Genomic DNA, 57,671 nt, shown 5'->3' with positions numbered 1-57,671 from the left:
TTCTGGCCTGTACCGCTTTGACGGGCGCCGCTTCGAGCGGCAGTCGCCCCCCGTGGGCAACCGCTTCCCGTCCACCAACATGGTCACCCTGGCCGTCGGCCGCGATGACACGATGTGGATCGGCTACTTCCAGGCCGGCATCAGCCAGCTCGCCGGCGGCCAGCTGCACAACTACGGCCGGCCACAGGGCGTGCCGGTCGGGGTGGTGCCGCATTTCAGCCAGGATCGCGATGGCCGGCTGTGGGCCGCGATCAACGGCGGACTGCGCTGGTTCGACGGCCAACACTGGCAGCCTTTGCCGAGCAGTGCCGGCCTGCCGGAACGCCGCGTGCAATGGGTGCTGCACGACAGTCGCGGCACTTTCTGGGTCCTGGCCAACCTCAGGATCTGGATGCGCCGGCCACAGCAGTCAGCCTTCGTCGACACCGGCATCGCGGTCTCGCAGATGGCGACGCTGGTGGAAAGCCCGAGCGGTGAGGTGTGGCTGGCCGACCGCATCCGCGGCACCTCGCCGCTGGCCAACGCGCAGGGCGTGCTGCCCGAGCGCGAGCGCGAGGCGCGACGCCTGCCGGAGCTGGTCGCGGCCCGCCTCCAGTTCACCGCCGACGGAGCCCTGTGGGCCACGATGAGCCCGCACGGCGGTGTGGCCCGGGTCACCTTCGAAGGCACCCAGGCCGTACGCATGGAACGTTTCGATTCGCCGCACGGGCTCACTGCCACCTCGGCCGTACCGATCATCGCCGACCGCGAGGGCAACCTCTGGGTCGGCACCAATCTGGGCCTCAACCGCTTCCGTGCGCGCAGCGTGCACACCCTCACGGTCGGCCCCAGCGATCCCTACCGCTCGCTGGTGCGCGCCAGTGACGGCCGGGTGTATGGCTACGGCGAAGACCTCAAACCTTACGACCTGCGCCGCAGTCTGCTGCAAGGCAGTGCCGCGCAGCTGCAGGCCGCTGCGCGGCAGGCGCCCACACCGATCTGGCAGTTCGACTGGATCAATCTCGCCCGCACCCAGGGCGGCCGTACCACACTGATTCCGCTGCCCGCACCGTTCACCGGCCAGCCCCTGCATGCGCTGCTGTTTCCCGATGATGCGCAGGCCTGGGTATGCACCGGCGAGCGCGGCGTGCTGCACTACCAGGCCGGCCAGTGGCAACACGAGCGGCGCCTGCCCGAGCAGGCCTGCTCCTCGCTGGGCCTGGATGCCCACGGGCAACTGCTGCTGGGCTATGCCGATGGTGGCCTGCGTCGGATGGGCCCGACGGCCATCGAGACCTTCGGCAGCGCACAGGGTCTTTCGGTAGGGCCGGTGACCGCCGTGCTGCAGCACCAGGACCTGCTGCTGGTGGCCGGCGAAGCCGGACTGGCCGCGCGCGTCGGCGAGGGTCGATTCGTTGCCGTGCGCACCGACATGGCCGGCGTGCTCGAAGGGATCACCGGCATGGTCGCCGATGCGCGCGGGCATCTGTGGCTCAACGGCAGCCGCGGCCTGGTGCGGCTGGAGAGCGCGCAGCTGCGCCGCGCACTGCGTGCCGGGCTGCCGGTGACGCCGCGCCTGTTCGATGCCGTGGACGGCATGCCCGGCATCGCGCTGCAGAGTGGGCCGATCTCCACCGCTGCGTTGTCGGCGGACGGCCTGCTGTGGCTGGCCACCAACCAGGGGCTGGCGTGGCTGGACACCACCCGTTCGCACGTCAACACGATGGCCCCCAGCGTGCGCATTGGTGACGTGCTGTACGGCAGCGAGCAGCAGCCCTTGCGGGACGGTCTGCGCCTGCCGGCCGGCACCAGCCAGCTGCAGATTGATTATGTGGCCCTGTCCCTGGCCCGCCCGGAGCGCAACCGCTACCGCTATCGCCTGTCCGGCGTCGATGATGGCTGGCAGGACGCCGGCAGCAGCGCGCGCGCGTACTACACCAACCTGGCGCCGGGCAGTTACCGCTTTGAAGTGGAAGCGGCCAATGAAGACGGCATCTGGAGTACGGCGCCGGCCAGCCGCAGCTTCCGTATCGCGCCCACCTTCATGCAGACCGTGTGGTTCAAGCTGTTGTGCGCGGCCATCGTGCTGGCGCTGCTGATGATGGCCGTACGCATCCGCAGTGGCCAGTTGGCGGCACTGTTCCGCGCACGGTTGCAGGAGCGCCACGGCGAACGCGAGCGCATCGCCCGCGACCTGCACGACACCCTGCTGCAGGGCAGCCAGGGCCTGATCCTGCGCCTGCACGCGATCAGCCAGTCAGCACAGACACCCGAGCCGGTGCGCAGCCAGCTGGAGTCGGCGATGCAGCTGGCCGAACGCAATCTGGCCGAGGGCCGCGAGCGGGTCAATGCACTGCGCGACGGCCCCTTCGCCGGCCGCGACCTGGCCTCGGCACTGGCCGACGTGCATGCCGAGTACGCCGGGCACGGTACCAATCCGCTGCGCCTGACCGTGGAAGGTACGCTGCCGTCGCTGCAGAGCGATGCCGCCGAGGAAGTGTTCCTGATCGGCCGCGAGGCCATCCGCAATGCTTTACGTCATGCCCATGCCAGCGCGATCGAAGTGGAGCTGTCCTACGGCACGCGCTGCTTCCTGCTGCATGTGCGCGATGATGGCGTCGGTATTGCCGATGAGAACGCCGCGCATGGCCACTGGGGCCTGCAGGGTATGCGTGAACGCGCGCAGCGGCTCGGCGCCGAGCTGCGGTTGTGGAGCCGTCCCGGGCTGGGCACTGAAGTGGCGCTGGCGGTTCCGGCGCGACGCTTGTATCACCGCCGCGCGCCACGTTGGCGCTGGCCCTGGAGCAGACCTGAGCATGACTGAGACCCCTTCCCCGATCGGCGTACTGGTGGTGGATGACCATCCGTTACTGCGTGACGGCCTGGCGGCCTTGTTGGGCGCGCACGCCGACCTGCGCCTGCTGGGCGAAGCCGCCGATGGCGAAGAGGCCATCGCGCGTTACCAGCAGCTGCAGCCGGACGTGGTGTTGATGGACCTGCAGATGCCGCGCCTGGATGGCGTGGAAGCCATCGTGCGGATCCGTGCGATGGATCCACGCGCGCGCATCATCGTGCTGACCACCTACCGCGGTGACGTGCGCGCGGTGCGCGCCCTGCAGGCCGGCGCCAGCGCCTATCTGCTGAAGGACATGCTGCGCCACGAGCTGGTCGATACGATCCGCATGGTGGCGGGCGGTCGCCGCGCGCCGATTCCGCCGGCCGTGGCGGCCAGCATCGCCGCGCATGTGGTCGAAGACCGGTTATCCCCGCGCGAGACCGAAGTGCTGCGGCACGTGGCCGGCGGGTTGTCGAACAAGCGCATCGGCGAGCGCATGCAGATTTCCGAGCAGACCGTAAAGGCGCACATGAAGAGCCTGATGGACAAGCTCGGCGTCGGTGACCGCACGCATGCAGTCACCCAGGCACTGCGGCGCGGCATCATCAGCCTGGACGACAGCGGTCACGATTAGGGGGGTGTTCGGCAGGACTGCAAGGCCTACCAAACACCCGCTACTTCAAACGCAGCAACAGACTGCTGCCTGCACACACCACCGCCAGCCAGGCCACGCCGTGCCATCCCCACTGCGCCAGCGCCAGGCTACCCAGCGCGCCACCGGCCGCCATACCGATGAACATGCCCGTGAACAGCAGCGCATTGAGGCGACTGCGTGCCGGCGGCACCAGGCCGTAGACCAGCGTCTGGTGCGCCACCAGCGCCGACTGGAACCCGAAGTCAAACAGCAGCGCGCTCACCACCAGCAGCGGCAGCAGCGCCGCGGCCGGCAGCCAGGTCTCGGCCAGCAGCAGGCCGAAACCCAGCAGCGCCACCGCGATCGCCAGCCGCGCCACCGCGGGACACCCCAATCGATCGGCGAAGCGGCCGGCGAACGGTGCGGCCAGCGCACCAGCCGCACCGGCAATGCCGAATGCACCTGCCGCCGCGCTGCCCAGCCCCAGGCGGGCGTGCAACATCAGCGCCAGGGTCGACCAGAACGCGCTGAAGCCCACGGCCAGCAACGACTGGCTGGCCACCGCGCGGCGCAGCTGCGGCTGCTCGCGCCACAACGCCAGCAACGAACCCAGCAGCGCTGGGTAGCGCAACGTAGTGGTCGGTGCGAAACGCGGCAGTGCGCGCGCCATCACCGAACCCATCGCCGCCACCGACAACGCAGCCAGCACGAACTGGGTACGCCAGCCCCACGCCTCGGCCACCACGCCACTGACCACCCGTGACAGCAGGATGCCAAGCAACAGGCCGGTCATCACCCGGCCGACGATCTGCCCGCGCTGCGCATCCGGCGCCAGCACCGCAGCGGCTGGCACGATGTCCTGCGCCAGCGTGGCCATCAGGCCCACCAGCAGGCTGGCCATCAGCAGGCCCGGTAGGTGCCCGGCCATCGCTGCCGCGCCCAATGCCAGTGCCAGCAGCGCGGACTTCAACAGAATCAGGGTGCGGCGGTCGAAACGGTCACCCAATGGTGCCAGCAGCAGGATGCCCAGCGCATACCCCAGCTGGGTCAGGGTCGGCACCAGGCCGGCCGCGCGCTCCCCCGCGCCGAGATCCTGGGCGATCAGGCCCAGCATCGGTTGGCTGTAGTAGAGCGAGGCCACCGAGAAGCCGGCGCCGGCCGCCATCGCCAACACCAAGGGGGTGGACGGTGCGGCCGCGGGCACGGCGGCGACGGACAGCGAGGGGGTAGACATGGGGCAGTTCCGTGGGATAAGTGGGCGTATCGTGCCGCTATTCATCCAACGTCTGTAGTAGGCTGGATCGCATACCTTTCATACCCATTGCGCATGACCGACCTCGCCACCGGCGCCGATCGCCTGGACCTGCTGCGTACCTTCCTGCGCATCATCGATGCGGGCAGCCTGTCGGCCGCGGCCGTGCAGCTGGGTACCACCCAGCCCACCGTCAGCCGCCGCCTGCAGGCACTGGAGCGGCAGCTGGGCCTGCGCCTGCTGCAGCGCTCCACCCACGGCCTGCAGCTGACTGAAGATGGCCTGCGCTGCCAGCGCCATGCGCAACGCGTGGTTGACGAATGGGAGTCGCTGCAGGCCGAACTCCAGGGCGAACCAGAAACGCTGCGCGGACGCCTGCGGGTGATGGTGCCGCACGCCTTTGGCCAGGCGCAGCTGCTGCCGACCATGCTGGCCTTCCTCGCCCGGCACCCGCAGCTGAGCCTGGAGTGGATCCTGGAAGACCGGCGCCCGGACTTCATCGCAGAAGGCATCGACTGCGCGGTGCGGGTGGGCCCGGTCGACGAACCACGCATGGTGGCACTGCCACTGGCCGAGGTGCCGCGCATCGTCGTAGCGGCGCCGTCGCTGGTGCAGGACACGGCGGTGAGTTCGCCGGAACAGGCGCAGTCCCTGCCGTGGATCTCGCTGGTCACCTACTACCGCGAACGCCTGCTGCTGCACGACGCGCAGGGGCGTGCGCACACCCTTTCGATCAGCCCACGGCTGCTCAGCGACAACCTGTTCGTGGTGCAGCAGGCCGCGCGCTCCGGGTTGGGCGCGGCCGTGGTGTCGGCTTGGCTGGTTGCCGAGGACCTGGCACAAGGGCGCCTGGTGCAGCTGCTGCCGGACTGGCAGGCGCCGGCACTGCCGGTCCACGTGGTGTTTCCTGCCGCGCGCCAGCAGCCGCCACGGCTGCGCGCCTTCATCGATGCGATGAAGGCCGCACTGCCACAACTGCACGGAATGCGGCCGGCACCGCATTAGCGCCCACTCACAACGCCTCGGCCAGGAACGCCAGCACGGCCGGGCCCACTTCACGGTCGGCGCGCGCATGGCCTTCGGCGGTGCCCCCGACTTCAAGGAACGGACCCACGTCATGGCGATGGGAACTCGGCTGCAGAATGGGCGTGATCAGATGTCCCGCATCGGGGTAGTAGAGGAACCGGTCGCGATCACCTCGCCCTGCCTCGGCCAACCGACGCTGGGCAACGGCCATCATCACGCCGGAGTCGCCCAGGCGGTCATCGCCGCCTCCAACCCACAGCGTCCGTGCGGCGATCGTTTCGATCGGCAGCATCGCCGCCTGCAATGCCGGCGCCCACTGCGGCCCCGGTCGTCCCCAGTCCACTTCCTCCCGATACGGCAGCCACGCCAGCGGTTTGCCCTGCCAACTCAGGGGTGAGCGATCCACGGCCCTGAAATCGGCCGGGGCAACGTCGCGCGCAATGCCACGGAACGGAGCCGGACTGCCCACCCAGGACACCGCCGCACGCAGCGTGGGCAGATGGACGGCGGTGGCCATGGTCGCAATCCCGCCCCAGGAACCGCCCAGCAGACCGACCCTTTGTGGATCCACGCCAGGCTGCCGCTGAAGCCAGCGCACCGCATCAGCGATGGTCTCCAGCGGCACGTCAATCAGGTCCTTGGGCACACCGGGCCCGCGATACCAGGCAATCGACACGGCGATGTAGCCATTGCTGGCCAACCAGGCGGCGTACTGGTCGCCGCCCTCGAAGCCGCCTTCCGCGCCACCCAGCGTCACCAGCGCCGGCCCTCGTGTCCGGGCGGGCCTGTCCGCTGGCAGGTACAGATGCGCCTCGCGCCCGCCGATGTCGACCCGTTGCACCCGCACCCCAGGCAGCATCAGGTGACGTTGCAGGGTCTGCCGTGCAACGACTGAACCGGCCTGCTCAACTTCCAGTTCGAACGTCTGCGGCAGGAAGCCCATGCCATCAGCTGCGCGTTGCCAATGCAGCGGCATTGCACTGGCGCGCCCCTGCTGCGGCTGCATCGACCAGATCAGTCCGCCCGCATCGATGCCCCGGTAGCTGCCCTGCTCCGATCCGCTGCCGGTGCTATCAACCTGGCCACGCAGATCGGCACGCAGCACGGCCTCTGACTGCCAGCGCTGGCCCCGGCTGTCCTGCATCGACAGGCGCAGGCGCACCGTCTCGGCAACGGCAAGGCCCTCGACCTTGATCACCGGAGTACGATCGGCACGCCCGTGCTGGTCATCAACCTCAACGCGGACATCGGCCATCGCCGGGATCGCCAGCGCACACAGCAACCACCCCCACCCCGCTCGTTTCCGCATGTCCTGCCCTCGTCCGCAAAAGGGAGAGGGTGCCCGGAGGGAGCGGCATGTACCGCAGGAACCGGCGTCGATGGTGCCAACCGTGCCGCGGCTGGCCTCAACCGTGTTTCAGCCGCGCCTCCAGAGCGGACGCCAAGGCGGTGCGATAGCTGCGACTGACCGGCACCTGCACGCCTCCGGCCAGCTCAAGCAGCGCATCCCCGTTGTGACGCTCGACCACGCCCTGCACGCGCAACGGATTGACCAGCACCGAGCGATGCACGCGCAGCAGGCCGCCCGGCGCCAGGCGCTCGGCCAACCGCGCGATCGTCTCGCGCAGCAGATGCAGGCGCTGCCCGACGTGGACGCACGCATAGTGCCCGGCCATGTCGATGTAGTCGATCTGCGCCAACGGTACGTACTGCGTTCCACCCACGGCCGGCACGGCCAGAACCTGCGTATTGGCCTGCCCATCGTCGAGCAGCCCGGCCAGGCGACGCACCCGCGTGATCGCTTCCTGTAGTCGTGGCAGCGCGACCGGCTTGAGCAGATAGTCGGCCACCCCCAGCTCAAAGGCCTGCAGCGCATGCTGTGGCAGCGCCGTCACGAAGATGGTGTGCGCGGCCAGCGCAGGCTGCTGCGCCGGCAGTTCCCAGCCGCGGCCATCGGGCAGTACCAGATCCAGCAGCAACAGATCGAAGCGTCGCCCCAGCAACCGCTGTCGCGCCTGGTCCAGGCTGGCCGCTTCAGCATCGACCCTGACCTGCGGAATGTGCGCCAGCAACTCACGCAGGCGGTGACGTGCCAATGCCACGTCATCCACCAGCAGCACGCTCAATGGGCGCATCATGCCGCTTGTTCCGGCAGGAACAGGCAGACCCTGTAGCCGCTGCCACTGTGGCCGGCCTGCAGATGGCCACCGATCATCGCCAACCGGCGCTGCAGTGTGGCCAGGCCACTGCCGAGGCCTTCGTTGCGCGCAGCACGCAGGCAGGGATTGAACACGGCCACCTCCAGCACGCTGCCCTGCACCTCCGCTGTCAGTTCGATCTGCAGCAGCGGGTCCCCCGCCTGCCAGCCACTGTGCAGCACCGCGTTCTCGATCAGCGGCTGCAGCAGCAGCCCCGGCACCGGCCAGTGCAGGGCCGCGGCGCTGGCCTGCAGATGCAGATGCAACGCCTCGTCATGCAACAGCGACTGCAGGGCCACGTAATCCTGTGCAGCGCCCAGCTCATCCGCCAGCGGACGCTGCGCCGGGCATTGCAGGGTGTCGCGCAGCAACGAGGACAACTGCACCAGGGCCGCGTCCGCCGCCAGTGGACGCAGCAGCGCCAGGCCACCGATGGCATTGAGCGCGTTGAACAGGAAATGGTGCTGGAGGTGTTGCCGCAGTGCGACTTCGCGGGCCAGCCGCAGGGCCTGCGATTGTGCGTTCAGCCGCTGCAACCAGGCCAGGCCGTGACCGGTACCGGCCACTGCGATGAAGGTGGGAAAGGCGAACAGCGTGGTAATGCCGATTGCTCGGGCCACCTGGCGCGACGACGGCAGCGGCTGCGCCTGCCACAGCTGCAGCAGCAGATGGCCCAGCCCCCAGCCCAGCGCAGTCAATGCCGGTGTCAGCAGCAGGCCCAGCAACAACCAGCCGATCAGGGGGCGCCGTCCCGGCAAGGGCCAGCGCCGGCAGGCCGCCCACAGCGCTGGCGTCGCCAGCATCCAGGGCAGCTCGGCACCGACGATGAACAACGCCGCCGACACCAGGCCACCCGGTTGCTGGCTTAGGTGCACCGCCGGCACCGCGGTGGCGATCAGCAGCGCCCACAACCCCAGCATGACCACGCGTGGGCGCGGCAACGACAACGGTGCTTCGGGGGCAGGCAACACACAGGCGGGGGCAACGGACATGCACGGCGTCGAACGGGAACCGGCCACCATGCTAGGCGCCCGTGCCCGATCCTTCCCGTGCCGGAAGCAAGGGCGTCAATCGATGAGGGGGTCGGATCCCTTTCCGAAAGAAGGGGATCCGACCCCAGGGCCATCAGTTTGCCTTGGCAGACTCGGCATTCCACGCGGCCACCTTGGCCTTGGTATCGGCCAGCATCTTGTCCAGCGCTGCTCGGTCATACACGTTGCCGCGCAGGATCACGCTGTCGATCTTTTCGGTGGCGGCGATGTCCCGCAGCGGATTGGCGGTCAGCAGCACCAGGTCGGCCGCCTTGCCCTGCGCGATGCCGCCGTAGCGATCCATCTGTCCGAACCAGGCCGGGCCGGAACGGGTTGCCGCCGACAGTGCCTGCGGTGCGCTCAGGCCCTCCTTCACGAACAGCTGCAGTTCCTGGTGCAGGGCGATGCCTGGGAAATTGTATGAGTTGAGGAAGCCGGCATCGGTGCCGGCGATGATCGTCACACCGGCCTCCTGCAGCAGCGGCAGCACCGCCGCCACCTGGTGGTACTGCGCGTGCCGGGCTTCGATCTGTGCCGGCGTGGCCTTGGCCGCACGGTCCACGCGCCACTGGTAGGTCGCGCGCAGACCCGGGCCGATGTACGCCAGGTACGGATCGTCGGCATGGTCATCCTGGTCGAGGAAGTCGAGGATGCGGCCACCGTTGAGCGTGGGCGTGACGAACACACCGCGCTTGGCGAAGTCACGATAGGCATGCATCGCGGTGTCGCGGTCGAAACTGGCGTCGAGCCGGCGGTTGGCTTCAGCACGGTCGATGCGGCCTGCACCGAAGTCAGCGGCGATCTGCGCCTCGTCCTTGCTGCCGGCCTTGAACGCATAATCCAGGTGCTCGATCGAGGCCAGGCCGGCGTCGACCGCCTGCTCCACGGTCAGTGCCATCGGAATATGGCCGGAGGCCTTGAAACCCGCCTTGCGCGCGGCGCTGGCCGAGTACAGGAACAGCTCCGGCTTCAGCGTGCTGTCGGTGATCTTCACGAAATCGACCTTGTCGTGCTGCAGGCGGGTGATGGCCTTGTCCACATCGCCCTCGCTGCCCACTTCGATCGTGCCCTTCCAGACCGGCTTGATGCCTTCGATCTTCGCGCCCGAGCTGAGCAGGCGCGGGCCGAACAGCGTGCCCCTGGCGATCTCGCCACGCCATTGCAGCACCTGCTCGGGCAGGTCGCCGGAGCAGTCACGCACGGTGGTGATGCCATGGGCGATATACAGCGGCAGCAGCGCCTTGTTCTCTTCGATCAACGCCGGGCCACCGCCGAAGTGCACATGCATGTCCCACAGGCCGGGAATCAGGTACTTGCCCTGCGCATCGAGCTGGCGGGCGGTCTTCCACTGGGTACGCAGCTGCGCGTCCGGGCCGACCGCGACGATGTCCTCGCCACGGATCACCACGCTCTGCCCCGCCAGGCTGCGGGCGTGCTCGACATCGACCACGGTGGCATTGCGGATCAGCAGGTCGGCGCGCTCGGCCGCTGCGGCCGACAGCGGTGCAACGGCAAGAAGAATGGCGAAGGACAGCGGACGGGAACGGAACATGGACAGCATCCTGGTGGGCACGCCCAGCGTGCGGGGTGGAAGGGGTCGGGCTTCAGCGTGCCGCGCCGTGCTGGCGCAGCAGGGCTTCAATCTGCGGGTAGCCACGCTGACGCGCGTGGGCCAGCGGGGTCACGCCATCGCCATCGGCCAGCTCGGGGTCGGCGCCGGCGTCCAGCAGCAGCTGCACGATCTGTACATGACGCGGCCCGCCATCGCCGAGCAGGATCGCTTCCTGCAGTGCGGTCCAGCCCAGGCGGTTGACATGATCTACCGCCACGCCTGCGCGCAGCAGCATGCGCACCGTGGCGACGTGACCGCGCTCGGCCGCCGGAATCAGCGCGGTGCCGCCATAGCGGTTGGTGCTGCGCAGGTCGGCGCCGTGCGCCAGGGTCATCGCCAGGATTTCATCGAGGCCACGCGCGCCGGCATACAGGTAGGCGCTGTCCTGCAACGCATCCTTGGCGTTGACGTCGGCCCCGGCCTCGATCAGTTCACGCGCGGCATCCACGTTGTTGCCATGGGTAGCCAGCAGCAGTGCGGTGCGCCCCTGCCCGTCGCGGGCCTCCAGATCAGCACCCTGCGTGATCGCCTCGCGCACGGCCTCGGCATCGCCACGGCGGGCGGCATCGCGCAGCTGGGCATCGGCCTCGGCCCTGGGGGTGGCGGTGCAGGCGGGAGTCACCAGAGCCAGCAGGCACAACAGCAGCACACGCGGCAACGGCGCCAGCCAGGCAGGGCAACGATGAAAGCGCATGTCGGTGTCTCCTCCTGTCCGGTACCGCGCGGCGCGCGCGATGGCCGGGCATTGCCGGTCGTTGTCCCGCATGGTAGAAGTCGGCCCGGGTATCCAGAAGTGAAATGTTCAAATGCCAGACAGTGCCAAATCGAATAGAACACTGTTCGAGCTGGACCTGCTGCGGGCGCTGGTGATGGTGGCCGACTGCGGCAGCTTCACCACAGCCGCCACGCGCCTGCATTCGACCCAGTCCACGGTCAGCCAGAAGGTGCGGCGTTTGGAGGAACTGGCCGGGCATCGCCTGCTCGAACGCGGCCACCGCGACGTGCACCCGACCGACGCCGGCCACACCCTGCTCGGCTACGCGCGACGCATGCTCGACCTGAACGAGGAAATGGCCCAGGCCCTGGCCGGCGCCACCGTGGAAACCGCCGTCCGCATCGGCGTGCCGGAGGACTTCGTCAACGCGCAGACCACGCGGATGCTGGCGGCCTTCAGCCGCCGCCACCCGCAGGTCAAGCTGGAAATCAGCAGCGGCCTCAGCCGCGACCTGGCCCACGGCTTCGACCATGGCGAACTGGACCTGGTGCTGGTCAAGCAACGCCGCAACAGCCGCCAGGCCGTGCATTGCCGGCGCGAACCGATGCACTGGATCGACAGCCTGCGCAGCAGCTGCCTGCTGCAGGACCCGCTGCCGCTGGTCACCTTCCCGCCACGTGGGTTGTACCGCGACGAAATGATCCACGCAGTGGAAGCGTTGGGCCTGCGCTGGCGCATCGCCTTCACCAGCTCCTCGCTCAGCGGCATCCAGGGCGCGGTGGCCGATGGCATCGGCATCAGCCTGTTGCCGCGCCGCGCGGTCAGCCGCGAGCACCGCATCATCGATGGAGAACGCGACCTGCCGGTGATCGACAACTACGAGATCGGCCTGCTGCATCGCGCCGACGCGGATGACGCGGTGCGTGCGCTGGCCAGCGAGCTGTGGCGCCAGGTGCAGCGCGAACCGGATTGACCACGATAGATCCACGCCAGGCGTGGATGCAGCCCCCCGCGACCATGCGCATCCACGCACGGCGTGGAGCTACTGCCAGCGCCCGTCGATCACCACGCGGCGTTCCACCGGCACCCCTGCCACCGCCGCTGGACCATGGTCGGCGCGTACCGCCACGAAGGTCGCCGGCAGGCCTTCGGCCACGCCATGCTGCGGCAGGCCGATCACCTGCGCGGCATGGGTGCTGACCATGTCCAGCGCCAGCATCAGGTCAGCGTCGGTGTAGAACCCGGAACGGTAACCGAGCAGCATCGCCCGCTGCAGCAGATCGCCATTGCCATACGGCCACCAGCAGTCGCGGATGTTGTCGTTGCCGGCGAACACGCGCACGCCAGCATCATGCAGCGCGCGCAGCGGTGGGAACGGATGGTCACCCGGTGCATTGCTCATGATCGCAACGCCGGCCGTGGCCAGCGCCTCGCCCACCTGCAGCGCGCGCGCCATCGGCACCTCGCCCAGTGCGTACGCATGGCTGACCGCCACCCGCCCCTGCAGGCCCGCGGCACGGGTACGCGCGGCGATGCGCAGCAGCTGGGCCAGTCCGGTCTCACCTGGCTCATGCAGATGGATGTCCAGCTGCACCCCATAGCGCTCGGCCAACCCGAACAGCAGTGCCAGCTGGCCTTCGGCATCGCCGTCCAGCGTGGTCGGGTCGATGCCACCGAGCACTTCCACGCCCGCCGCCAAGGCCTGTTCCAGTACCGCCGCCGTACCCGCACGGGACATCACCCCGGCCTGCGGGAACGCCACCAGCTGGATGCGCATGATGTCGGCGCAGCGCAGTGCCGCCTCGCGCACCGCCTGCAGGTGGTGCAGGCCGGTGCTGCCATCGACATCGACGTGGCAGCGCATGGCCACCGTGCCAAAGCCGCTGCACTGGCGGATCAGGGCTTCGGCGCGATCGGCCATCGATGCGGCGGTGGCCAGTGCAGCCTTCTCCACCGCCAGCCGCTCGCGCAGCGTGTTGACCGGTTGATGGGAATGCCAACGGTCACCGACAAAGCTCTTGTCCAGGTGGATATGGCCATCGACCAGGCCGGGCAGGACGCTGAAGCCGGTCAGATCGACGCATTCCGCACCTTCGGAGGCGCGCGCCGCACCATTGAGATCGCGGATCCGGCCATCACGGATATGGAAATGCAGCGGCGCGCCATCGCGATCGACGCCTCCGTGGACGAACTGCAGGGTCATCGGGAACTCCCGGGAAAGCCTAGTCAATGGACGTTATCGTGCGCGCCACGGCGGCCATCGGCCAACGAAATATATGGATGCCACGCATTCGAAGGAACACTGAATGCTTCCGCCGCCGCTGATCGCGGCTACGCCCCGGACACCGCTGAACGGGTACCATAGGCGCCTGTTTCCGCTGTGATGCCGCATGGGCCCGTCCGACCGCCACGATCGTCTCCGCCGCTGGCAGGCCGCATCCCTGCTGGCCGCCGCTCCGATCGCCAGCCTGTCCGCTACCGATGCCGCGGCCACGGCGCCGTTGCAGGCGCCGCCGGGCCAACAGCGCATCGCGCCGGCCGCGCTGGTCGAGCGGCTGCACCAGCGCGTGCTGTCCGGGCAGAGTGCAACGGCTACCCTGGAGCACTGGTGCGCCGAGCACGGCCTGGCCGAGCAGGCACGGGTGCGCGCGGTGCGGGTACACGGCCAGGACAAGCCGGCCCCGGCCGACGTCCTGCGGGCACTGGGCGCAACCCAGCCGGATACGCCCCTGCGCTACCGCCGCGTGCAGTTGGTCTGCGGCAGCCGCGTGCTGTCCGAGGCCGACAACTGGTACCTGCCCGGTCACCTCAGCCCGGCCATGAACCAGGTGCTGGACAGCACCGACGAACCGTTCGGCCGCGTGGTCGGCCCGCTGGGCTTCCAGCGCCAGACCCTGGCTGACCAGACCTTCTGGCCGCCGCGCGGTGAGGGCGACCACGGCGTCATCCTGGAAGTGCGCGCCCTGTTGCGCGACCGCCAGCAGCAGCCGTTCAGTTACGTCATCGAGTCCTACCTGGTGCAGGCGCTGCCATAACGCGCCGCTACTGACCTGTGATTGCGTTGGCGGCCGGGTCCACCGAAAACACGAAACGCCCGCCGTGCTGGTCCCTGCCCCACGTCATCGGTGCCGTGGTCAGGCTGTAGACCGGGCTCGCCTTGTCCATGCCGAACGCCTCGGACCAGGCGCTGAAATCCTCCTCGGTACGGCTGCGGATCTCGCCGACGCACAGGCTGTAGCCGCAGGCAAAGGACACCAGCGTGCCATCCCTGCCGATGAGCCGGGTCGCGGCGGCCTTGTAGAGACCCGTCAGGTCCTGCACCTCCGGGCGGCTGGACGCGTCGCGCTCGAACTGGCCGATCGCCTGCGCGAATGCCTTGTCGGACCCCAACACCGCCTCGCTCTTCTGCGCAGACACCCCGCCGTCAGCCATCAGCAGGCGCTCTCCCTCGAGGAAGTGACCCTCCACGTTCGCGTACCCGTGGGCAGCCGTTGCGCCCGCCGTTGCCGTCGCTGTTGCCGCACGCGGTGATCCAGCATCGCTGGCTGCGACCGACTGGGATCGCACCGCCGCCGCACCGGGCACCTCCGCCTCGTCCACGCTGCCCGCCTGGCTGCCGCTGCAGCCTGCCAGGACCACCACTGCCATCGCACTCCACACCCTGACATCCATGCGCCTGCTCCTGCGTGTAGCGCAACAGCATGCCACGCTCATTGCCGCCAGGCCGGTGCAACGCACAAAGAAAAGCCCGGCAATACCGGGCCTTTCGCTTGCCACCGGATCAGCGGAACCGGTAGTCCAGCTGCACCCAGTACTGGCGGCCGTACGGGTCGTAATTGCCGACCGGATAGAACGGCCAACCACCGCCATTCCTGTCCGCCGGCGGGCGGCTGTCGTGCAGGTTGTTGACGATCACGCCCAGCGACAGGTTCTCGCCAAACTGGCGGAACACGCTGGCGTTGTAGGTCATGTACGGCGCGATGCGGCCACTGCCATCACTCTTGGGCAACGAGCCGAAGCGGTTGCCGTACAGGGTGGTGGTCCAGTCACCCTGGCTCCAGGTGATGCTGCCATTGGCTTTGCTGCGCCACTGCCAGTTGTCGAGCGAGTTGCGGATGTCACGCTCGGGGTCATCGGCGAACTGCCTGTAGGTGTGGTCCAGCACCACGGTATAGGCCAGGCGCGTGGTGAAGCGCCCATAACGACCGGCGTCGAAGCGCCAGTTGCCCTTCAGGTCCAGGCCGCGCACCGATTCGGACGCCGCGTTGATCGGGTTGATCAGTACGCGGGTCACCTGGTCCGGCTGCACCGTCGCGTTGGACGGATTGCGGATCACCCGTGACAGCGCGTCCTGGCACAGCGGCGAACCGAGGTCACGCGTCTCGCCGCCCAGCGTGCGGCCGAGGCGGCAGTCGGCCTCGTCACGCAGGATGCGGCTGGTATCGAGGCTGGTGACCTCGTTGTTGATGCGGATGTCGTAGTAGTCAGCACTGAAATCCAGCCCGGCCAACGGCGACCAGACCACGCCGAACCCATAGGACTTGGCGGTCTCCGGCTGCAACTGCGGATTGGCGCGGTTGCTGTAGTCGATCGACAGGCCGTTGTAGTCGCAGTTGTCATACGACTGGCCGGCGGTACGGCAGCGCCAGTAGTCGGTCATGCCCGGGTTGTAGCCGCGCGTCTCGGTGGCGAACACGTAGTTCATGTCCGGCGCACGGAAACTGGTGGCGGCCGAACCGCGGATCAGCAGGCTTTCCACTGGGCGGAACTCGACACCGACGCTCCAGGTCGCCTTGCCGATGTGCTCGCCGCCTGCCCGGTACTGGTCATAGCGACCGGCCAGGGTGGTGGTCAGCGACTGCAGCAACGGCAGTTGCAGTTCAACGCCCGCCGCGTAACGATCGCGCTCACCGCCGGCACCGATGCCGGCACTGGTGTTCCAGAACTCCCCGGTGCCCAGGCGCGGGTCCGGGCGGTTGCGGTAGCCCTGGCTGCCGGCCTCGACCACCGCCGCCAGCGCGGCGTCACCACCGGGCAGCGCGAACAGGCGGCCGTTGATGCTGGCACTGAAGGTCTGCAGCCACGCCGCATTGCGGCTCTCCTGATAACCGGACAAGCCCTGGTATTCGTCCGGGGTCAAGGGTTGGAACAGGCGCGCCGGATCCGGCGCATAGACCTCCACGCCGTTGCGCACGCCCAGCCTGGGGCCGAGCAGGTACTCGTTGATGCCGGCCAGCAGCACCGGGCGACGGGTACGGTTCTCGTAGCGCGAGCGGCTGTAGACCGCCTCGTAATCCCAGCCACTGTCGCCGAACTGGCCACGTGCGCCGACGTTGAACGACCACGAATTTTCCAGGAAGCGATTGGCATTGCGCGGCAGGCCGCCAATCTCTTCCGGTGCGAACCGGCGGTACCAGCTTTCCAGGTTGCCGGTGGTCTGGTTGTAGAAGTAATTGCGTGCCGAGGTCCAGGTGGGCGCGCGCGTATTGTTGTAGATCTGCGCACTGCCCACGGCCAGATCGGCGAACAGATCGGTGCGCTCATCCAGGTGGAAGGTCAGCAGGCCGTAGCCATTGAGATTGCGCTTCTGGGTCTGCACGGTCCAATAGCTGGCGGCCGCCTCATTGCTGCCGCAGTACCAACCCTGGCGTGGGTTGTTGGCACGGAACACGCTGCCGCCATAGATGGCCGAGGCAGCGTCGCACCCGTTCACGCCCGGATCGATGTTGCGCCCGGTGGCGGCATTGCGGCGATAGGCGATCGCGGTGGCCTGCGGCGCTCTGCCGGTGGGGTCATCGTCGAGCGAGTCCATGAAGTCGCGCTGATGCGCATGGATCGCCTTGCGCACATCGAACTCGAGGCCGAACACGCCTTCCCAGCGCTCGCCGGAACCGCCGCCAACCACCTGCACGCGCTGGTTGTCGCCGCCGCCGCGCTGGGTACCGCCGGCACGCGCGTTGACCTCCACACCGTCGAAGCGGTCCTTGAGGATGATGTTGACCACGCCGGCGATGGCGTCAGAGCCGTACACCGCCGACGCGCCGGCGGCCAGCACCTCGATGCGCTCGATCAGCGCGCTGGGAATGTTGGCCAGGTTGACCACGTTCACCGAGCCTTCGTAGGCCAGCGGGTAGTCGGACTGGCGGCGACCGTTGACCAGCACCAGTGTGCGGTTGGGCCCCAGGCCGCGAAGGTTGATGGTGTTGGCGGCCGGCGTGAAGGTATTGCCGAAGTCCTCGCCCTGCACGTTGCCGGTGTTCTCGGTCAACGCACTGAGCGCGTCGAAGGCATTGCGGTAGCCCTGCGCGTCAATCTGCTCGCGGCTGATCACCGTTACCGGCGACGGCCCTTCGACGCTGGCACGCGGAATACGCGAGCCGGTGACCTTAACTTCCTGCAATGAGGTGGGTGCGCTTTCCTGCGCGAGGGCCGGCAGCGAGACCAGCATCAGGGACGACAGCGCGAGCACCAGCGGACGCGGGCGCAGCGCCTTGGGAGAGGCGGACATGGGCTTCCTGGGGACGATGGGGTGGTACGGGAGGACAGCCGCCGATGCGGCGCATAACGATCCCGTAACGAAAGTGTCCTGAATGGGCAGTTTCAGTGGAAATGATCAGCCTTGATGGGCTTATGCCTGAACCGAATCAGACCTGGCGCCCCTGCCAAGCCGCTTTTGCAACGAATTGAATGGTGCCGTGGCAGGCGTCCTCGCATCGTGCGGGGCATGAACAACAGTGCCCAACCTTCCTGCCTCCCGCCCCTGCATCCGGTCCGGCGACGCCACCTGCTGCACCTGCAGGCCGCACCGGTGACCCTGCGCTCCTTCCTGCGCACCGACCTGCCCCGCTGGCGCATCTTCGATGACGCCCGGCGGCGTGGCCACGTGCACGTGCCTGGCATCGATGAGGAAGCGCGGTTCCTCGCAGGCATGCACCGCTCCTGCCTGGAATACGACCACGATCAGCTGCAGCTGGGCGTATTCGACGACGTGCATGGAACCCTGCTGGACCAGGTGCACGTGCGCCTGCAGTCCGCGTATGCGCGTTGCGCGGAAATCCAGTCACTGCAGCATCGGCACGCCTATCCGCAGGCGGCATTGCAGGCGCTGTGCGCGTTCCTGTTCGAGAACGTCGGCCTGCATCGCATCTACGTGCTGCTGCCGCCGTCATGCACCTCGCCGTTCGCCGACGCCCTGCGTGCCACCGGCTTCGAATGCGAAGGCGTGCTGCGCGACCAGCACCTGGACGCCGCGGGCTGGCACGATCGCCAGCTGCTGGCATTGACCGCGCCCGGATGGCGCAATCGCCAGCAGGCGATACGTTAGCGCACCCGTTCCAGCGCCTGCCCTGCGCCGGTCACGGCGGCGCAGGCGTGATCCTGCAGTTCCTCGCCACTGGCGTCATTGCCGCTGGCGGCGTCCACCCGCGTGGCCAGCAGGATGAAGCCCGGCCCGCCCTGTACGTCATCACGTCCAGCCACGACCAGACTCCATTGGCCGACATCGGTCACGCCACTGAGATCGTAGGCCAGCAGATTCAGCGGGTTGGCGGTCAGCGCGTCACCCGGCAGCAGCCGGGCCTGGTAGCGGTGGCCGCGCAACGGCGTGGCCAAGGGCGCCCAGCGCTGGCCCAGGGTGCCGGCCTGCGCATCCAGGGCCTGCAGCACGTCGGCGCGCAGGCAGTCGACATGGATGTGCAGCTGGTGCTGCGAACGGCCATGTGGCGAGTTCAGCGCCAGGCTCGCCACCGCACGCGGCAGTGGCTGGCCCAGCGCCTGTTCGGTATGGCCGCGCGCCTGCCAGGCCGCAGCGAAATAGTTCGGCGCGCCACGCTGGTACAGGCTGCGGTTCTCGATGCCGCTGACCTTGTCCAGCGGCATCAGCAGGAACTGGTAGTCGCCGTGCGCATCCTTGACCAGCACGTCACGACGGTCAGCCGCGCTTTCCACCCGCAGGCAGTCACCGCGCGGTCCCTCTGCGCCCCGGCAATCACGTTCAATCAGCCGCCACAGCGCATCGGAGTGGGCCGGCGGCGGGGGCACACTGGCACAGCCCACCAGCGCCGGGAGGGACAAGGACAACAGCAACGGCAGACGGGGCACGGCACTCACATCGATGGCTCGGCCCACGGCCGCGACGCATAGTGTAGCCCGCCCTCTCAGCCAGGCACCGCCTCGCTGGCTTCGGCCTTCTCCTCCACCTTGCCCGGCGTGTACTTGGTGGCACCAAAGTACAGCACCCGCCACTGGCTCAGGTTGCCAATGAACCAGTGCGCCACCGAGTCGTGGCCGTAGCCGTCGAAGAAGGCCTCCACCTCCGGCGGCAACAGCGTGGTGTTGTCCCACGACTCCAGGGTCACCCGCTCGGCCATCGTCAGCGTCGCGCCCCGCTCGCGGCGGCGGCGCAGGCTGACGATCTTGCCCAGCATCGTGTCGTTTTCCTTCTCCAGACCCCGGCGCTGCTTGCGCACCGCCGAAAGCTCATCGTCCCGCGCCTTCAGTTCGTCAGACACCCGGTTCCATTCGGCCGTCTTGTCCGCATTGCCCTGGTCGGCAAGATGCAGGTTGTCATTGCCCCACGGCGATGGCAGCTGCGACTGGCGACGGCGCAGGGTCCGCACCTGCTCGCGCAGCGCGTCCTCGCGCGCCGCCAGCCGCTGCATTGACGGCAACCTGTCTCCGCGCGCCACGCGCACCCGCAGCCAGCGGTACAGCAGCTCCATGTGCGAGGCCTGCACGTCCTCCATGCGCCCGCGCTTGACCCGCACCGCCTGCAGATAGGCGTTGAACACCGCCTGCAGCTCCGGATCCTGCTTGTCGAACTCGGCCTTCAGGAACGGCTCCAGTTCACTCACCGGATGGAGCAACACCCCACCGGCCTGCGCCATGTCGTACATCTCGTTGAGGGCAAAGCGCGCGATGCTGTTCTGGCGCCCCTGGTGTTGCGGGTCATAGCCGCCGCCCACATCCGAGTGCACGCCGGGGAACCAGATTTCCACCGTGTTGGCCGGGTACAGCGCGTGCTCCCGCGTTGAATCCAGCGGAAACTGGCCGCGCAGCTCATGGGCAGCGGTCATGTGCACCGACTGCTCCACGATTTCCGGAACCGCCATGCCCTCGGCCCAGCCGGTATGTCCATTGCGGTAGTTCACCGCGGCGGCCGCCAGGCTCGGCCACACCGAGCACACCGTATCGAACACGCCCATGAAACCAATCCGCAGCGGGATGCGCTCGCGGTACAGCCAGGTGCCATCGGCCTGGCGCCGGCAGCGCGCGGCCAGGTCGCGGGCGAACGCCCGTGCCGATGCCGCGCCGCGCGAAAAACCCAATACCGACACGCTGACCACCAGGATGCGCATCGGCTCGGGCTGGCTGTCGATCAGCTCGTCCAGTGCCTGCAGCGCGAAGTCGATGCGCTCGCGACCACCCTTGCCGATCGACAACCCGAGCAGGCCGCCGCTGTCACCGACTTCCGGGCAGGGCGTACCGACGCCCGCCAGATACTGGCGCTTGATGTTCCGCGTATCGTCCTTGTGCGAAATGAACAGCCGGGCGATGTTCGACAGAGCGCGCTCTTCCTCCCCCTTGGCCAGCTCTTCATCGCGATTGTTGCCGGTACCATCGAAGAACACGCTCAGGTGCAGGCTCTGGGTACAGCCGGTGGTGGCTGCTTCCTTGTCGGGCACCGTGCCGCACATCGCTTCCTGGCGACGGCGACGCTCGGCATCGCTCAATGGACGCGTGCCACGGGCCAGCCGCGCGGTGCGCGCCGTGCCCTCAGCCTGCGCGATCGGATCAGGGGTACCGGGTTCGAGATCCACCTGGCCCGGAATCGCGGTCGGATCAGTACTGGTCATGGTCCTTGTGCTCCTTCGGCACCGGCATGCGTCGCACGTCCCATTTGTTCACGCCCTTGTCCAGCAGCTCGGCCTCGACATGGCCGTCGGCATAGAAATGCAGCAGCAGCGTGGCCGGGTTGGGCGGATACGGCGTCTTCAGTTGCACCACCGCTTCGCGCGGCACGCGGTGCCCTTCGCTCAGGTAGCGGTTGGTGGCCAGATCGTAGCGGTTGGCCTCGATCCAGCGCACCCGCACGCTGTCCGGCCCCTTGCCGCGCGGCGCGCGCGGCCCCATCCCGGAGCCGCCGTTGGTGTAACCGCTCACCCCTCCCAGAAACTGCCCATCGACCCGCACATCGGCCAGGTAATACGGGCTGTAGTTGAACGCGAACAACGACATGATCGGCGTCTTGCCGCGCGCCATCGCCCGGCTGCAGCCGACGCCCACCACCAGCAGCGCGATCACTGCCAGTGCGCTCCACCACAGGTACTTGGTGCTCATCATCGCGATCTCACTCCGTTCAATCCCAGCTTTCTTCCAGGGGCCAGACTTCATTGCCGATATCGGCCGCACTGCGCCGGCCACTGGCGAAATCCTGCAGGCGCTGCTGCCAGGTCGGATCCTCGCCCAGATCGATGCCGGCCAGCAGCGCCCAGGTCGCCACCATCACCACGCGGCGGCTGTCCTCAATGCCTGCCGCCGCGGCCGTCGCCACCACGCGCCGGAAGAAGGTGTACCAGCGCGCGCGTGGCAGGCGCGCCAACAGCTCAGGGTCGGTCAGCTGGAAATGGTCGATCAGGGTATAGGGGTAGCTGGCGTCGATCAGCGCGCGCCGCTGCGGCGCCTCCAGTACCCACGGCGGGTCATGCGGATCCGGCACGACATCGGCCAGCTCCAGCCGCGCCCATTGCAGATCATGGCGCAGATACCACCAGCATTCGCCCAGGGCCAGGAAGGCACGGCACTGCGCCTCATCCAGCACCTGCACCCACCAGGGCAGTACACGCGCATCAAAGAAGCGTGCCAGGAACTCCTTGCCATTGGGGTAGCAGGCATCCAGGCGCCGTTGCAGGCGCTGCTGCAGTGCCTCACCGGTCAATGTCGTTTCGATCACACTGAGCAGGCCCGGCGAACGCGCCTGCGCCGCCGCCCGCTGAAGGAAGCGGTCGATATCGATGTCTGCCGGCAGCCGCGCCAGGAACACGCTGGCATCATCGGTGCCGTCGGCCAGCAGGCCGTCGAACAACCGTAGCGGCGCCCACGGCAGCGCACGCAACAGCTGCAACGGCTGATCGCACTGCGCGCCATCGAGCAGCACGAAACGCTGCGCCTCCGCGTCCAGTGGCGGCAGCGCAAGTGGAGGAAAATCCCAGTCCCTGCGCATGCTCAGCCTCCCTTCGGGGTCAGCGCTGAGGCCCGCTGCGCCGCCAGCAGCAGGCACTCCTTGCATACCGACTGCGGGAACACCGGCAGCGGGTAGCGACCGCCGCCGCCGGGAAGGAACGACTTGCGCCCGGCGTGCACGGTGATGCGCCCCGGCGCGTTGAAGACGATGTTGCCTGCACTGAGGGTGACGCTGGCGCCGCCCGCGGTGGAGATGTGCAGCGTACGCCCGGCGCCAAGTTCGACAGCGGCCTGCGCACTGGCGGCATGCAGCGACTGTCGGGCCTGCACCGCCACACGGTCCTGCTGCGCCAGGATGTCCAGCTGCTGCGTGGCGCTGGCAAGGGTCAGCGTCGGCGTCCGGGTATCGGCGCCGGTCTTGGCGGCCGCCAGCACACCGATCGCCTGCCGCCCATGCCAGCGCGCCTGTCCCATCACCGTCGCATCGCTGTGCTGGCCGCTGCCCAGCACCAGGGTTTCACCCTGGGCCCAATGCAGCCCCTGGCCCGCCACCATCACCACACCCTCCGGCGCGGCCAGGCCCATCAGCGCGTCGCCGGTATGCGGCACACGGCCGTCGCCTGCATCGCCGCTGCGCTGCGCGGCGGCGCCAGTGGCCTCCTGCAGATCCGCCCCCGGCACCGTGCTGCGCACACTGGCCAGCAGCACCGGCACCGGCGCACGCGTACTGTCGAGCCTGGAGCGCTGCGGCGACTGCACGCCCAGATGCGAGGCCGGTTGTACGGTCAGGTGGGTGCGCGCCGCGTCGGCCTGCTGTTGCACCAGCGTCGCCACCTGCTGAAGCAGTGCCGCCGGCTGTGCCGCGGATCCTGCCGGTTGCAGGTCACGATGCGCGTAGGCATCCAGCCACAACCCACGCTGCCCGCGCACGCTGCCCCATGCATCGCTGCGCAGTTCAAAGCCGCTGCCACGCAGGCTGCCGCGATGATTGTCGGCCTGGTGCCGCAGGTGGCCCAGGCTCAGTGCCGAGTGCTGCTGGCTGCTGGCCAGCTGGGTGCGCAGCTGCTGGTCGCTGTCGTCGAACAGCAGCCGGTTCCAGCCCTGTCCCTGCCACTCGCGCGACTGCACGCCCCACAGCGCACCAGGATGCCGGTGCGCCTGCTCGCCGCCAGCGGCCGCATGCCAGGCCGGTGCCTGGCCACCACCGAGGTTGGCCTGCGCACTGCCTGCACCATCGCGGGCCTGGGCAAACGGCGTGGTATCGGCTTCGGCGCTGGCGCCTGCCGGCGTCGGCGCCACCCCGGCCTCGCCACGCCCGTTGTAGAGCGCGCCCAGTACCAGTGGCCGATCGATGTCTCCTTCGAGGAAGCCGACCAGCACTTCCTGGCCGATCCGCGGCAGGAACTGGCTGCCGACCCCGGGCCCGGCATAGCGCTGCGCGACCCGCAACCAGGCGCTGTCGGCGCCCTCTGCGCCGTCCTGGAAATGAAACCGCACACGTACCCGTCCCAGCGCGTCGGCATGCACTTCATCGCTGGCACTGCCCTGCCCGGCCACCACGATCGCCGTCTGGTAGCCGGGGGCCAGGGGGCGTGGATTGCGCCGCGCACCGGTGCCATCGCGCAGTACCGGCCGCCAGTGGCGGTCACGCGCAAGCGCGGTGAATGCCTGGCTGTAACCATGGGCACGCGCCTGGGCTGCGAGCGTGTCGCGCTCTGCGCTGACGGCTTCGGCTGCCGTCAATGCCTGGCGCAGATCAACCGGCAGATTGTTGACGCCGGCATGCTCTACGCTCACCAGCATCAGCTCCGCCGGCCGCTCGCCCGGCAGGCCGGTCAGCACCCACACCTGGCCGGCATCGGCGCTGCGCACGCTGCCACGGCCCTGCCATTGCAGCGCCTGCGCCTCCATGGCCTCGACCACCCGGTGGGCATGGTGCTGCAACTCGGTGGCATCGGCGAAGGCATGTGCGCCGATGGCATCGTAGTCCTCGCGCGGCGCCTCGCTGTCGCCCTGCAGCGGCAGCTGCCCTGCCAGCGAGCGGACGCTGCGGTAATCGCTGCTGTGCAGCTGCACCCGCGTACTATGCAGTCGTCGGTGTTGCCCAAGCCGCTGCACGCCGTCGCTGGGTTCGCTGGCATCGGCGCGGTGGAAGCGGATCCCGCCGCCACTACGTGACTCCTGCGATTCAGGCAGCACCGTCGAATCGGCGAACAGCAGCATGCCATGCCCCGCAGCGGCGTCCTGCGCTTCCTGCACGCACCAGCCCAGCCCTTCCTCGGCCAGCAGGCGCTGCACGAAGGCCAGGTCCGATTCGCGGTACTGCACGCAGAAGCTGCGAGGCCGCGATGCCGCCAGGAACGCATCGACCTCGTCGGTCCAGCGCCAGTGCGCCAACGGCGCATGCCCCTGCAGCACGGCATCGACGATTTCGCGCACGCTCTGCTCCTGGAACACACGGCTGCACCGCGCCTGGTCCATCCACCAGGTCCAGTCGCGCAGGGTGATTCGGTAGCGTGCCAGGCCTCCATCACTGCCGGTGCAGCGCGCATCGGCAATGACGCCGTGGCGCGGCCACGGCTGGCCGTCGGCCAACCGCACATGCAGGCACGCGGGCTGCCCCAGCCAATCGGCCAGCGGCAGCGAAGCATCCAGTGCCAGTACATCAATCGTCAGATGCCGCCCCTGCGAGAGGGCGTCATGGCCATGCCAGTGATCGACAACGACCGCTGGCAGGCCGGGTAGCTCCAACCGATACAGGCGGCTGTCGGCATCAAGGCCGGCTGCCTGCACCATGAGGTTGCGAATCGCTTCCATGGCGTCCCCACCGTTGCTGCCCACGCGACGGTGGCGGGCAGGTCCTTCCCCTGTAGGGCGACGGTAGCAGATGGACTACGGCGGTGCACGCGCACGCCGTCACACCCGAATGACGCGCTGGATCAATAGGTTCCGTAGGAGACTTCAACCACCACCGGCTTGCCGGCACCCTGCGCCGGCTGCAGGGTGAAGCGGTCCAGCGCGCTGCTGTCATCGCCCAGCGGCGTGCTGCGGAACTGCAGGCGATAGGTTGCACCCGTCTTCACGCTGCCATCGGGCAGCAGGCGCGCGTCGGCGGGCAGCAGCAGCCCGCCCAGGTCGCTGTAGGCCTCGGGCGCATCGCTGAAAACGTAGTCGACCAGCTCGCCGATACGGCGCATTTCATAGACCCGCGTCGGCCAGGGCCGCGCCGCACTGCGGCCATTGCGCAGGTCGGTCACCCACTGCTCGGGCAGCTGATAGACCTTGCGCAGCGCGGTGTCGTCCAGTTCGGCGCTGGCCACCTGCAGGCAGCACACCAGCCGCTTGCTCTCGCGGTCGTAGATCGAGAAGCGCGCATCGCTGGCCACGGCCGCCGGCAGCACCGCGAACGGGATGTCACGCAACGCTGGCTCGGCGCCGTCGCGGGAGTCCAGGTTGCGCCAGCCGCCGAAGACCGGCTCGCCCGCCTGTGCCAGCGGCGCCGCCAGGCACAGCGCCAGCGCAAGCCCGCCGGCCGAGCGTCCGATCCAGTTCTGCATGTCGTTCATCCGTCGATGGCACCTGGCCAATCAGTTTCGTGAGAATGCCATGAAGATGGCGCCGTTGCCATGCCATCCCGCGGACGGTAGCCAAGCCAGGGCAAGGCCGCGCCGACCTCGCCCTACGCCCAGTCCGGCGTGCACAGCAACTGCGATTTCTGTGGATTGTCACCCTGCGGGTCCAGCTGCGGCCGCTCACCGCGCGCGCTCCGCGCATCGCGCGGAAACTCGGTGCCCAGCGCCTTCCGTGCACGCCTGCGCGCCTGCTCCACGGGCAGATCGATCAGCAGACCGATGGGGGTGGGCGCGGTGCCGAGGTGGGTCACCACCCTGTAGACCGGCAGACCGTGGAAATCGGCATTGACGCAGAAGTAGGCGATCCCGAAGGCCTCATCGCGCTCACAGGGCTGCGGCGCGTGGCGGGCCAGATAGGGATTGGCCGGCCGCCCGGACTCTGCACTCAGATACCAGCCCTTGGGCTGGCAGGTGAGCAATCCGTCAAAGAGCGTTTCGGTGCGGTCCGGATCACCCGGCAACGGCGGCGCTCCCTGCGCGGCATGCGCGTCGGCGGCCATCTGCGCCTCGATGGCGGCCCGCGCGGAGCGTGCAGCGTCGGCCTGTTCGACCGTCTGCGCGGGTGCCTGCCTGCACGCTGCCAATGGCAGCAGGCAGGCCACCAGCAGCGGGCACACGGCCACTCTCCCCGGCGAGACGCGCGTGCTCGCGCGACTGCGCATGCTCAGCCTCCCATTGCCGTTCCAAGCTGCTGGAACGCGCCGCCGATGGACGGAACATTCGCTGGTGGCAGGGTCGCCGGATCGCGGCATTCCTGGGCCCGCCTGCCGGCCACACTGAACACTTCGCGATAGCGCAGATAGCCATAGGTGTTGAGGCGCGGGATGTTCAGCTCCGTCCACTTCATCATGTAGAAGCCGGCCAGCGAATCGTGCATGTAATTGTCGAACAGCGTGGTGCTGACATCCGGCACCGGCGTCGCGTTGAGCACGAGGTCCAGCAGCGCACTGGTCTCGGCGGGAATGCCGGCGTAGGTGTAGGCCGCGGCGGACGCTCGCGGCGTCGGCTCGAACACCGGACGCCCGGCCTTGCGCCCGGCGTCGATGCGCTTCTGGCTTTCATTGAGCTGACCGCGGTAGGCCGCCATGTCGCTCTTGCCCTGCGCCAGCTCGGTGACCAGATTGGCAAAGTCGCGCTGCGCGTTGGCCAGATCCACCTGGTCCTCTGCATCGGACTGCTTGAAGAACGGCTGCTGCAGCAGGCTCTGTGGGCCGTTGGGCAGGCGCTTGCCCTTCCAGGCCACGTACTGCCGGCAGTGTCCTGCAATCTGCTGCGTGTGCGCGCCTGCGGGCACCCCATGGCCGGTCAGCCAGGCGTTGTAGTCGCGGATCAACTGCGGATGGCAGCCGAAATGCGTGGCATAGGCCGGGTCCTGGTTGAGCTCGGTGATCGTCTCCATCATGACGCCCGCCTTGATGGCTTCGTGATGCATGTCGATCAGCGGAATCTGTGACAGTTTGGCCTTGCCGTTCGCTGCGCCGGACACGAAGTCCTTGCCCTGGCCGCCGGGCGAATAGCCACCACCGACATCGGAATGCATGCCGGGGTAAAGCACTTCGCGCCCGCTGGTAGCCAGATCCAGCGGGAAGTTGATGCGCTGCTCATGCAAGGCAGCGAAATGCACGCATTGCCGGGCCTCGGGGTGAATGCTCATCATGTCACCTGCGGCCCAGTCCCATTTGCCCTTTGACACCCGGCTCATGGCAGCAACACCCACCGAAGCCACTGTGTCGAAGATGCCCATGAAATTGAGGTAGAGCGGAACACCGGCGATGTTGTAGCCACAGCCGCTGCCCCAGGCCTCGGCGGTTTCATACAACCGATGCACGAACGCCCGCGCCTGCGCGGCACCGCGCGAGAAGCCGAACACCGACACGTGAACGGAGGTGACGCGACGCTGGTGGCTTTTCACCACCTGTTCCAGGCGTTGCGCGATTCCGGTCAGCATGGCGCGGCGCGTCATCCCTTCCAGCAGGCGCGTTTCGCTCATCGAACCGACCAGGATCTTGGCTTCAGCCGGGCTGATCAGATCACTGGATTTGAGGTACTGATGCACCGAATTGATGACCTGCAGGATCGCCCAATGGATGCGATCGGCACCGTAGCGTGCGGCACCGCCGCCCAGCGTGTCGCCATCCTGGTTGGTATCGCCCACCTCGGAAAACGGCGTCCCCACGCCAGGCACATAGACGCTGAAGAAGCCGTTCTCCGGTTCGGCCAGGCTGGCGTCGTACAGGCGTGCCACATTGCTGTGGCCGTTGCGCGCAAGCTGGGTGCGGGTGGCGCGTGTCTTGCCGGTCACGAAGGTACCTGCCCACTCACGGTTGTTGCCGGTGCCATCGAAGTAGATGCTCACATGCACCTGGCCCTGGCACTGCGACCCCTTCTCGCGCAGGCACGCCATCGCCTTCGCCCGTCGTTGTGCCTCAGCGCCGCTCAATGCGCGCTGTCCATTGGCGGGCATGGGCTGCGCGCCAGTCGCCGTGCGTTCATTCATGTCCTTGCCTCCTGGTTCCGATATCCGTCCCTGCCCGGTTCCTTGTCCCTGTCGATCCCACCCGACCTCCACTCAACTGGTGGGCGGCCGCCGAAGGTGCTCCCACACGGGATTCTCACCCTCACGCAGCGGCGCCTCCGGTCCCGTCAACGGATAGTCCGGGTGCCCCAGTATCAGGTTGGTCACGAATACCTTGACCTGACCATTGCGCAGGAAGTGAACCGCGAGACTGCCAACCTCGTTGTACCTGGGGATGGGTACCGTCGCCTTCTGGTAGGTTTCCAGGTCGGTTGTCCATTCGATCTCCACCTTCAGATCCGGAGTCCATCTATCCGGCAGCACTGCGCAGCAGACAGTTCCACCTTCAGAGTGGGGCCACGCCGATCCACCACTCCCTCCGTTCACAAGGAACTGCGCAACGTGGTTGTCGGTGTGGTTGTAGCCCCGCACCCCCACCGGTGTTGACGCAGGCTGGCCCTTGCAGGCGGCCAGTACCGGCAGCAGAAGCAGTGCAACCAGGGCGGACAGCGGCGGAACACGCATCTTGTGCACAATCATTGATCAGCCCCCCGGCGGCCGCCGAAGGTGCTCCCACACGGGATTCTCACCTTCACGCAGCGGCGCCTCCGGTCCGGTCAACGGATAGTCCGGGTGTCCCAGTATCAGATTGGTCACGAATACCCTGACCTGACCATTGCGCAGGAAGTGAACCGCGAGACTGCCAACCTCGTTGTACCTGGGGATGGATACCGTCGCCTTCTGGTAGGTTTCCAGGTCGGTTGTCCATTCGATTTCCACCTTCAGATCTGGAGTCCATCGGTCAGGAACGACAGCGCAGCAGACCGTGCCGCCTGCCGAGTGACGTCGAGCCGACCCTCCGCTTCCACCATTCACCTGGAACTGCGCAATGGAATGGTCGGTATGGTTGTAGCCCCGCACTCCCACCGGTGTCGACGCAGGCTGCCCCTTGCAGGCGGCCAGTACCGGCAGCAGAAGCAGTACAACCAGGGCGGACAGCAGCGGAATACGCATCTTGTACACAATCATTTCTTCAGGTCCTGGAGGGTGCCGCAACGGCCTGCGACGCAACGCGGGCGGCGTCCCACAGCGGAACGCCGGTCAACCAGATGTCTTCCGGCAGGGCCGATGCCCAGTCCGCGAAAGGCACCTCGCAGGTTCCTGCGTGCTGCGCCAACCGTGCCTGCACGGCAGGATGCGCGCGGCAGGCGCCGGAGGTATACAGCGCCAGCAGCAGGTACTGCACGTGATCGTCCACCTGGTCCACGCCGTGGGCAATCGTGTCCTGCAGGTGGTCGACGATGAACGGATACAGCGATCGGTACGGCACCTTTTTCATCTCATCGGGAATCACCCGGCGGAGCTGCGCGATCGCCACATCCGGCTCGCACGCGTCCAGCAGTCGTGCGTACTGATGCTCGTCCAGGCGCAAAGGCGGCAGTGCCGGCAGACCCGCTTCGCTCATTGCGTCCAGTGGCCATTGCTGCAGTTCGCCAAAGCGATCGAAGTACTGCAGGCGCTGCACGTTTTCCAGCAGGGCCGCACGCTGATCAGGCCGCAACAGGTCAAGCAGGGCCGGCAGGATGCGCGTGTCATACCAGCGCAGCAGCATTTCGCGGCCGCCCTTCTCGGGCACCCTGGCCAGATGGAAAGCGCGCAGCTGGCGCGCCAGTTCATCCAGTTCCAGCGCGCTCCACAGCAGGCTGACACCCGGCTTCTGCGCACCCATCTGCCCGATCTCCGTGTCCAGCGCGGTGTGCGCCGCCTCCGGCCAGGCCACCAGCAACGGCGCGATATCCAGCAGGCCCGCTTCGGCCGTGCCCTCGAACAACGACCGATAGCGCGCGCCCAGGCGCTCCAGCCGCGCATGGAAATGCGGTCTCTGTGCGCTGTCGATCACGGCATAGCGATGGATCACACCAGCACTCCCGGTGTTCCCTGGCGCATCGCGTCGAGAATGCAGCTCTTGCAGCTGCTGCGCGGGAACTGCGGCAGCGGATACCCCTGCTGCGCCGGCCCGACGAACGACTTGCTGGCCGCATGCACGGTAATGGTTCCGGGGCAGTCGATGGTGATGTTGCCGCCTGCGATGGTCAGGCTGGCGCCGCCGGACGTCGCCACACGCAGCACCGTGGCAGCGGCCAGCTCGACGGGCGCCTGCGCGCTGGCACCCCGCAGCGCAGCGCGCGACTGGATCCGGATCTGATCTGCGTGCGCCTGCATGTCGAGCATTTCACTGCCGGCCACCACATCCAGCGCGGTCGATCCGGCGCCGGCCCCCTCGACGACGCAGGCCAGCACGCCGATAGCCTGCCCCGCATGAAGCCGTGCCTGCCCCATCACCACCGCTTCGCTTTCAGCACCGCTGGCCAGCAGCAGGCCCTCACCATTGCTCCAATGCAGGGTTTGCCCCGCCACCTGCGCCAGTCCCTGCGGTGCCGCCAGACCCAGAAGCGGGTCGCCCGGATGCGGCACCCTGCCCTGGCCCGGGTCAGGCCTGCGCTCGGTCGCGCCGCTTTTCCCGGCCTCGAACTCATCGCCGCCAGTGGTGGTACGCACGCTGGCCAGCATTGCCGGAACCGGCGACTGGTCGGCCACCAGCCGGGATTGCCCGGCCGCCTTTGCACCCTCCTGCATCGCCAGCGGGCTGGTTACATGCGTGCGTGCGGCGCGGGTGAAACGCTCGCCCAGCGTCTGCAGCTGGGCAAGCAGCGCAGAGGGTTGCACCGCTTCACCCGCCGGTGCGTTCTGGCGCCGGCCATAGGCGCTGAACCACGCGCCCGCCGGCGCCCGCACCGCGCCCCACGCGTCACTGCGCAGTTCGAAGCCGGTGCCACGCACACTGCCAACGTAGTTGTCGGCCTGGTGGCGCAGGTGGCCCAGCGTCAGTTGCGAAACCTGCTGGCTGCTGGCCAGCTGCGTACGCAGCTGCTGGTTGGAATCGTCGAACAGCAGATGGTTGCTGCCTTCACCACCGTCCCATTCGCGCGAGCGGATACCCCATAGCGCGCCGCCCTGGCGATGCGCCTGATCACCGGCACCGCCGGCATGCCAGGCCGGCGCCTGGCCGCCACTGAGATTGGCCTGCGCGCTGTTGCATGCATCGGCGGCCTGGCCGTAGGCCGACACGTCGCCTTCGGCGCTGGCACCGGCAGGCGTAGGCGCCACACCGGCTTCGCCGCGGCCGTTGTAGAGCGCGCCCAGCACCAGGGGCCGATCGATATCACCGTCGAGGAAGCCCACCAGCACCTCCTGGCCGATGCGAGGCAGGAACTGACTGCCGACCCCCGGGCCCGCATAGCGCTGTGCTACACGCAGCCAGGCGCTGTCATGGGCGCCATCGCCCTGGCCCTGCTGGAAATGGAAGCGCACGCGCACGCGGCCGTGGCTGTCGGCATGCAGGTCCTTGCCGGTGCTGCCCTGGCCAGCCACCACCACGGCGGTCTGGTAGCCGGGCACGGTCGGGCGTGGATTCAGGCGCGCGCCGGTGCCATCGAGCAACCGTGGCCGCCACGGCAGGCTGCGCTCGACCGCATCGAAGCGGTTGCCATAGCCCACCGCCTCGGCCTGCTGCCAGAGCGCGTTGTCCTCGCCGTCGGCCGGCGCCACGCCCAGCGCATCCTCCAGGCTGCGCCGCAGGTCGGTAGGCAGGTTGTTGATGCCGGCGTGATCGACACTGACCAGCAACAATTCCGGCGGTGTGGCACCGGGGGCCTGCTGCAGGCGCAGCCAGCTGCCCGAATGCAGGCCGCGCACCGTGCCGTGCCCCTGCCAGTGCCGGCTGTGCGCTTCACGCGCCTGTGCCAGCAACCGGGCCTGGCGCGACGCGGCCGCACTGTCACTGAAAGCATAGGCGCCGACGGCATCGAAATCTTCGCGCACCGACTCGCTGCCACCCCCGTCCATCGGCGACTGCCCTGCCAGCGCGCGGACCTGGCGGTAATCGTCACTCTGCACACTGACGGTGGTGCTGGCCAGGCGACGGCACAGGCCAATGGCCTGCACGCTGTCGCTGGTTTCGGTGGCATCACTGCGATGGAAACGCACGCCGATTCCCGCACTGGTAGCATCTTCGGGCAGCGCGACGCTGTCGGCGAAGATCTCCATGCCATTACCGCAGGGCGCCTCTTCGTCGGCATACAGCCGCCAGCCCAGTCCCTCTTCGGCCAGCAGCCGTTGCAGGAAATCGCGATCACTTTCGCGGTACTGCACGCAGTAACTGCGCACACGCGTACCGAGGAAGGCGTCAACGCCTTCGGCCCAGCGCCAGCGCGCGATATCGCCATGCCCGGCCAGCACGCTGTCGACAATGGCGCGAACACTCTGCTCCTGGAACACGCGGCTGTGGCGCGCGTGCTGCAACCACCAGGTCCAGGACACCAGTCGCAGCCGGTAACGCACCAGCCCGCCATCGCCGCCGAGCCGGGCGGCATCAGCCACCAGGCCGCTGCGCTGCCATTGCCCGCCGTCGGCGAGCCGGGTGATCAGGGTGGCGCGCGTGGCCGGCAGCGCAGCCAATACCACACCCGCGTCGGTGGCCAGCACATCGACCTCGGTCCATGCGTCCTCGCCCAGCGCGTCACGTCCACGCCAGCGTTCCACGGTGCATGCGGTAAACGCACCCGACTGCAGACGATACAAGCGCTGGCCGTCATCAAGACCGGCGGCCTGCGTCATCAGGTAATTCAGCTGATCCATGCCATTTCCAGAGTGGAGACGCCAGACTCTCGGCACATGGCGTCGGTTTCCAGCCTTCAAATCTATCAGATCGAGGTGTTCGTCAAAATCACGACGCAGAATGACGCGACAAACTGCGCTTTCCGTCACATAACCACCGGGAAGCCGTATTCAGGCATCGGGACTTTCCCCGAAGCCGCAACGGCATTCACATTCAACGGCTAGAATCATCGGCAGTCCCCAACGAGACCTGCCATGCTGGATCAGGAAGCCCTGCTGGCCCCGATTTCGGACCACGCCCCGACCGGTGAAGACCTGTCGTTCTCGGCGGAGTTCGATCGGATCATCGAAAACCGTCGCGCCGACGACCCGACCCTGGACCAGGGTGCGTGGCAGACCGACATCAAGTACGCCGACTGGAGCAGCGTGCTGCGCGAGTCCAGCGACCTGCTGCAGACCCGTACCAAGGATCTGCGCCTGGCCGGCTGGCTGAGCGAAGCGGCCACCCAGCTGGAAGGATTCCAGGGCCTGGCCGCGGGCTACCGGGTCACCGCCGGCCTGTGCGATCGCTACTGGGAGTCGGTGCATCCGCAGGCACCGGATGGTGACTTCGAGGAACGCATCGGCAACCTCAGCTGGCTGCTGACCAACTCGCTGCAGTGGCTGCGTGCGGTGCCGATCATCGCCGCGCCGCAGGGGCGCTTCAGCCTCACCGATTTCGAGCATGCGCACGCGCGCGCCAACAGTGGCGAGGATGACGATGGCCGCCCCGGCCTGGACATCCTCAACGCCGCCCGCCGCGATACCCAGCACGGCTTCTACCGGCAGTTGGCCGATGACCTGCCCGATTGCAGCCAGGCACTGGCCGAACTGCAGGCCGCAGTGGACAACCGGCTGGGCCTGGACGGTCCCAGCTTCAGCGCGGTACGCGAGCAGCTCGAGCACCTGCAGCGCACCGTGCAGCGCTTTGCCCGCGATGCCGGCGTGCTGCTGGACGGCGAGACCGAAGCCGCGCCTGATGGCGCCGGTGACACCGGCTTTGCCGATGCGCCGATCAGCTTCGACGCGCCGCCGGCCACGCCGGTGCGCGGTCCTGCAGGCGCGCCCGGCTCACGCAAGGAAGCGCTGCAGCAGCTGCGCCAGGTCGCCGAATTCTTCCGTCGCACCGAACCGCACAGCCCGGTGGCCTATCTGGCCGAAAAGGCCGCGCGATGGGGCGAGATGCCGCTGCACGTCTGGCTCAAGCGGGTCATCAAGGACCACGGCACGCTGGAGCAGATGGAAGAGATGCTGGACGTCAATCCGGACGATTGAGCCGGCGGCGCTTTCAGCAAGGGAGCGGGCTGCCCCGCTCCCTGCTGCCATTACTGGATCTTGAACTCGATACGACGGTTGCGTGCGCGCCCATCGTTGCTGGTGTTGTCGGCCACCGGCTCGTCCGGCCCCTTGCCCAGCACGTCCATGTGGCTGCCCGGGATGCCCTTGGCCATCATGTAGTTCTTCACCGCCAACGCGCGTGCGTGGCTCAGTGTCAGGTTCGACTCGCGCTGACCGACATTGTCGGTATGGCCGATGATCAGGAAACGGCTGTCCGGCATCTGCGCCATCTTGGCCACCATCTCATCAAGGATGCTCATGCCGAAGGGCGTCAAACGCGCGCTGCCACTCTGGAACTCGATGATGCGGTTGGCCAGGGTCTGGTCCAGCACATTCTGCTGCGAGCCCACCTTCAGCGCATTGGTCACCGTGTAGCTGGTGTTGCTGGCCAGGCTGAGGTCACTGGCAACCTGCTGGCGCAGGGCCTCGTTACCCACTTCACCGGTGATGCGCACGGCCTGGCCATTGACCTCCAGCTTGCCCGGCGATACCCGCTTCAGACCCGGGTTGATCATGCCGGCGACATAGTCACCCCAGTTCGGAGGGGTGGCGATGGTTTCCACCTGGACGCGGTCGACCACCCGCTCGGCCCCGTACACCGCCCGCAGGTTGTTGAGCAGCTTGGCCTTGGTCGCCTGATCGGGCACCACGCCCTCGATCACCACCGGCCGCTCGCCGGCCGCCGTTGCAGCCGGCGCGTTCTGGGCAGCCAGTGGAGCGGCGGCGAGCAGCAGCGGCAGCACGAGATGGAAAGAATTGCACAGGCGCATCGTCAGGTTCCCAGGAAAGTCTCGCCAAACAGCTTGCGTGCGGTGGCCAGCGCCAGGTCGTCACGATCGAGGAAGCTGCCGAAGCGGTTGAGGTTGTAGTCGCCGCGCAGGTAGTCGTCCACCCACTCCGAATGCTGGATGCGGATCAGGAAGTCACCGGCTTCAGCCGGGTCCAGCACCGCGCGCAGCACCTGGCGATCGGCGCCGTTGAAACCGACGATCATGCTCGGTGCGGCGTCGTTGCGGATCAGCACGGCCAGCTCGAAATCGCCGCGGGCGACGAAACTGGACAGCAGATCCAGCCAGAACGCGGCCACCAACGGGCGGTAGGCCGGCTCGCGCACGAGCGGGAACACCAGGGCCTTGTCGATGTTGACGTCACCGCCACTGAGTACCGGCTGCAGCAGCAGGCCCAGGGCAGGCAGGACCTGGCGCAGGGCCACGTCGCCATGGCCGGAGTCGCGCAGCCGCTGTTCCAGGTCCGCCACGGTGGTGCTTTCCAGGAAGTCCTGGAAGCTGCCGTTGTAGTCGCCCGGGTCGGTGCTGATGCTGAAACGCGCATCGGCCAGCTGCGCCAGCGCCTGCGCCGCATCGCTGTCCTGGTAAGCCTGGCGCGCCAGCCGGGCCAGGCCCGACCAGGCGTTGGACATCGCCAACGGACTGCGACCGATGAACGGCAACGGCTCGGGCGCATCCAGGCGCAGCGCCGACAGCAGCGGGAAGCGCCGTTCGGACGCGTCGCGGCTGGCCAGGAAGTGGCCGCACAGCACCATCTTGCTGCGTGAACCGAGGAAGGCGTAGTGGATCTCCGGCGCCTCGTCGTAGCGCTGCTTCCAGTCCGGGCTCTGGCTCAGCAACTCCAGGCTCTCACCGGCCCAGCGATCGAGCCAGCCCAGCAGCTGGTGATTGTCGGCCGCACGGACGAAATCGCCGCGCGACGGCACCTTGCCGAAGTACGAGACCCCGGCACTGACCACCCGGCTCATCGCGCACCTCCTGCGGCCGGAGCCGGTGCAGCGGGAGCCGTGGCCGGCGTACCGGCGGCCGGCGCCTGCGGCGCAGCAGGCTCGCCACCTGCCACACGCTCGGGCAACTGCAGCCCGCGCTGCCAATCGCCGCCGCCCTGTGCCGCTTCGCCGGCGCGACGCACGATGCGCATTTCCACCGGGACCGATACGCCATTGCCGGTCCAGGTGATCCGGCTCGAATCATCCAGGCGCTCGACCTGGCCGGCCGACATCAGGCGGTTGACACCATTGGAGCCTGGCGCACTGAACACTTCGACGGTACGCCCGTCGCCGGTCACTGCGGTGATCTTTACACCCGGCACCTGGCCGACGTTCGGGTACTGCATGGTCGTCCACTGCGGCGGCGTGTTGCGGTAACGCAGCACCTGGCCGTCGATCTCGATGGTGTATTCCAGCGCACCGGCGGCCGGCGAAGGCAGCATCTCGAAGATGGTGGTGTCCTGCGCGGCACCGGCCGCCGAACCGCTGACCCAGTTGCCATAGTTGGCCACCAGCTCGGCCGACAGGTTCACGCCCTGCCCGGCCCAGCGGCGGGTCTCCAGCAGCGGGCCGCGCTGGATCACCAACGTACCCAGGGCTTCCTTGTTGAACGCAGCGATGCTGCCGCTGGCACCGAAAATGCCGGCGATGTCGCTCGGTGCCGCGTCCACATCGGAGCTCAGGTTGAACGGGTACTGCTGGCCGATGCGCGCCTTGAACGGATCGTAGACCTGGGCCTTCCAGGTCTTGTTGACCTCCGCCTCGGTCGGCGGGATCAACGCGCTGAAGGTCTGGGTCAGCGGGCGCAGCAGCAGCGGGCGCAAGGCTTCGCGCTGCTTCTCATCCAGCCCGGTCAGCACCTGCTCGTCGACCAGTGCCAGGCCAACGCTCAGCTCGGAGCCCTCGTTGCTGAAGGTGTCCTGCATCAGCTTGCGGGTGCCCACACCAATCTCGCCCTGGCTCTTGATTGCGTTCAGGCGGGCGCGCAGCTTGGCCAGCGTTTCAAAGTAGGCGGTCATCACCGCCGGCTGGTCGCCACGCTCGCTGGTCAGGCGGGCGATGCCCTCGAAGGCCTTGCCGATCGGACCCACCGGCTGCGCCGCCGCTGTTGCAGCCGGGTCCTTGCGCAGGATGGTGCGCTGGAACCAGGCCACGAAGCCCTTGCGCGCCTTGCTCGAACGCGCCAGCGCCTGCGGGTTGTCCCACACCGTCTCTTCGTTGATGCGCTCAAGCAGGATGCGCAGCGGCGAATTGCTGGCGTCGCCCAGCTTGTTGATGCGCGCCACGGCCTCATCGAAGGTGCTGAACTCGGCCACGCTCAGGCCCTGCACGAACTTGCTCCACTCGCGTGCATAGTCGTTCTTGTACATGTTGACCAGCTCACGCGAGACGTGCTCCGGGCTGCCGGCCAGCGAAAGGTCACTCTGCTCAGTGGTGCCCAGCACCCAGTCGGTGGTGCTGAGCTGGGTGTTGGCCGCCTCCTTGATCGCGTCCTGCACGTAGTCTTCCCACGCCTTGCGCGAGAACGCACCGGAGATCGCGTAGTTGCCGTTGATCATCCGGCCATTGCGCTCGACACCGATCAGGTTGTCGACCGTGGTGGTGGTAAAGCGTGCGCCGGCGCGCGCCTTGATCTGCGCATACACCCGCTCCATCGCCGGCTGGCCCTTCATCACCTGGCCCAGCGCCTGACGGGTGTCGGAGACAAGGGTGACCTTGTTCTGCACCTGCGGCCAGCTCGGCGCGCCGGCCTGTGCCACGTAGAAGGTCATCAGCTTCTCGGCGGCGCGCACCATTTCCTCGCGGCTCATCTGGCCACGGTTGGCTTCCAGCCAGGTGCGCCAGAACAGCGTCAGCTGCTGCGACAGGTGCGCGCCTTCCACATACTTGGGATTGCCCAGCATCAGGTAGGTCTTGAGCGCGTTGTAGGCGTCGTTGGTGCTGGTCGGCGAGGCGTTCTGGTACAGCACTTCACTTTCGGCGGCGGTGCTGTTGCCCTGGCCCAGCTTGCCACGCTCGGCCACCACCTGGCCCAGGTAGTTCTCCAGGTTGGCCACGGTCGGCGCCAGCATCACCTGCTGCATGCCGTGGTTGTACTCGCGCAGCAGCTTGTCGCGGATCGCCGAGCCCTGGTACAGGCCCAGGCGGGTGGTGATGCCCCCGTCCTTGCCGTAGCGGTCCAGCTGCTCCATGCGGTCCTGCAGCAGCAGCAACGCATCGATGCGCGACTTCAGATCCATGCGGTCCTTCTGCACGCGCACGGCCTGGTCCAGGTCCTTGGTGGCATTGGCCACCAGCTGTGCGTTGGTGGTGTAGGACCACGTCCACAGGCCCAGTGCCAACGCCAGTACGCCCACCGCGCCGAGGAACACGCCATAGCGCAGGCGGTTCTGGTGCGGGCTGGAGTACTGCCGCACCAGCTCCTTGTCGGCGAAGATGACCTTGCGGAACAGATCCTTCAGGAAGAACGCGGTATGCCCGGTCGGTGCCTCGTCCACGTTCGAGCCACGCTCCAGGTTGAACTGGCGGCCGACGCGTTCGGAGGCGTGATGCACCGAGCGCCCTTCCTGCAGCGCGCTGGAGAAGTAGAAGCCGCGGAACACCGGCTTGAACTGGTAGGGGTTGTCCTCGAACAGGGTGGCGATGAAGGTGCGCAGCGCCGGCTTGATGCCGACGAACTCCAGCGGCAGCGACAGCAGGCCCGGCGACACTTCGCGGCCACGCTGCATCGCCATGTGGGTCAGGCTCATCTCCTTGATGCCTTCGGCCAGCTCATCGAAATGGCTGTCGAACGCGGCCAGCGCGTCACCCTGCTGCTGCACATCGAACGGCAGCGTGGCGCCCCACACGTGCTCGCGCTCGCCCGGATCGAGGTTGCGGAAGAACTCGCTGAAACCGGCGATCAGGTCGGCCTTTGTGAACAGCACGTACACCGGCGCGAATACTTCCAGACGCTCGGTGATTTCCTGCACGCGCTGGCGCAGGTTCTTGGCCAGCTCGATGGCAAATTCCGGTTTGCTGCCGGACAGCTCGGCCAGGCTGGCGGCGATGATCACGCCATTGATCGGCGCACGCGGGCGGTTCTTCTTCAGCAGGCCGAGGAAGGTCAGCCACTCCATGCGGTCCTCGACGCTGACCGAGTAGCGGCCGGCGGTATCGAGCACGATGCCGTTGGTGGTGAAGTACCAGTCACAGTTACGGGTACCGCCGATGCCCTGCACCACGTTGCCGCGGTTGTCCTCGAACGGGAACTGCAGCCCGGAGTTAAGGATGGCGGTGCTCTTGCCGGCCGCCGGGTTGCCGATGATCACGTACCACGGCAGCTCGTACAGCGCGGCGTTGCCCTTCAGCACGCCCATCCGCGAGGACTTGATCTGCTTGACCGCATCCATCATCCGCGAGCGCAGCGCCTCGGTATCGGCGCGCTGCGCCGGTTGGGCACCGGCCACCGCCTTGTCCGCCTCATCCTTGACCATCGCCTCCACGCGTTTTGCCGCGCGCCGGGCCAGGATCCGCTTGATGATCCAGACCAGCAGTGCCAGCACCAGCAGGCCGGCCAGCACGATGGCCACCCAGATGCCGATCTGCCGCGCCTCGGCCTCACCGTAGTGGGCCAGCGCAGCGGCACCGACCAGGCCGATCACCATCCACAGGCGGTAATCGCGCAGGTAGTAGCTGAAATTGCTCAAACTCATGCAGGGATCCAGGGGTCAGGAGGCCGACGGCGCATCGGCCGCCAGCGTCGGGGAAGGAAGTGGGTCGACCAGGCCGAACAGGCGTTGCTGGTTGTCGGCCACGCCGAGCAGCAGCACGGGTTCGCTCTGGCGTTGCAGTTGTGCGTGGGCCAGCGCCAGCTGGGCCACCGGCAGTACCGGGCCCAGCTCGCCGGCGCTGAGCGCCAGGGCCAGGCTCTGCGGACTGAAATCGAGATCGGGGGCCAAAGTTGCGGCGATGGCGGCGGCATCCACCATCAGATCGCCGCGATGATCGGCATCGTGCAGTACGAACCGGGCCTGGCCGCTGTCAGCGCCCAGCGCCGCATGCCACTGGCTTGCCAACGCCGCCAGCTGGCGGCGCTGCTCGGCCGGGCGCTGGCCTTCAATCTGTTCGGCGCGCACCAGCTGCGGCCGCCACAGGCGGCCATCCCCCTCGCGCGCGGCGTGCGTGCTGGCCAGCAGGACACCCGAGGCGCCTTCACCCGGCACGCGCCCGTCAGGATCCCTGGCCGTCGCCAGCACACCGCTGGCCTCCCAGGCAGAGACGATGCCCGGATCGATGCTCGACGACGCCGCCAGCAGCAGATGCCAACGCGGCGCGGACGACGCATGCAGCGCGTCGATCACCCGCTGCAGGTGCGGCCACACCTCGCGCGCGCCGTCGAGCGTGGTGACGCATACGTCGAAGCGGCGCGCATCCAGGCCTGCCGTGCGCGCCTGTTGCAGCAGCCAGTCCTGCACCCACGGCCGCAGCGCATCGGACCAGCTGCCCGGCACCAGCAATTCGAGGGTGAGCACATTCTCCACGCGCTGCTCATCGCGGCGGCGCAGGCCGGCCACCACCACTTCTTCGGAGGCTTCGATCTCCGGCAGCGTCGTGAAGGCGACCTCCAACAGCCGCTCCAGCACCGGCTGCAACAGCGCCAGTGCGCGGCGCTCGTGCGCGGCGGTATCGATGCCGTCCTGGCGCACCTGCAGCACCTCGAATTCGTCCAGGCCCGGCGCAGCGCTCATCCGCAGCGGCAGGTTGTAGTTGTCGCGGAAGCGGCCATCGAGGGCGGGACGTGGCGGCGCTGCCGCCACCGCCAGCAGCGCCTGCGGGTCGAGGTCGACGCCCAGCTTCAGTTCGCCGGCCAGCAGCGCAACGGCCGGCACCTGCTGCGCAGGCTCTGCGGCAGGACGGGCCGCGCCCGTTGCCGGTCCGGGCGCGTCATCGCCGGCCTTGGCCAATGCTGCATCGGCGCCACGCCGCGCTGCACTGCGCAGCATGAAGCCGGCGCCACTCAGGCCGACCGGCAGCAGGCCCAGATAGGCCAGCATCTGCATGCCGGTCGGTACGGTGCCGCTGTTGCGCCAATAAAGAATCGTTGCGCCCCAGGTGGCGATGAAGACCATCACCACCGACGCTGCCTTGCCCAGCCATCCCGCCATCAGTTGCCGTGCTCCATGCGCTGCTCCCGTCGACCGCGTCGTTCAGCGCAGGCCAGTAGTGGCCTGTGAGGCCATCAGTGTCGCCCCGCACGCGGTGCGGTCGCCATCGCGCGCCACCGGCTGACCGTCGATCATCACCGTGGCATCGCCACTGACGATCGTGGTCGCGCCATGCACGGCGCACACGGCACGGTCGCCCACCCGGGCCACCGGCTTGCCATTGATGTCGGTCTGGCCGGTGCCTGCCACCACGCTGCCTCCGTGGCTGAGCTTGTCACCGACGACGATAAACGGTCGTGCCATCCATCATGCTCCTTGATCCTGTGTGACCTGGCGCTCCATCGCCCCCTGTTCCCCGGCGACCCAGATCATCGCCGTAACCATACCAGTACCGCCCGGTGGTTATCACCCTTGGCGTGACAGTTCTTCACGCTTGGCCGCACGCGCCGCGCGGCAACGCGATGTCATTTCCACGTGAACATAATCCTTGATGCTGCGCCAGTTCCCACCCCAGTCCAGCCCGGCCTGTTCAGCCAGCTCCCCGTAGAGGAAATAACCGCGCTTGGTCCATTCGTCGTTCATGTCCCACTGCAGCTTGCCATCGCGAATCGGCGCACTGTCCACACCGAGCCCGTACTGGTGGCAGCTCTGCCATGCGCCAGCGCGTGTGGCCTTGCCCCCGGCCATCAGCTCGGCCTGCCGCTGCGGGCTGCGATAGCCTTCGATCAACACCATTTCGTAGCCGTACTGGCGGCGCATCACCTCGTAGATGGCCAGCACGCGCTGCTGCAGATCGGCATCGATCTGGTCCCACTTGCGATCTGCCGTCACGATTTCAGGCCGCAGACGACGCACCTCGGCAGTGGTGAACACTTCCGGCGGCGGCGGTGGCGGCGGGGTCAGACGCTCCCCCCGCAGCAACTGCGCCACCATCGAACTCGACTCCGCCAGATCATCGCCGCGAAAATCTTCGAGCACCACCGTCTGACGTGTGATCAATATCACAGTTGGCGGAATCAACAGCGCCGCGGCCGCGATCGCGATAATCGGCCAATGGCGGCGCAAGGCACTGTGTGCGGCACCGGCTTCTTCACGAACCCCACTGCGCACCCGGGTCACACCGTGACCGACTTTATCCCCCACCCGGCCCGCCCTGCGACGGAATCCACCCAGCCGGCGCGCCAGCGCTTCGCGCAGCGATTCCACCGTTTCGGGAAACAACAACACCCAGCACACCACGGCTACAAGCACTAGAGCCGCAATGGCAGCAACCACGATTGGCAACACCGGTCCTCCCTGACACGTAATCTGGTTGACGCCCCACCGCCTTTCACTAAGAATGCGGAAATTCGCTTCGGCAGATGCCGACTCAAACCAAGGGCTGGATGCACTTGAATAATGGCGGAATCAATCGGCCAAGTCTGCTCTCAGGGGGAGCGCAGGCAAAAGGCCAGACCCCGAATTCGGGCCGTATTCTGGCAGACATGGAGGGCCGGCAGGCGACCGCGTCGCCCCGTGCTGCGCGTGTATCGTCAGGCGGCAACCGTCGCCTCGGCCTATGGCTGGCCATCGCGGGGACCGTGGCGGTCATCGCCGGGCTGACCGTCTGGGGCATGTCCGGCAGCGATGACTATCGCGAGCCCGGCGAGTATTCCCTGACCCCGGAAACGCCCCATGCCACCGGCCATCCGGATATTCCGGCAGGCACGCCACGTGATGGCGCTGCGATGATCGTCGATGCACCGGCCGCTGCGGGTGATCCGGCGTTGCCCGCACCTGCACCGATGGAGAACGCGACCGCTCCAGCCGAAGCTGCTGCCGCGACGGCCGCTGCCGGTGCCTCGACCGCTGCCGCAGCGCCAGCGGCGTCTTCACGTGGCGCGGCGCGCAGCAGCAGCCGCAGCTCTGCGCCAGCGGCCGGCAGCAAGGGCAAGCAGGATGAAAACCTGCTCGGCACCTTGCTGGGCATCATCAAGGAAGAAGACAAGACCAAGGCGAAGGCCAAGAGCCAACCGCAGAACATGGATGACTTGATCGCGCAGATCGAGGCCGACCAGCGCAAGCGCACCGAAGACGAGCGCGCGGCCTTCGAGCGCGTGGCCAGCAAGAAGTCCGCCTCCACCGAATCGAACATCCAGGCCCAGCTGCGCGCCTGCCCGAGCCCGGCATCGTTGAAGGGCGTCGATTGCCGCCGCCGGATCTGTGCAGCGGTGAGCGGCAAGGACCCGGCCTGCCCGGCGATGTGACCTGCTTTTGTAGAGTCGAGCCATGCTCGACTCGGCTCATTCCGATCGCATACACGCAGCCTCCGCGGGATCGCACAAGCGAGTCCGTTCCCAGCGGCAACCCAAATCAAGGTGATCGCCTGCGCGTCCTCGCACCGCAGCGCGGTGTTCATTTGGCGCGCTGCATCTACTTCCAGCGAGCATGGCCCGACCAAGGGAATCGTTCATGTCCACGCCTACCCTCCGCACTGCAGTGCTGTTGGCCATCCTCTCATTCACCACGTCCACATCCGCCCAGGTGGAAACATCCCCCGCCAGGCGAAGCGCGGCTCCGGTGCTGAAACGCAGCAGAAGATCATTTCAGACCTGGTTGCGATCAAGGGTGGCACGTTCCTCATGGGCGATTTTGGCCCCGTGCACAACGAGGACAAACTGCCCTACAGCGGGGAAATGAATGATGACGTTCTCCGCAGGATCACGCTGGACGGCTTCTCGATCATGGCCCACAAGGTATCGATTGAGGATTTTGATGCTTTTACGGACGCGACTGGCCGCCCGAGGGTAGGCACTTCGACGATTGACGCAAAGCGATATCGCGCCGATCCCAAGGCCGCTGCCGGAGTGAAGTGGCAGGACGCCATGGACTTCTGCACGTGGACCCGAAAGGGATCAGGCCGGAAGCCCACACTTCCAACCGAGGCACAGTGGGAATACGCGGCGCGATCGGGAGGCAAGATGGTTTTGTTCGCGACCGACACAGGAGCCATTGATGATGGTCGCAATGTTGCGAGTTACTCCCAGTACCAAGACGGAAGCGGGACTGCTTTGGGCAAGTTCCCTCCCAATCCGGCTGGACTCTACGACATGACCGACCATGGCTACGAATGGGTCCAAGACTGGTATGAGGAAAGCTACACCGCAGGAGATGCAAGCAACCCTCTCGGTCCGAAGAAAGGAACGGAGAAGGTCATTCGAGGAAACGACAGTCACGGTGGTGATTCGCTTGTATTCGTAGCCATGACGTTTGCGCGGGATCATCGCCCCCCCGAATCCTCCGAAGTTTAGAGACATCGATGGGAGTGAGATTGATTCCAACCAGAACGGAAGCCATGGATTCCGCTGCGCCGCGCAGGACTAGGGTCAGACCATTCCCGTTTCTGCACTCGCCCTCACGGGCAAGATGTGGGGATCTTGAAGACCCCCGTCACAGAAGCCCCATAGCCCCCGCACAGCGTTCACTCACGGCAATGTGACCGTTGCTAATATGCGAGCCTCGGCCAAAGGAATCCTTCATGTCTATGTTCTCGCTTCGGACAGCTGTCCTGTTAGCCATCCTACCGCTCACTACCTCGGCGTGCGCGAAGGAGGAAAGGTCATCCCCCCAGGCAGAACGCGGCTCAGGTGCTGAAACGCAGCAGAAGATCATTTCGGACCTGGTTCCGATCAAGGGTGGCACATTCCTCATGGGCGATTTTGGCCCCGTACACAACGAGGACAAACTGCCCTACAGCGGAGCAATGAATGATGACGTCCTCCGTAAGATCACGCTGGACGGCTTTTCGATCATGGCCCACAAGGTATCAATCGAGGATTTTGATGCCTTTACGGACGCAACCGGCCGCCCAAAAGTAGGCACGACCAAGATCGACGCTGATCTGTATCGTGCAGACCTCAAGGCTGCCGCCGGAGTGAAGTGGCAGGACGCCATGGACTTCTGCACATGGGCCGGGAAGGGGTCTGGGCGTAAGCTCACCCTTCCAACCGAGGCGCAGTGGGAATTCGCAGCGCGATCGGGAGGCAAGATGGTTTTGTTCGCGACCGATACAGGAAGTATCGATGATGGTCGCAATGTGGCGAGCTATTCCCAGTACGACGACGGTAGCGGAACTGCCTTGGGCAAGTTCCCCCCCAATCCGGCCGGACTATACGACATGACAGATCACGGCTATGAGTGGGTACAGGATTGGTACGAGGAACACTACACGGGAGGAGATACCAAGAATCCTCTTGGCCCGAAGAAGGGAACCGAAAAGGTAATTCGGGGAAATGCCAGTCGCGGCGGTGATTCACTGGTATTTGTTGCCATGACGTTCGCGCGTGATCACCGGCTTCCGGATCCACCCAAGCTCAAGAATGCTCACGGAAATGACATTGACGCAAATCAGAACGCGAGCCATGGGTTCCGCTGCGTCGCTCAGGATTGAGGGCTGGGCACCCCCTCGAACGCATCAGGCGGGCGGCAGACTGCTGCCGCCACCCAACGTTCATGCAAGCATGGTCTGATCGTCCCGGTCCAGCCAAAGCCCCGGAGGGTCCATCATGGCGAACGTCGGCGCCTCAGTGCCGTCGAGCGAAGCCAATTGGACCGGGTCATTGATCTTCATGATCTGGGCTACTTCATACCCCTTCGGGAATTCGTTGAGCAGCTTCGAGCGCTTCTCAAGAAATGATTGCAGATACGAATTTCCCACATCCCCGACCTTGTCGCGGGAGCGCTTGTTCATCGTCCCGAACACATTCGGGAGATCATTGTTCAACGAGTAACCGTAGTCGAGGAAGCGCACCACGTCGCCTTCCGCCTTTCCTCCGTCGGACCGCCGCTTCCCTTCGATCGTCATGTGCTGCATGACATTCATCCATTCCGGCCTGGATGTGACAGGCTGCAGAATATTCAGTACAGCCTGCTTATGTCCCGGGAGTGCGTGGATCTCGATGTCGCCCCAACCCGGAGAGACCTCTGGAAGATTGCGCGCGTGTGATTCAGGGTAATGCCGGGTAACAGCGTAGAGCAGCATCCCTCGGGTCTCAGGCGTCGCGTAAATGAGCCAGTCCGGCTTGCTGTTGATGCGATTGACGAGCGCATCGCGGGCACTGGCACGCTCCAACCTGCCCTGGAGGTCCTTGAAGCCCGCATCTATCTGCGCAACGGTCTGAGCCAAAGATCTCCCCATATCGCTGTCCTCCGCAATCACCATGAACAGCAATTTGGATAGCGCCTGGAAAGCATCCTGCGCGATGTAGGTGAGCTTGATGAATCCCGAGTGGGCCAACTGGTAGAACACCCACTTCACGAACTCCCGCATACCACCGGCGTCCACCGCAAAATCCACTGCCCCCTTGGCGCCTACACCCCAGCAGAGCCGCGCAGACGCGCGGATGCGGAACTTCCCGCTATTGAAGTAGATGTTCAGTTGCGCACTTGCGCCGGCACCCGCATTGACCGCGACATCCAACGCGATCTTGGCAAAGCTTACAGGCTCCTTGCGGTCTGGCGGCAGCCACCGCAGATCACCGGAAGGAGTGATGCCGCCCTCCACACCCGCGAACACTTCGGCTGTCAGCTGAACACCCGCCCCGCTTCCCTTCGGAGCCGATTCGTTCATACCCAACATCCGCACACGTGCCGGATCAAGCTGTGCGCGTGGCAGCCCTCGCTGGCTGTCAAAATTTTCAGCGAGCGATTGCGAGCGGTCACGCTGCTGCGCGCTGGCAACGGGCTTCTTGCCTACATATTTGATTTCAGCAGAGCCGGCGAGCGTCCCCTTGGCACCAACGAAACCGTACAGTTCACAGGCCAGTACGAAGACGATTGCGCCGAGATCAACGTCACCAAACTGCATCTGCCAACCCTTGATGCTGGGCACGGAGTAGCTGTGGGTCCATTTCCCCTCGAACAGAATCAGCTTGGCCGACGCACTTGCCTCGGCCTTCGCGGCAGCGACGCCCTTTGACGGATTCCAGGTCGCGGCACTACTGGCTCCCGCACCGGCAACAAAGCGCAGCCACTGGGATGCACTCGCAACCTCGTAGGAGTCACTCTTCTTTACATGCTCCACAAACTCATTGCCACCGGCGTCGATGATGTCAAAGACGAACGGATCCATCTTTGTCTCGGCTTTGGCCTGCAACGTGATCGAGCGAATCGATTTCTTGAAGTCCTCGGCATCGAAAGGCTTGGTGCTTGTGACCTCGTGCTTTCCTTCGCTTGAGCCGCTCACTGGCCCGCCCTTCACCTTGGTTCCGACCGACGTATTCACCGCTATCGGAATGCCCTTGATGCGGCGCTTCTTGAGCTCTTCGTATTTCTTCGCCGGGATATAGCGTCGGCGCAGACCAGAGCGATCGGCCAGGCTGCCGTTTCCTGCATGGCGCCCCTTGTCATAGGTCTCGAAGGTGACAACCTCCTTGAGGTCGGTCAACTTGGAGAAATTGTCATTGAGCATCTTCGCCACATCATCTTCGGCGATACCCAGCGCTTTTTCGGCAGCGGCGACCGCCGCCGCATCGCGGCCCTGCAGGGCATTGTCGAGGTTCGCCCTGGACCGATGCAGGCCGGCCATGGTGTTCTCGATCATGCCACTCAGTTCTTCAAACTCACTCCACACATCCGGCGTCAGCAGCAGAAGCTCCTGCGCTTCGGCATTGAGCACTGCGGGCGCGCTGATCTTGCCGTCCACCTTGGCAGTGCGGCCCTGCCCGGACTCGCTCATCGCGACCTGGCTCTTCATGCCCAGTACGTACAGTGTCGTCGATTGTCCCTTGATCAGGGGGTCCAGCATGTCGGTGCTGCGGCCGACCTTGGTGCCCGGCAGATTGAAGTGGAACCGACGACGACCGTTGCAGGTGATGCGCGGCGTCATGCCGTTCTTGTCGGTGTTTCCCTTGATGGGGCGGCCCGCGGCGTCGTTACCGGCAACTTCACGCCCCTTCGCATCCACGCCATAGGCCAGATAGGGCGCATTCGGGATCGCCTTCTGGTCGGCCTGCATCTGGAACTTCACCCGGAAGTACGGCTGCAGCTCAAGCGCGCACTGGATCGGCGCCATCGTCATGATGGTGCTGTTGAGCTGAAGCTCGATATCGTGCGAGACCGCCTTCTTCTGGCGGCCGGCGAAATCCGGTTGCGCCCACTTGCGCTGGTCGAAGTCCCAGACTTCCAGTTGGAATCGAATTGTTGTGGGCGGAAGGAAAGGAACCTGCGTAGCAGGTTTGACCCCCTTGTCCAACGGGTTCTGTAACGGATTCGGCGTGGTGTTCACGAACTTCGTGAGGCCCTGCGCGTCGGTGGTTCCGTTGACGACTTCGTTGCGATCAGGCAGCTGCAGGATCCGGTAGCGGACCTTCGCGGCGGGACGCTGCTGGCCGTTATCGGCCAGATAGTAGAGTCTGAAATTTCCGGTTGCCATGGTGTCTTCCTTGTCGCGCGGCGGTCGTCAGCGCGCTTACGCTTCGTCGTTGAGGTAATAGCCTTCGTGCTTGGTTTCACCGTCGCCGACGAAGAGATGGATGTTCTGCGGGCCTTTGGTCACCACCTGCTCGGTTTCACCCTGCGCATTGGTGGTGCCCTCCCGTGTACTCCCATCGGGCATGACCAGAACGTACGGCGAGTTCGGCATCGGCTGTCCCGCATAGTCGCGAAGCACGTACTTGAGCTTGTAGGCATCTGCAGGATTCGGCAGAACGAGCGGCGCAGTAACACTCGCCGGCCCCACCCAATCCCGCTGGCTGGCCTTGAACTCCACCTTGCCCGGCGCGCCCAGCTCGATGTTGTCGCCCTCAATGCGGATGTAGGCACCAGCCGCCGTCGCCAGCAGATGCTTGCTCGGTGCCGACAGCTGCACATCCGCCTCAGTGCTGGCGATACGCACCTGGGTCTTGGCTGCCACGATCATCTGGTGCTTGTGCGCGCGCGCACTCACCTTGCCCTGCGCGGCGTGCAGCGCGATGCCGCGCTCCTGGTTCGGGCTTTCACCGCTGGGCTGCACGCCGGCGGTGTACAGCACCAGCCCGCCGGACACCGCCATCGTCAGTGAGCCCTGCGTCATCCAGTTCAGCGCCACGCCGCTGGCCAGCGTGGTGTGGGTGCCGCTCACCCACACCTGGTCGGCCGGGGTCAGGCTCAGCACGCCGGCCACGCCACTGCCCAGCAGTACCGGCGCACTCCAGCCCGGCGCTTCGCCATCGCCCCCGGCGATGCTGCCGGCGGCGCTGCCGCTGTGGGTGGCGCGCAGCGTCTCCTGCAATTCGGTCAGCGTGGCGTCCACCGGCAGTTCGGTCGGGTCGTTGGGCAGCTGCGCCTGCTGGTTGACCGCCGATTCGGCCAGCTGCTGCAGCAGCTGCTGGCTTTCCTGCAGCTGGCTCAATGCCTGCGGCGCCGCCATCTGTGGCGTGCCCTGTTCGGTAGTCAGCAGCAGGCCACGGCCGGCGCGCAGCGCGCCCTGGGCCTGGGTGGACAGCTCCACGCCAAAGCCGCGCTCGCCCTCGCGCACGTTGTCCTGGCCGCCCTTCAGGTGGCCCAGGGTCAGCGTGGTCTCGTGCTGGGTGGTGGACAGCTGCGCGCGGCCCTGCCCGGGCGTGTCGTCGAAGCGCAGCTGCTGGTAGCCGCCGGTACCGCCCTGGCTGTCGGCCAGCGCCTGGCTCTTGAAGCCGGTGTACACCGCGGCGTGGTCATTGCCCTCGAACCAGGCGGCGGCGTTGCCGGTGGCGCTGGCGCCCCCGCCATTGATCTGGTTGTGCGGTGCGTCCTGCTGGCCGCGCCCGTTGTAGACCGCACCGACCACCACCGGGCGGTCGATGTCGCCTTCCAGGAACGCCACCAGCACTTCCTGGCCGCGCCGCGGCAGCACCACGCCGCCCCAGTTGTCGCCGGCCCAGGGCGTCATCACCCGCACCCAGGTCCAGGCGCCACCGTTGGCCGGGGCGTTGTCGTCACCACCGGGATGGGCCAGCCCGCTGCTGGCGTTGCCGCCGCGCTGCCACGGGAACTGCACCTTGATGCGGTGGTCGCGGTCGGACAGCAGCGGCTCGCCGTCACTGACCACGATCGCGCTGAGCGTGCCGGTGATGGTCGGGCGCGGATGCAGATGCGCGCCGTGGCCGTCCTCGGTCTGCGGCCGGTAGCTCACCTCGGCCGGAATGGCGACGAAGCGGTTGTCGTAGAACGCGGTGGACACCTCGCCGGGGGCATCGCCGTAGGCCAACCCGGACAGCGCGCCCGGCAATGCCGGCGCGGCCACGCTGGAGGGGCCCAGTGCCTGCTCCAGTGCATCGAACACGTCGGCATCGAGGTTGTTGCGTGCCTGGTGGTGCACCGACAGGCACAGGAACTGTGCGTCCTCGCCCACCTGCGGATGCTGCGACAGGCCGAAGCGCGCGCCCGGCGCCAGTGCCCGCCATTGGCCGGCACCGTCGATGGTATGCGCGCGCACGCGCAGCGCGTCCAGATGCTGCTGCGCGCGGCGCTGGCCGCGGGCGTTGTCCTGCCAGCCGTAGGGGCCGCAGGTGTCGCGGTCGACGATGCCGAGGTCGTTGCTCTGCGCGGCCTCGGCGCTGGCCTGGCGCCGCTCCAGGGTGCGGTAGTCCCAGGTCGCACGCTCGACCTTGCCCGGTCGCCAGCGGTGCGCGGTGGACCACTGCTGCACGCTGTCGCTGCGCTCGCTTTCGTCGCGGCGATGGAAGCGCACGCTGCCCAGTTCGGCGGTGTCGTGGCTGTGGTCGGCCAGCACCAGCGTGTGCGCGCCGAAGTCCGTGCCGCCGGGCTCGCCGGCATGCTCGAACCAGTAATAGATGCCCTCTTCGGCCAGCAGGCGCTGGACGAAGGCCAGGTCGCTCTCCTGGTACTGGGTGGTCAGGCTGCGTCGTGCGTACTGGCTGGCGTCACCCAGCGACCAGCGCCAGGCCGGGGCCAGCCCGCTGTAGTCGGCAAACAGGTCTTCGACGATCTCGACCACGGTCTTGTCGTGGAAGACGTAGCTGTCCACCCGCTGTGACAGGAACGCCAGCCACGGCTGCAGGCGCAGCCGGTAGCGGGCCAGGCCGCCGTTGCTGCCCAGCCGCTCGGCGGCGGTGATGCGGCCATGCAGCGGGCGCACGCTGCCATCGGCCTGTTGCAGCTGCAGCAGCGCGCCCTGCCCGATCAGCGGTGCCAGCTGCAGCCCGGCGTCCAGCGACAGGGCGGTGATCGTCCACTGGAAGCCGAGGCCGTCGATCTGCTCGACACCATCGAGGGTTTCGGCGACCAGCACGTCGCTTCCCAGCGACGTGTGCAGCCGCAGGAAGCGCTGTGCGTGCGAGGGGCCGGCCAGGGCCGCCCGCAGGTTGTTTACCAGGTCCATGGTGTTTTCCCGACGTCCCCTACTTCAAGGTGGTCTGCATGCGACGTGCGCATCGGTTGCCTCCGCTTCCCGCTTCCGCGCGGCCTGCGTCCCGACCGGGGCGCAGGCACGCACAGCCATCAGGCCGCCTGGACGATCTCTTCCAGCTGCAGGCGCACGCCCTCGCTGATCTTCAGGCGGTAATCGCGGCCACCGGCGGTGATCTGCAGCTCGCGCACATTGCTCACCAGCTGCGGCTTGCCGACCACCGGGGCATCCATGTGGATGCGCCAGGAACCGCGGCTGATCTGCGCGGCGATGTTGCGGGCATCCTGGCGGGCCGCCGGCACGGCGGTGTCCAGCAGTTCGATCACATGCTCCGGGCGCAGCCGGTTCCAGGCACGCACGCGGTCCAGTTCGCGACCCAGGCCCAGCTCCAGGCTGTCACAGTGGTTGAGGGCCGCTTCGCGGTCAAATCCATAGAATTCCATCAGCGTTCTCCTTCTGCTCAGTGTCATGACACTTTGTATTTGAAGTCACCCTTCTTGCCGGCGGTGACCTTGATGGCGTTGATCCGATTCCCTTCGGCCATTGCCGCCAGCACGCTCTCGGCGATTTCCGGCAGCAGGGTTCCATTGAGGATGTGGTCAACGTTGCGCGCACCCGAGTCCACTTCGGTGCAACGTGCAAGCACGGCCTCCACCAGGCTGTCGTCCCAGCTGAAGGTGGCCTTGTGATTGGCGATGACGCGGTCGCGGATGCGGCCGAGCTTGAGCGTGATGATCTGCGCCAGCACGTCATCGTTGATGGGGTAGTACGGCACCACCTTCAAGCGGCCGAGGAAGGCCGGCTTGAAAGTGCGCATCAGCACCGGCCGCAGCGCATCGGACAGCGCTTCCGCGCCAGGGATTTCCTCGGCCGGCTTGTTCAGGCAGGCCTGCATGATCTGCGAGGAGCCGATGTTGGAGGTGAGGATGATCAGCGTGTTGCGGAAGTCGATCTCGCGGCCCTCCGCGTCGTCCATCATGCCCTTGTCGAACACCTGGAAGAACATCTCCAGCACATCCGGATGGGCCTTCTCGACCTCGTCCAGCAGCACCACGCTGTACGGGTTCCGGCGCACCGCCTCGGTCAGCACACCACCTTCGCCATAGCCCACATAACCCGGCGGCGAGCCCTTCAGGCCCGACACGCTGTGCGCTTCCTGGTATTCGCTCATGTTGATGGTGACCAGCTTGCGCTCGCCGCCGTACAGGATGTCGGCCAGCGCCAGCGCGGTCTCGGTCTTGCCGACGCCGGACGGGCCGACGAACATGAACACGCCGCGCGGCTTGTTCGGGTCTTCCAGCTTGGCGGTCGCGGTGCGCACGCGCTGGGCGATTGCATCCAGGGCGTGGTCCTGGCCGATCACACGTTCAACCAGCAGCGTGCCCAGGGTACGCACGGTGCGGATCTCGTCCTTGACCATGCGGCCCAGCGGCACGCCGGTCCAGGCCGAAACGATCTCGGCGACCACGGTGCCATCGACCTGCAACGGCACCATCGGGGTCTCGCCCTGCAGCTCGCGCAGTTCAGCCTGCAAGCGCGCCAGCTCGGCGTGCTGCGGCGACAGTTCCGGCCTGGCCTTGCCACGCTTGGTGGCCGGCTTGGCCACGGCCACATCGCCATCGGCGTCGTCGGCGGCAGCGTCGGTGTCGCGCGTTTCGTCGCCGCCCTGCTCCAGCTGCTGGCGCAACGCGGCGATCTGGCTGGCCAGCTCGCGCTCGCGGCCCAGACGCTCTTCATTGCTGGCCAGCACGGCCTGCGCTTCGGCCTGCTGCGTATGCAGTTCGGTCAGGCGATCAGCATGCTGGTCGCTGCCGCCGGCGGTCTCGCGCTGCAGCGCTGCGATTTCCGCCTGCAGGCGGTCCAGGTGCTTGCGCGTATCTTCGATGATGGCCGGCGTGGCGCTCTGGCCCAACGCAACCTTGGCACAGGCGGTGTCGAGCACGCTGACCGCCTTGTCCGGCAGCTGGCGGCCGCTGATATAGCGGTGCGACAGGCGCACGGCCTCGGTCACCGCCTCGTCCAGCACGCGGATGTTGAAGTGCGCTTCCATCAACCCGACCATGCCGCGCAGCATCGCCGCAGCCAGGGCTTCGCTCGGCTCTTCGACCTTGACCACCTGGAAGCGACGGGCCAGCGCTGCGTCCTTCTCGAAGTACTTCTTGTACTCGCCCCAGGTGGTCGCAGCGATGGTGCGCAACTCGCCGCGCGCCAGCGCCGGCTTCAGCAGGTTGGCCGCATCGTTCTGGCCGGCGGTGCCACCGGCGCCGATCATCGTGTGCGCCTCGTCGATGAACAGGATGATCGGATGCGGGCTCTTCTTGACCTCTTCGATCACGTTCTTCAGGCGGTTTTCGAACTCACCCTTGACGCTGGCGCCGGCCTGCAGCAGGCCCATGTCCAGCGTGTGCAGTTCCACGCCCTGCAGCACGTCCGGCACATCCTTGTCGGCAATCCGCCGAGCCAGCCCTTCCACCACGGCGGTCTTGCCGACGCCGGCCTCGCCGGTCAGGATCGGGTTGTTCTGGCGGCGGCGCATCAGGATGTCGATCACCTGGCGGATCTCGCCGTCGCGACCGATCACCGGGTCGATCTTGCCCTCGCGCGCCCGCTGGGTCAGGTTGGTGGTGAACTGGTCCAGCGCCGGCGTCTTCGACAGGCCGCCCTTGGCCTCACCCGGCACCACGCCCTCTTCCTGATCGCCCTCGCCCGGCGCCGAGGCGTCGGCGAAGCGCACGGTCTGCACCGCTTCCTGCGAGCCCTCGGTGAGCTTGGCGAAATCGTGCTTGAGTTCGTCGCGCTTGAAGCGCACGAACAGCTTCGAGCCGCGGTAGGCCAGCTGCGAAAGATCCGGCTCGGTCAGCAGCGCCAGCAGCAGGTGACCACTGCGGATGCGGGTGGTCTCCGAATCCAGCGAGGCGATCAGCCAGGCATGCTCGAACAGTTTGGGAATGTGCTGGGAGAACACCGGGGTGCGGCTGTTGCCGGTCTTGAACTGGCTGATCTCGTCGTTGAGGTCACGTTCCAGCGATTCGGGCAGGATGCCGCTGCGCCGTGCGATCAGCACGAAATCGCTCTGCGGCTGTTCAAGCAGGGCCAGGAACAGGTGCTCCAGGTCCACCTCGTAGTTGCCGCGCGCCATGCACAGGTTCGCCGCCCGCTCGGCCGCCAGCCGGCAGGTGTCGTCCAGTTTGCTGATCAGGGTCTTGAGGTTGATGCTCATGCGGAAACACGCACTCCTTGCTGGAACCGTTCGGGGGCCGGCGGCGCGGACGCCATCGGCGCTGTGTCATTGCAACGTGTGGATGCCATAGGTGGTGTCCTCACGGGAAGTGGTCTGCGTCTGGGTACACAGGTAGCTGTCCCAGCCAAGGCGGACGCCACCACCGCCGCCGAGTGCGCTGCCCTGCACATCCTCGGCGCGCAGCACCAGCCGCACTTCGTATTCAAGAATGCCGCCGGTCAGCAGCGACAGCCATTTGCTGAGCGCCTCGGCGGCACTGCCACCGGGCAGGAACGCGTCGAACTGGTCGCGGCGCAGCGGACCGATGCGCAGGCGCAGGCGCAGGTCGCGCTGCCAGACCCGGTCACCGGCCAGCGCACTGGCGCCCAGCACGGCATTGGCCTGGCCCAGACGGGTGGCCTGCCCCGCCGGCACGCGATACCAGGCCCCGACGAACTGCTCCAGGTGCAGCGGCACCTGGAAGTAGTCCGACAGCACACGCTGCATCAGCATCGCCGACACCGGGCGCTGGCGCACCGCACCCGCGTAATAGGCCACGGCCTGGTCGAAGATCTCGCCCTCGCCTTCGTGCAGGCGATCGCGCAGCTCGCTCATGCCCATGCCGAGCAGCGACAGCACCAGCGGCAGGAAGCGCTCGCGCCGATCCAGTTCGTACTGCAGCGCCAGCCGGTGCTTCTTCCAGGCAGCGTAGTGCAGCGACACCGCGCGGGTGGAGAAGATATCCAGGAACGCGCGCGCGGTGCGGTCGCGCTGGTACAGCTCGCGCAGCTGCAGGGTCTCGGTGTAGTGCAGCGGCAGCGCACCGGCCGTACCCAGCAGGCCCATGAACTGCGGGGTCAGATGGACCTCGGCCAGCTCCTCGCCATGCAGGGCCTGCTCGATGGCTTCACGTCCCTGCAGACGCTCGCCCTTGAGCGAATAGACCTCGCCCTCGGCCGACAGCTCGGTGGCCGGGAAACCCAGCGACAGCGAGTTGCGGAAGCGCACCCGCATCGGCACGGCCTGGCCGGGCTTGACGCCCTGGCGCTGGAACACCTGCTCCAGCAACCGCACCGCCTGGAAGAACTGGAAGCGGTGCGGTTCGGTGAGCAGCTGCTGGGCTACGCCAGGATCGATTCGCCGCTGCGCGCTGGGCATCGGACGATCTCCTCTCCGCTGTCGCCGGACACCAGCACCAGTCGGGTAAAGCTGTTGGCATGCACATACAGTGCAAAGAAGTGGTCCATCACCTGGGCGAAGGCAGCCACACCAGTACCCACGAAGTGGGCTTCATTGAGGGTCAGGCGGATCTCCAGGCCACGCACCACCGAGGCGAACTGGCGGCCATGCATCCAGGTGGTCACCGGGGTCTGCTGCAGTTCAAGGATGCCGTCGATCTGCCGTGCTGAGACGGTGCTGCCGGACAGGTCGTACAGGCGCAGCATCTCCTTCAGCGCCGGCAGGCCGCTGGCGGTCAGTGACAGCTGGTTCAACGACAGGTGCGAGATCAGGCGCCATTGTGCATTGCGACCATGACGGAACCGCAGCGGCTTGCTCGGCTTGCGCAGCAGGCTGATCGCCCTGGCCGGGCTGCCGCCTTCGATGTTGAGATCACCGCCAGCGACGCCAAAGGCGAGCTGGTTGGGCAGGTCGCGATTGCTGCAGGTCAGCTCCAGGCTGACCGTATCGGTCTGCGGCAGCACCGGGTTGAACGAGAGGTCGACGAAGCTGATCTCGGTCTCAAAGCCCGGGCTCTGCCGGGCGATGTCCTCATCACGGCGCGCCACCCAGTACTGGCCAGTGCGCTCGGGATCTTCGCCATGATGCAGTGAATAGAACGGGCGGAAGGCCTGGATCAGCTCGCCCTGCGGCGTCTGCCGGATGCGGTGCACCGAATCGATCGAGTGCACCTCGTAGGCGAAGGCACGGCGCGCGTCGGCCAGCACCGGATAGTTCACCGTGCGGTGGGTGACCCGGATCGGTTCGCCACTGGTCTGGAACAGGTTGACGATGGGGGTGCAGCCCAGGCGCAGATTGTGCGGCCCCAACTCTTCCAGCACCATCGTGTTGTCACGGTCCTGGCCCTGCGCCTGCAGCACCAGATGCAGGGTGAAGCGGCGGCTGGCACTGGCGGTCAGGGCTGGCAGGTGCAGGTCGACGAAACCGAATTTCTCCGGATAGGCGAACAGTTCGGTCAGCAGCCGGTAGGCCGGATGCGAGCGCGCCGGGAAATCGATCAAGGCTTCATCGTCGGCAAAGCCGACCGGGCTCAACGGCACGTTGTCCAGGCGGCGCCAACGGCCGTCGCCATCGGATTCCACATAGGCCGCCTTGACCCCCAGCATCAACGCATCGCGCAGCGCGGCGCGCACCGACGGCTCACCGTCGAGGAACAATCGCAGGCGATCGGTGCCCAGCTGGTGGAAACCGAGCTGGTCGGACAGCAGTTGGAACCCCATCGAGATCTGGCCGCCGCTGCCGGCGGGCAGCGTGGTG

General features: G+C 67.1%; 43 protein-coding genes (2 of these 43 only partly in view). 10 read left to right on the top strand and 33 right to left on the bottom strand.

Features of this window, described 5'->3' with window-relative positions; genetic code table 11:
• A protein-coding gene (locus LZ605_RS03140; protein ID WP_249843752.1) for a sensor histidine kinase crosses the window boundary here: on the top strand, positions 1-2,803 show its 3' portion. It extends 227 nt beyond the left edge of the window; only the last 2,803 of its 3,030 coding nucleotides appear in the window; its start codon lies off the left edge, out of view; the stop codon is at positions 2,801-2,803.
• Positions 2,796-3,449 (top strand): response regulator, encoded by a 654-nt coding sequence (locus LZ605_RS03135; RefSeq protein ID WP_107230829.1) that lies wholly within the window; start codon positions 2,796-2,798, stop codon positions 3,447-3,449. The genes LZ605_RS03140 and LZ605_RS03135 overlap by 8 nt, the downstream gene beginning before the upstream one ends.
• 40 nt (positions 3,450-3,489) lie before the next feature.
• On the opposite strand, the gene LZ605_RS03130 is transcribed toward LZ605_RS03135, so the two are convergent.
• Positions 3,490-4,683, bottom strand: coding sequence for an MFS transporter (locus tag LZ605_RS03130; protein ID WP_249843751.1), 1,194 nt, complete (start codon positions 4,681-4,683; stop codon positions 3,490-3,492).
• A 93-nt stretch (positions 4,684-4,776) separates the two neighbouring features.
• Between LZ605_RS03130 and LZ605_RS03125 the strand changes: the two genes are divergently transcribed.
• Positions 4,777-5,706 carry a LysR family transcriptional regulator gene (locus LZ605_RS03125; RefSeq protein WP_249843750.1) on the top strand — a complete coding sequence of 310 codons (930 nt, stop codon included), beginning with the start codon at positions 4,777-4,779 and terminating at the stop codon, positions 5,704-5,706.
• Positions 5,707-5,713: 7 nt separating this feature from the next.
• Here LZ605_RS03125 and LZ605_RS03120 read toward each other — a convergent pair whose 3' ends face one another.
• The 5 genes from LZ605_RS03120 to LZ605_RS03100 all read right to left on the bottom strand — a co-directional run bounded on the left by LZ605_RS03120 (position 5,714) and on the right by LZ605_RS03100 (position 11,262).
• Positions 5,714-7,036 (bottom strand): acyl-CoA thioesterase/bile acid-CoA:amino acid N-acyltransferase family protein, encoded by a 1,323-nt coding sequence (locus LZ605_RS03120; protein ID WP_249843749.1) that lies wholly within the window; start codon positions 7,034-7,036, stop codon positions 5,714-5,716.
• A gap of 97 nt (positions 7,037-7,133) precedes the next feature.
• Positions 7,134-7,865: a LytR/AlgR family response regulator transcription factor gene (locus LZ605_RS03115; RefSeq protein WP_249843748.1), complete on the bottom strand. Its 732-nt coding sequence runs from the start codon at positions 7,863-7,865 to the stop codon at positions 7,134-7,136.
• Complete coding sequence (locus LZ605_RS03110) at positions 7,862-8,917, bottom strand: sensor histidine kinase (protein ID WP_249843747.1); 1,056 nt, start codon at positions 8,915-8,917, stop codon at positions 7,862-7,864. The genes LZ605_RS03115 and LZ605_RS03110 overlap by 4 nt, the downstream gene beginning before the upstream one ends.
• Before the next feature lie 133 nt (positions 8,918-9,050).
• On the bottom strand, positions 9,051-10,508 hold the full coding sequence (locus tag LZ605_RS03105) for an amidohydrolase family protein (RefSeq protein WP_249843746.1): 1,458 nt from the start codon (positions 10,506-10,508) through the stop codon (positions 9,051-9,053).
• A gap of 52 nt (positions 10,509-10,560) precedes the next feature.
• Positions 10,561-11,262: an ankyrin repeat domain-containing protein gene (locus LZ605_RS03100; protein ID WP_249843745.1), complete on the bottom strand. Its 702-nt coding sequence runs from the start codon at positions 11,260-11,262 to the stop codon at positions 10,561-10,563.
• A 112-nt stretch (positions 11,263-11,374) separates the two neighbouring features.
• On the opposite strand from LZ605_RS03100, the gene LZ605_RS03095 reads away from it, so the two are divergent.
• A complete protein-coding gene (locus LZ605_RS03095; protein WP_107230837.1) occupies positions 11,375-12,256 on the top strand; it encodes a LysR substrate-binding domain-containing protein in 882 nt (293 codons plus the stop codon).
• 69 nt (positions 12,257-12,325) lie between these two features.
• On the opposite strand, the gene LZ605_RS03090 is transcribed toward LZ605_RS03095, so the two are convergent.
• Positions 12,326-13,486 carry an amidohydrolase family protein gene (locus LZ605_RS03090; RefSeq protein ID WP_249843744.1) on the bottom strand — a complete coding sequence of 387 codons (1,161 nt, stop codon included), beginning with the start codon at positions 13,484-13,486 and terminating at the stop codon, positions 12,326-12,328.
• Between the two features lie 187 nt (positions 13,487-13,673).
• Here LZ605_RS03090 and LZ605_RS03085 point away from each other — a divergent pair, with 187 nt between their 5' ends.
• Positions 13,674-14,318 (top strand): hypothetical protein, encoded by a 645-nt coding sequence (locus tag LZ605_RS03085; protein WP_249843743.1) that lies wholly within the window; start codon positions 13,674-13,676, stop codon positions 14,316-14,318.
• A 7-nt stretch (positions 14,319-14,325) separates the two neighbouring features.
• Here the strand turns inward: LZ605_RS03085 and LZ605_RS03080 are convergent, their stop codons facing one another.
• The gene (locus tag LZ605_RS03080; protein ID WP_249843742.1) at positions 14,326-14,955 is read right to left on the bottom strand and encodes a hypothetical protein; all 630 of its coding nucleotides are present in this window, start codon (positions 14,953-14,955) and stop codon (positions 14,326-14,328) included.
• Positions 14,956-15,064: 109 nt separating this feature from the next.
• Positions 15,065-17,791 carry a TonB-dependent receptor domain-containing protein gene (locus tag LZ605_RS03075; protein ID WP_249843741.1) on the bottom strand — a complete coding sequence of 909 codons (2,727 nt, stop codon included), beginning with the start codon at positions 17,789-17,791 and terminating at the stop codon, positions 15,065-15,067.
• A gap of 216 nt (positions 17,792-18,007) precedes the next feature.
• Between LZ605_RS03075 and LZ605_RS03070 the strand changes: the two genes are divergently transcribed.
• Positions 18,008-18,607 (top strand): GNAT family N-acetyltransferase, encoded by a 600-nt coding sequence (locus tag LZ605_RS03070; protein ID WP_249843740.1) that lies wholly within the window; start codon positions 18,008-18,010, stop codon positions 18,605-18,607.
• Here LZ605_RS03070 and LZ605_RS03065 read toward each other — a convergent pair.
• From LZ605_RS03065 to LZ605_RS03010, 12 genes are all read right to left on the bottom strand, one after another.
• The gene (locus LZ605_RS03065) at positions 18,604-19,383 is read right to left on the bottom strand and encodes a CDP-diacylglycerol diphosphatase (protein WP_249844984.1); all 780 of its coding nucleotides are present in this window, start codon (positions 19,381-19,383) and stop codon (positions 18,604-18,606) included. The two genes, LZ605_RS03070 and LZ605_RS03065, sit on opposite strands and share 4 nt — an antisense overlap.
• Before the next feature lie 56 nt (positions 19,384-19,439).
• Positions 19,440-21,137, bottom strand: a complete 1,698-nt coding sequence (locus tag LZ605_RS03060) for a T6SS phospholipase effector Tle1-like catalytic domain-containing protein (protein WP_249843739.1) — start codon at positions 21,135-21,137, stop codon at positions 19,440-19,442.
• Positions 21,124-21,621, bottom strand: coding sequence for a DUF3304 domain-containing protein (locus LZ605_RS03055; protein ID WP_249843738.1), 498 nt, complete (start codon positions 21,619-21,621; stop codon positions 21,124-21,126). Before LZ605_RS03055 ends, LZ605_RS03060 begins: the two co-directional genes overlap by 14 nt.
• A gap of 19 nt (positions 21,622-21,640) precedes the next feature.
• Positions 21,641-22,504 carry a DUF4123 domain-containing protein gene (locus LZ605_RS03050; protein WP_249843737.1) on the bottom strand — a complete coding sequence of 288 codons (864 nt, stop codon included), beginning with the start codon at positions 22,502-22,504 and terminating at the stop codon, positions 21,641-21,643.
• 2 nt (positions 22,505-22,506) lie between these two features.
• Entirely contained in the window at positions 22,507-25,281 is a 2,775-nt protein-coding gene (locus LZ605_RS03045; RefSeq protein ID WP_249843736.1) for a type VI secretion system Vgr family protein, read from the bottom strand.
• A 122-nt stretch (positions 25,282-25,403) separates the two neighbouring features.
• Complete coding sequence (locus tag LZ605_RS03040) at positions 25,404-26,021, bottom strand: decarboxylase (protein ID WP_249843735.1); 618 nt, start codon at positions 26,019-26,021, stop codon at positions 25,404-25,406.
• A gap of 122 nt (positions 26,022-26,143) precedes the next feature.
• Positions 26,144-26,758 carry a hypothetical protein gene (locus LZ605_RS03035; protein ID WP_249843734.1) on the bottom strand — a complete coding sequence of 205 codons (615 nt, stop codon included), beginning with the start codon at positions 26,756-26,758 and terminating at the stop codon, positions 26,144-26,146.
• Between the two features lie 2 nt (positions 26,759-26,760).
• Positions 26,761-28,593, bottom strand: coding sequence for a T6SS phospholipase effector Tle1-like catalytic domain-containing protein (locus LZ605_RS03030; RefSeq protein WP_249843733.1), 1,833 nt, complete (start codon positions 28,591-28,593; stop codon positions 26,761-26,763).
• Between the two features lie 72 nt (positions 28,594-28,665).
• Positions 28,666-29,151 (bottom strand): DUF3304 domain-containing protein, encoded by a 486-nt coding sequence (locus tag LZ605_RS03025; protein ID WP_249843732.1) that lies wholly within the window; start codon positions 29,149-29,151, stop codon positions 28,666-28,668.
• 3 nt (positions 29,152-29,154) lie between these two features.
• A complete protein-coding gene (locus LZ605_RS03020) occupies positions 29,155-29,640 on the bottom strand; it encodes a DUF3304 domain-containing protein (protein WP_249843731.1) in 486 nt (161 codons plus the stop codon).
• 4 nt (positions 29,641-29,644) lie between these two features.
• Positions 29,645-30,529 (bottom strand): DUF4123 domain-containing protein, encoded by an 885-nt coding sequence (locus LZ605_RS03015; RefSeq protein WP_249843730.1) that lies wholly within the window; start codon positions 30,527-30,529, stop codon positions 29,645-29,647.
• The gene (locus tag LZ605_RS03010; protein ID WP_249843729.1) at positions 30,526-33,309 is read right to left on the bottom strand and encodes a type VI secretion system Vgr family protein; all 2,784 of its coding nucleotides are present in this window, start codon (positions 33,307-33,309) and stop codon (positions 30,526-30,528) included. Before LZ605_RS03010 ends, LZ605_RS03015 begins: the two co-directional genes overlap by 4 nt.
• A 234-nt stretch (positions 33,310-33,543) precedes the next feature.
• Here LZ605_RS03010 and tssA point away from each other — a divergent pair, with 234 nt between their 5' ends.
• Entirely contained in the window at positions 33,544-34,602 is a 1,059-nt protein-coding gene (gene tssA, locus LZ605_RS03005) for a type VI secretion system protein TssA (RefSeq protein ID WP_249843728.1), read from the top strand.
• Positions 34,603-34,652: 50 nt separating this feature from the next.
• On the opposite strand, the gene LZ605_RS03000 is transcribed toward tssA, so the two are convergent.
• From LZ605_RS03000 to LZ605_RS02975, 6 genes are all read right to left on the bottom strand, one after another.
• On the bottom strand, positions 34,653-35,435 hold the full coding sequence (locus tag LZ605_RS03000) for an OmpA family protein (protein ID WP_249843727.1): 783 nt from the start codon (positions 35,433-35,435) through the stop codon (positions 34,653-34,655).
• Between the two features lie 2 nt (positions 35,436-35,437).
• Entirely contained in the window at positions 35,438-36,421 is a 984-nt protein-coding gene (gene tagF, locus LZ605_RS02995; protein ID WP_107230850.1) for a type VI secretion system-associated protein TagF, read from the bottom strand.
• Positions 36,418-40,137, bottom strand: coding sequence for a type VI secretion system membrane subunit TssM (gene tssM / locus LZ605_RS02990; protein WP_249843726.1), 3,720 nt, complete (start codon positions 40,135-40,137; stop codon positions 36,418-36,420). The genes tagF and tssM overlap by 4 nt, the downstream gene beginning before the upstream one ends.
• 15 nt (positions 40,138-40,152) lie before the next feature.
• Entirely contained in the window at positions 40,153-41,589 is a 1,437-nt protein-coding gene (locus LZ605_RS02985; protein WP_249843725.1) for a hypothetical protein, read from the bottom strand.
• A gap of 42 nt (positions 41,590-41,631) precedes the next feature.
• Complete coding sequence (locus LZ605_RS02980; RefSeq protein ID WP_249843724.1) at positions 41,632-41,892, bottom strand: PAAR domain-containing protein; 261 nt, start codon at positions 41,890-41,892, stop codon at positions 41,632-41,634.
• 102 nt (positions 41,893-41,994) lie between these two features.
• Positions 41,995-42,876, bottom strand: a complete 882-nt coding sequence (locus LZ605_RS02975; RefSeq protein ID WP_249843723.1) for a M15 family metallopeptidase — start codon at positions 42,874-42,876, stop codon at positions 41,995-41,997.
• A 293-nt stretch (positions 42,877-43,169) separates the two neighbouring features.
• On the opposite strand from LZ605_RS02975, the gene LZ605_RS02970 reads away from it, so the two are divergent.
• The 3 genes from LZ605_RS02970 to LZ605_RS02960 all read left to right on the top strand — a co-directional run bounded on the left by LZ605_RS02970 (position 43,170) and on the right by LZ605_RS02960 (position 46,018).
• Positions 43,170-43,835 carry a hypothetical protein gene (locus LZ605_RS02970; RefSeq protein WP_249843722.1) on the top strand — a complete coding sequence of 222 codons (666 nt, stop codon included), beginning with the start codon at positions 43,170-43,172 and terminating at the stop codon, positions 43,833-43,835.
• Positions 43,836-43,946: 111 nt separating this feature from the next.
• Positions 43,947-44,879, top strand: coding sequence for a formylglycine-generating enzyme family protein (locus LZ605_RS02965; RefSeq protein WP_249843721.1), 933 nt, complete (start codon positions 43,947-43,949; stop codon positions 44,877-44,879).
• Between the two features lie 227 nt (positions 44,880-45,106).
• Positions 45,107-46,018 carry a formylglycine-generating enzyme family protein gene (locus LZ605_RS02960; RefSeq protein WP_249843720.1) on the top strand — a complete coding sequence of 304 codons (912 nt, stop codon included), beginning with the start codon at positions 45,107-45,109 and terminating at the stop codon, positions 46,016-46,018.
• Positions 46,019-46,078: 60 nt separating this feature from the next.
• On the opposite strand, the gene LZ605_RS02955 is transcribed toward LZ605_RS02960, so the two are convergent.
• From LZ605_RS02955 to tssF, 6 genes are all read right to left on the bottom strand, one after another.
• Entirely contained in the window at positions 46,079-49,000 is a 2,922-nt protein-coding gene (locus LZ605_RS02955) for a DNA repair protein (RefSeq protein ID WP_249843719.1), read from the bottom strand.
• A 36-nt stretch (positions 49,001-49,036) separates the two neighbouring features.
• The gene (gene tssI, locus LZ605_RS02950) at positions 49,037-51,928 is read right to left on the bottom strand and encodes a type VI secretion system Vgr family protein (protein ID WP_249843718.1); all 2,892 of its coding nucleotides are present in this window, start codon (positions 51,926-51,928) and stop codon (positions 49,037-49,039) included.
• A gap of 119 nt (positions 51,929-52,047) precedes the next feature.
• Entirely contained in the window at positions 52,048-52,398 is a 351-nt protein-coding gene (locus LZ605_RS02945) for a hypothetical protein (RefSeq protein ID WP_008268344.1), read from the bottom strand.
• A 23-nt stretch (positions 52,399-52,421) separates the two neighbouring features.
• Complete coding sequence (gene tssH / locus LZ605_RS02940; protein WP_249843717.1) at positions 52,422-55,175, bottom strand: type VI secretion system ATPase TssH; 2,754 nt, start codon at positions 55,173-55,175, stop codon at positions 52,422-52,424.
• Positions 55,176-55,241: 66 nt separating this feature from the next.
• A complete protein-coding gene (tssG, locus tag LZ605_RS02935; RefSeq protein ID WP_249843716.1) occupies positions 55,242-56,333 on the bottom strand; it encodes a type VI secretion system baseplate subunit TssG in 1,092 nt (363 codons plus the stop codon).
• Positions 56,297-57,671: the 3' portion of a type VI secretion system baseplate subunit TssF gene (tssF, locus tag LZ605_RS02930; protein ID WP_107230862.1), read on the bottom strand. It continues 461 nt past the right edge of the window; only the last 1,375 of its 1,836 coding nucleotides appear in the window; its start codon lies beyond the right edge, outside the window; the stop codon is at positions 56,297-56,299. Before tssF ends, tssG begins: the two co-directional genes overlap by 37 nt.

Origin of the sequence: Stenotrophomonas maltophilia (assembly GCF_023518235.1) — a bacterium.
Classification (GTDB): Bacteria; Pseudomonadota; Gammaproteobacteria; order Xanthomonadales; family Xanthomonadaceae; genus Stenotrophomonas.
This window is presented reverse-complemented; position numbering and strand designations above follow the sequence as displayed.

What these genes read in the sequence shown, in the direction of transcription:
- LZ605_RS03135 (WP_107230829.1), top strand. Translation starts at nt 2,796, where the DNA reads ATGACTGAGACCCCTTCCCCGATCGGCGTACTGGTGGTGGATGACCAT.
- LZ605_RS03075 (WP_249843741.1), bottom strand. Translation starts at nt 17,791, where the DNA reads ATGTCCGCCTCTCCCAAGGCGCTGCGCCCGCGTCCGCTGGTGCTCGCG.
- tssI (WP_249843718.1), bottom strand. Translation starts at nt 51,928, where the DNA reads ATGGACCTGGTAAACAACCTGCGGGCGGCCCTGGCCGGCCCCTCGCAC.
- LZ605_RS03045 (WP_249843736.1), bottom strand. Translation starts at nt 25,281, where the DNA reads ATGGAAGCGATTCGCAACCTCATGGTGCAGGCAGCCGGCCTTGATGCC.
- LZ605_RS03025 (WP_249843732.1), bottom strand. Translation starts at nt 29,151, where the DNA reads ATGATTGTGCACAAGATGCGTGTTCCGCCGCTGTCCGCCCTGGTTGCA.
- LZ605_RS03100 (WP_249843745.1), bottom strand. Translation starts at nt 11,262, where the DNA reads ATGCGCTTTCATCGTTGCCCTGCCTGGCTGGCGCCGTTGCCGCGTGTG.
- LZ605_RS03040 (WP_249843735.1), bottom strand. Translation starts at nt 26,021, where the DNA reads ATGCAGAACTGGATCGGACGCTCGGCCGGCGGGCTTGCGCTGGCGCTG.
- LZ605_RS03110 (WP_249843747.1), bottom strand. Translation starts at nt 8,917, where the DNA reads ATGTCCGTTGCCCCCGCCTGTGTGTTGCCTGCCCCCGAAGCACCGTTG.
- LZ605_RS03035 (WP_249843734.1), bottom strand. Translation starts at nt 26,758, where the DNA reads ATGCGCAGTCGCGCGAGCACGCGCGTCTCGCCGGGGAGAGTGGCCGTG.
- LZ605_RS02960 (WP_249843720.1), top strand. Translation starts at nt 45,107, where the DNA reads ATGTCTATGTTCTCGCTTCGGACAGCTGTCCTGTTAGCCATCCTACCG.
- LZ605_RS03125 (WP_249843750.1), top strand. Translation starts at nt 4,777, where the DNA reads ATGACCGACCTCGCCACCGGCGCCGATCGCCTGGACCTGCTGCGTACC.
- LZ605_RS03115 (WP_249843748.1), bottom strand. Translation starts at nt 7,865, where the DNA reads ATGATGCGCCCATTGAGCGTGCTGCTGGTGGATGACGTGGCATTGGCA.
- LZ605_RS03060 (WP_249843739.1), bottom strand. Translation starts at nt 21,137, where the DNA reads ATGACCAGTACTGATCCGACCGCGATTCCGGGCCAGGTGGATCTCGAA.
- LZ605_RS02955 (WP_249843719.1), bottom strand. Translation starts at nt 49,000, where the DNA reads ATGGCAACCGGAAATTTCAGACTCTACTATCTGGCCGATAACGGCCAG.
- LZ605_RS02945 (WP_008268344.1), bottom strand. Translation starts at nt 52,398, where the DNA reads ATGGAATTCTATGGATTTGACCGCGAAGCGGCCCTCAACCACTGTGAC.
- tagF (WP_107230850.1), bottom strand. Translation starts at nt 36,421, where the DNA reads ATGAGCCGGGTGGTCAGTGCCGGGGTCTCGTACTTCGGCAAGGTGCCG.
- LZ605_RS03090 (WP_249843744.1), bottom strand. Translation starts at nt 13,486, where the DNA reads ATGACCCTGCAGTTCGTCCACGGAGGCGTCGATCGCGATGGCGCGCCG.
- LZ605_RS03085 (WP_249843743.1), top strand. Translation starts at nt 13,674, where the DNA reads ATGGGCCCGTCCGACCGCCACGATCGTCTCCGCCGCTGGCAGGCCGCA.
- LZ605_RS03070 (WP_249843740.1), top strand. Translation starts at nt 18,008, where the DNA reads ATGAACAACAGTGCCCAACCTTCCTGCCTCCCGCCCCTGCATCCGGTC.
- LZ605_RS02980 (WP_249843724.1), bottom strand. Translation starts at nt 41,892, where the DNA reads ATGGCACGACCGTTTATCGTCGTCGGTGACAAGCTCAGCCACGGAGGC.
- tssH (WP_249843717.1), bottom strand. Translation starts at nt 55,175, where the DNA reads ATGAGCATCAACCTCAAGACCCTGATCAGCAAACTGGACGACACCTGC.
- LZ605_RS03050 (WP_249843737.1), bottom strand. Translation starts at nt 22,504, where the DNA reads ATGCGCAGGGACTGGGATTTTCCTCCACTTGCGCTGCCGCCACTGGAC.
- LZ605_RS03000 (WP_249843727.1), bottom strand. Translation starts at nt 35,435, where the DNA reads ATGCGCCTGTGCAATTCTTTCCATCTCGTGCTGCCGCTGCTGCTCGCC.
- tssA (WP_249843728.1), top strand. Translation starts at nt 33,544, where the DNA reads ATGCTGGATCAGGAAGCCCTGCTGGCCCCGATTTCGGACCACGCCCCG.
- LZ605_RS03095 (WP_107230837.1), top strand. Translation starts at nt 11,375, where the DNA reads ATGCCAGACAGTGCCAAATCGAATAGAACACTGTTCGAGCTGGACCTG.
- tssM (WP_249843726.1), bottom strand. Translation starts at nt 40,137, where the DNA reads ATGAGTTTGAGCAATTTCAGCTACTACCTGCGCGATTACCGCCTGTGG.
- LZ605_RS03105 (WP_249843746.1), bottom strand. Translation starts at nt 10,508, where the DNA reads ATGTTCCGTTCCCGTCCGCTGTCCTTCGCCATTCTTCTTGCCGTTGCA.
- LZ605_RS03130 (WP_249843751.1), bottom strand. Translation starts at nt 4,683, where the DNA reads ATGTCTACCCCCTCGCTGTCCGTCGCCGCCGTGCCCGCGGCCGCACCG.
- LZ605_RS03055 (WP_249843738.1), bottom strand. Translation starts at nt 21,621, where the DNA reads ATGAGCACCAAGTACCTGTGGTGGAGCGCACTGGCAGTGATCGCGCTG.
- LZ605_RS03010 (WP_249843729.1), bottom strand. Translation starts at nt 33,309, where the DNA reads ATGGATCAGCTGAATTACCTGATGACGCAGGCCGCCGGTCTTGATGAC.
- LZ605_RS03030 (WP_249843733.1), bottom strand. Translation starts at nt 28,593, where the DNA reads ATGAATGAACGCACGGCGACTGGCGCGCAGCCCATGCCCGCCAATGGA.
- LZ605_RS03120 (WP_249843749.1), bottom strand. Translation starts at nt 7,036, where the DNA reads ATGCGGAAACGAGCGGGGTGGGGGTGGTTGCTGTGTGCGCTGGCGATC.
- tssG (WP_249843716.1), bottom strand. Translation starts at nt 56,333, where the DNA reads ATGCCCAGCGCGCAGCGGCGAATCGATCCTGGCGTAGCCCAGCAGCTG.
- LZ605_RS03080 (WP_249843742.1), bottom strand. Translation starts at nt 14,955, where the DNA reads ATGGATGTCAGGGTGTGGAGTGCGATGGCAGTGGTGGTCCTGGCAGGC.
- LZ605_RS03020 (WP_249843731.1), bottom strand. Translation starts at nt 29,640, where the DNA reads ATGATTGTGTACAAGATGCGTATTCCGCTGCTGTCCGCCCTGGTTGTA.
- LZ605_RS02985 (WP_249843725.1), bottom strand. Translation starts at nt 41,589, where the DNA reads ATGGCGGGATGGCTGGGCAAGGCAGCGTCGGTGGTGATGGTCTTCATC.